Here is a 55,719-nt window from a genome sequence, read left to right on the forward strand (position 1 = left end):
TCGGCGAGAAACGCTGACGGTGGCGATCGCGGACATGGCCCGCGCGCTGCCCCGGACTCACGAACCACGGCGCACCTCCTGGTGCCTCACGCGCTCTGTGGAGCGATCTGCACATTTATATCGTAACACGATATACTTGGATCAGTACCGGTTCATTGCAACCACTGAGGACGGATCAATGCAGCCCAAGGCGACGGACGACGAGCAGGTGGCAGAACCGCTGACGAAGGCGGATTTCGAGGCGTTGGCGCGCTTCCGTTTCGGCATCCGTCGCTATCTGCGCTTCAGTGAGCAGACGGTCCGCAGCCATGGCCTGACTCCGCAGCAGTATCAACTGCTGCTGGCACTGAAGGGGTTTCCCGGCCGCGAGTGGGCAACAATGAGCGAGCTGGCCGACCGCCTTCAGTTGCGCCACCACAGCGTTGGCGAGCTGGTGAACCGGGCACAGGCTCAAGGGCTGCTGCACCGTGCCGCCCACCCGAGCGACGCACGTGCTGTCCGGGTGGAACTGACGCAGCCCGGGCAGAGCGCGCTTGGGCGTCTGAGCGCGCTGCACCGCGACGAGCTCCGGCGCATGGGTACCGCGCTGACGGTGCCGGACTGGGGCGAGACCCCGGACGGTGCGGCATGACGCGCCGCGACATCCGGGTCCGCAGGATCTACGACCCGGCCGAAGCCGGCGACGGCATCCGGGTGCTCGTGGACCGCGTGTGGCCGCGTGGGATACGCAAGGAGGCCGCCGCCCTCGATGAATGGGTCAAGGACGTCGCTCCCTCGACCGAACTGCGAAAGTGGTATGGCCACGTCCCGGAGAAGTTCGCGCAGTTCGAGGCGCGCTACCGCGACGAGCTGGCCACCCCCGTCGCACGAACAGCGCTCGACCACCTGCGCACGCTGGCCGAAGACGATGCCCTCACACTGCTGACCGCAACCAGGGACGTCGACCACAGCCAGGCAGCGGTACTGGCCACCCTACTGCGGGAACCGCGTTGACATCCCGGCCAGAAGACTGGCAATGCGGGTCTACCGCACGCTGACTGAGGAACCGAGGTTCACGTCGGGGCCGGCGGTGAGGCTCGGTTGAGACGGGTGACGATGGGCCTGATCACGTTGTGCAGCTCCGCCGGTTCCTCGATGTCGAAATCGAAGCCGAGCAGCGCGATCCAGACCGCCAGCTGTTCAAGGGACGGCGAGCCTACGATCAATCGGCAGGTGCGGTCGTCGATCGGCTCCACCACGCCCGCCGTCGGCGGAACCACCTCATGCACCTGCGCCGCCGGTGAGTGCACGACGAAGCGGCCCTGAACGCGGTAGACCGAGGTCGAGATACTGGTCGAAGTGAGCCGCGCGACGTCCTCGTCGGACAGCTCGCGCGCCTTGAACCGCGGACCGGTCGGGATGCGCGGGGACATCCGGTCCACCCGGAAGGTCCGCCAGTCTTCACGATCGATGTCCCAGGCAACGAGGTACCAGCGACGACCGGTATGGACGAGCCGGTGGGGCTCAGTAGTGCGGACAGTCGACGCACCGACCTTGTCGTGGTAGTCGAACCGCAGCCGCTGATGGTCTCGGCAGACCGCCGCGACCGCGGTCAGCACCTCCGGGTCGACTGTCGGCGCACCACCGACCAGCGGAATCGTCATCTGCTGCAGGGAGTTCACCCGATGGCGGAGCCGCGATGGCAGCACCTGTTCGAGCTTGGCCAGAGCACGCAGCGAGGTCTCCGCGATCCCCGCAACGGTGCCGCCGGCCGCGGTCCGCAAACCGACCGCCACCGCGACGGCCTCCTCGTCGTCCAGTAGCAGCGGCGGCAGTTGCGCACCCGCTCCCAGTTGGTAACCCCCGGCGACACCAAGCGTCGCATTCACCGGATAGCCCAGGTTGCGCAGCTTGTCGACGTCGCGACGCACCGTCCGGACCGTCACATCGAGCCGCTCAGCGAGCTGCAAGCCGGTCCAGTCCCGCTGCGACTGCAACAACGAGAGCAGCTTGAGTAGCCGCCCAGAGGTCTCGATCATGATCGGAATTCTGCCATCGAAAGAGGACCGAAGTTGTCCTGCTTCGATTCTAGGGTGGAGATATGGACAACATGGACATCCGCCCCTTCCGCATCGACATCCCGCAGGGTGACATCGACGACCTCCACTCTCGGCTCGCCGGCACCCGCTGGCCCGCCGAGCTCCCCGGGTCCGGCTGGGAACGCGGAGTACCCACGTCATATCTGAAGGAGCTCGCGGACTACTGGGCCGCGTCGTACGACTGGCGCAAGCACGAGGCCGAGCTGAACAGCTACCCGCAGTTCGTCACCACCATCGACGGAGAGGATGTCCACTTCCTGCACGTCCGATCGACCGTCGAGAGCGCGACTCCCCTCCTGCTGGTACACGGCTGGCCAGGCTCGGTCGTCGAGTTCCTCGACCTGATCGGTCCACTGACCAACCCGGTCGAGTACGGCGGCGACGACGCCGACGCCTTCCACGTGGTGATCCCGTCTCATCCCGGGCATGGCTTCTCAGGCCCTATCTCCAAGACCGGCTGGACCGACGGACGTACCGCCGCTGCCTTTGCCGTATTGATGGACCGGCTGGGCTACGAACGGTACGCCGCGCAGGGTGGCGACGTGGGCGCGTTCATCCTGCCGGCGCTCGGGCGGCTCGCTCCGGACCAGGTGATCGGGATCCACGTCAACGCGCACGTAACCTTCCCGACCGGCGATCCGGAAGACATGGCTGCACTCACCGAGTCCGAACGAGGGCGGCTCGCCGCGTTCAAGGACTTCCAGGACGACAAGTCCGGGTACATGCAGATCCAAGGGACCCGGCCGTTGACAGCTTCGTACGGCCTGATCGACTCACCGATCGCGCAGTTGGCCTGGATCACGGAGAAGTTCAAGGACTGGACCGATCCGAAGGCCGAACTCCCCGACGACGCGGTCGATCGCGACAGGCTCCTGACAAACATCAGCATCTACTGGTTCACCGGTACGGCGCTGTCATCGGCCAACGCGTACTACGAACGGTTCCACGACGCCTCCGCCTGGGCACCAAAGGAGCGCTCGACCGTGCCGACAGCAGTGGCGGTCTTCACCACCGACGTGGCGATTCGCCGATTCGCCGAGAAGACCGACACCATCGTGCGGTGGACCGAATTCGAGCGTGGCGGCCACTTCGCGGCGATGGAGGCACCCGACCTACTGCTGGGCGACGTCCGCAAATTCGTCCGCTCGCTGACGTAGTTGCCGTCAGAGCTACTGATCCGGGCGGTTCTTGATCTGCAAGCCAGGACGGCGCCGATGGACTGTCAAGTAGGACAATCCATCGGCGCCGGCGGTGATGTTACGGGTCGAACCGTGCGGCAACCAGACGAGGTTGCCCTCGGCAACCGACTGCAGGTCGTCCGGCGTGCCGACGGTGCCGGCTCCCGCGACAGCCACGAGCAGCACGTCGAGGTCCGGTTCGGTGTGAGTGTCGACGCGCCGCCCGGGCGGCAGATGGATGAGGTTCGCATCGAGTTGCCGTCCCGGTTCAGACAGCGTCCACCTGGCACCTCCCGACACGCGTGGGTCGTCGACCAGCTCGTGCACGTCGGCCAGGATCCGCACTGTCGGCTGATCTGCCGGGGTCGCCACCGCGGGCGGTTCGCGAGTGTCCTCAGGCATCGACGGCGACCCTCCCGATCCGGACCCGCCATTCCTCGGGCCCGGTCTGCAGATAGTCCCAACTGAACGCGCCGGAGTGAATGGCTTCGAACTCCCGGCGCAGTGGCTTGGGATCGTGACTGTTGACCAGGATGAACGCCTCCCCAGGCGCCAGGCCGGCATAGCGGGCAAAGACCCGCGGGTGACGACCACCCCGCGCGATCTTGCGGACGTCGATCACCGTCGGCTCCTCGACCTGCTCCCCGGCGAGGTAGGCCCGCAGGTCCGTGGCCAGCAGTGAAGGATTCACGCTAGGCAACGCGGCCAGCGCGGGGAGCAGCACCGACTCCTCGAGCCGGAGGTGAAGATCCAGCGCCGCCGCGATCGTCGCGCTGATCCGCGCCGCTTCGACCGCGCCGGCCGCAGCCAGATCGTCGATCTGGGCGTTCAGCGTCGCGGCCCCGATGCGAAGAGCATCCACCAGCAGCCGCGTCTCAGCATCACCGGCCGCAGGTGCATACAGATCCCGGTCGGCCGCGGCGAGGTACTGGCGCAGCTCCTGGAGGCAGAAGTCGACCAACTCCGGAGAAGCCGACTGATCGCCGCCGGCAACCGGCTGCAGCTCCGCCAGCCCAGCTCGCAACCGCTCGTGGACCTCGTGGACCACACCGCGGGCGATGACGTCCGGATCGGTTTCGGTCGCCTGGATGAAGATCTCCGCAGCAGGCATGGCGCCACTCTCCTCACATCACTATTTCGAATGATTATTACATGTGATATTTGTAGTAATTACAAGCGCCTGGTGAGGAGTCAGCTGTGACCTACGTGATAGCCATGCCCTGTGTCGACCTGAAGGACCTGGCATGCGTCGAGGAGTGCCCGGTCGACTGCATCTACGAGGGCGGGCGCTCCCTGTACATCCATCCGGACGAGTGCATCGACTGCGGCGCGTGTGAACCGGTGTGCCCGGTCGAGGCCATTTTCTACGAGGACGACCTGCCCGACCAGTGGAAGGACTACCAGGGGGCGAACGCAGGATTCTTCGATGACCTCGGATCCCCCGGCGGGGCCTTCAAGACAGGTGTGATCCAGCATGACCACCCCCTCATCGCGGCGCTGCCGCCGCAGGATCAGGGAGGCTGACACCATGACCAGAGTTGACCGGGACGACGCAGACAAGCCACGACGGGAGGCAGTGCTCGAAGCGCTGCGCGCCTCCGACGATCCGCTAGGTGTCACCGAACTCGCCGAACGGCTCGGCATTCACCCCAATACGGTCCGCTTCCACCTGGACGCGCTGGTGACGCAGGGTTTGGTCGACCGCAAGCTGGAGGAGCCATCCGGCCGGGGCCGGCCTCGAACCGTTCACGCACCACATCCGGGGATGGACCGTGGTGGGCGGCGTCAGTACCACCTGCTGGCCAAGATCCTCCTTGGACAGTTGTCCACGAGTCCCGATGCGGGCGCCGCTGCCGAGGCCGCAGGCCGCAGCTGGGGCGGCTACCTCGTCGAGCAGGTCGCCCCGTCCCATCAGATCGGCGCCGCCGAGGCCACCCAACGACTGACCGCGATGATGACCGATCTGGGCTTCGCGCCCGAGCCGGCCGAAGACGACCGCATCAGGTTGCGCCACTGCCCCTTCCTCGAACTCGCCGAGGAGTACTCGTCGACCTTGTGTCCCTTGCACCTGGGTCTGATGCGAGGCGCTCTCACCGAGATCCGTGCACCGATCGCGGCGACCCGCCTCGAGCCGTTCGCCGAGCCAGATGCCTGCCTTGTCCACCTTTCCCCCACTCACCGCCAGGCGGCGGCCAAGAGTCCGAAGCAGCGTCGCCCAAGGAGCACATGATGTACCTCACCAGGATCGGCACCACACCGCGACGCCGGGCTCCCATTCCCGGAGGCCCGACGATGGAGGTCCTCGTGGCCGCCGGGACCTCCGACAACATCGCCATGGTCCAGGTGTGGATCCCGCCCGGCGGTGGCCTGCCCGAACACGACCACGGACCGTCCGAGATCGTCCTGGTCCACCTGTCGGGCTCGATCGACCTGCAGCAAGGCGACCAGTTGCACAGGCTCGCTCCCGGCGCCGTCGCGCATCTCGCCACCGGGGAACGAGTCAGCCTGCACAACCCGGGCACCGAGCCCGCCGTCATGATGATCGTCGCCTCACCCCCCGAATTCGTCGGCCGAATCGCCCGCTGGCCGGCCGCCTAGGGGCCATCGGCAACGTTTGCCCACTCAGCCATCTTCGCGTGTTCGGCAACGCACGGCTCTAGGAGGAACAGTTGAACGCCGCACCAGCCGCCGCAGCAACCGCCGTCGTCTTCATCTGGCTCGGCATGGTGCTGGCGATCTCCTTCCTGGAGACGCCGCTCAAGTTCCGTGCCCCTGGGGTCGACATTCCCATCGGGCTCGGCATCGGCCGCATCGTATTCCGGGCGCTCAACCGCGTCGAGATCACTTTGGCGCTGGTGACGCTCGTGGCGGTGCTCGTGGGACGGCCGACCAGTGTGGTAGCGACGCTCACCGCGGCCATCCTCATCCTCCTGACCGGACAACTCATCGCCATTCGGCCACAACTCAACCGGCGCTCCGACCGCGTCCTCGCCGGTGAGAACCCGCCCCGCTCGACGGTCCACCTGTACTACGTCGCGCTCGAGGCCGCCAAGGTGGTCGCGTTGGCAGCGCTCGGAATCTGCCTCCTCGTGGCGGGGTGACTCGCGCACTAGTCCGTTGGGTCATCCGCGGTCTTGGTTGTGTCGAGTACCTGTTGATGCGCAAGACGGGTGGTGCGGCCGTCGTCCTCGTCCGCGTCGAGGAGGTTGTCCCGGGGTGCACCGCTGGCGCGGTACTCGTTGATAGCCAGTTCGGGGTGCTTCAAGTCGAAGGCGGGACTCTCGGACCGGATCCGCGGCAGGCTGACGAAGTTGTGCCGCGGTGGCGGGGACGAGGTGGCCCACTCCAGTGACCGGCCCCAGCCCCACGGGTCATCCACCCCGACCAGCGGGGACTTGCGGGACTTGTAGACGTTGTAGAGGAACGGCAACGTTGAGGCGCCGAGGATGAAGGCGCCGACGCTGGACACCTGGTTGAGCGTGGTGAAGCCCTCGTTTGCCCCGTACGACGCGTAGCGCCGCGGCATGCCCTCGACACCCAGCCAGTGCTGCACCAGGAACGTCGTGTGGAAGCCGATGAACAACAGCCAGAAATGGAGTTTGCCCAGCTTCTCGTCGAGCATCCGGCCGGTCATCTTCGGCCACCAGAAGTAGAACCCGGCGAACATCGCGAACACCACTGTCCCGAAGACGACGTAGTGGAAGTGCGCCACCACGAAGTAGGTATCCGTGACCTGATAGTCGAGGACGGGCGAGGCCAGGATGACGCCGGTCAGGCCACCGAAGAGGAACGTCGTCATGAAACCGACCGCCCACAACATCGGCGTATCGAACGAGATCGAGCCGCCCCACATGGTGCCGATCCAGTTGAAGAACTTCACCCCGGTCGGCACCGCGATCAGGAACGACATGAAGGAGAAGAACGGCAAACTGACCGCTCCCGTCGCGAACATGTGGTGCGCCCACACCGTGGCTGACAGTGCGGCGATCGCCAGCGTCGCGGCGACCAGGCCGATGTAGCCGAAGACCGGTTTGCGGCTGAACACCGGCAGGATCTCGGTGATGATGCCGAAGAACGGCAGCGCGATGATGTAGACCTCGGGATGGCCGAAGAACCAGAACAGGTGCTGCCACAGCAGTGGACCACCATTAGCCGCGTCGAAGACGTGAGCCCCGAGGGCCCGATCCGCCTCCAGCATCAGCAGCGCGCCGGCCAGGATCGGGAACGCGATCAGTACCAGCAGCGACGTGACGAGCGTGTTCCAGGTGAAGATCGGCATCCGGAACATCGTCATGCCCGGGGCTCGCAGACAGATGATGGTCGTGACGAAGTTGACCGCACCCAGGATGGTGCCCAGACCGGCCATCCACAGACCCATCACCCACAGATCACCACCGACACCGGGTGAGCGAACCGAGTCGGACAACGGGGCGTAGGCCGTCCAGCCGAAGTCCGCGGCTCCCCCAGGCGTAAGGAATCCACTGAAAGCGATGAGGCCGCCGAACAGGAACAGCCAATAGCTGAACATGTTGAGTCTAGGGAACGCGACGTCGGGCGCGCCGATCTGGATCGGCATGATCACATTGGCGAAGCCGACGAACAGCGGCGTCGCGAACAGCAGCAGCATGATCGTGCCGTGCATCGTGAACAGCTGGTTGTAGACCTCTTCGTTCACGATCTGCAGGCCCGGCTTCGCGAGCTCGGCACGGATCAGCAGCGCCATCACGCCGCCGATCAGGAAGAACGCGAACGACGTGATCAGATACAGGCGGCCGATCAGCTTGTGGTCGGTCGTGGTCAGCCACTTCACCACTGCCCGGCCGACGCGGCGACGAGGTACCGCTGGTGGTACCGGCGGCTCGGCCCGGGCCGTCATCGACCGGATCCGCTGCCGGTGCGCAGTTATCCGCGTCAACTGGTCCAGGAGCGGATCGCCGTCATCGGCTGGAGCCATCCGCCTTCGCCGATTCACCAGTTCGCCGGTGGGTCGCTGGCCGGGAAGGAGTCGATGCCCCACACGTCGACGATGTCCGCCGCAGGTGTCGGGTACCGGTCCTGCGGTGGCGGCGACGTCGGCGGTGGGACCACCGTGTTAGTGGGCTCCCCTGCGACGGGGTCCGGTTGTGAGCCTCGGGACTCCTCGCGGTACTGGCACTGCAGGCAGAGACAGGCCATCGGGATGGCCTCCAGTCGGTCGGAGGGAATGGTGCGACTGCACCGTTGGCAGATCCCGAACGAGCCGATGGCAAGCCGGAACAGAGCGGCGTCGATTTCCGCCAGGACAGTTCCTACTGCCGTCATCAGCGTTGATGTCACCTGACCCGAAGCATCATCATCATTGGCGGCCGTCGTGTCGCACACCAACTGTGTGAGTTGCTCGAGGCGAAACCGGCGCTGCTGCTCGAGCTCAACGCGGAACCGCTGCGAGTCAACAACGCGGCGGCCACGCGGTGCGCTGGGCGGAGCGGCCTGGTCCAGATCACTCATCGAGTTCTCCTCATGCAATCTCGTCAGCGGGATCGTCCAGGTCGTCCGACACCATCGCCTCCCGTGTGCATGGCGCCCACCATGCCGCCTCGAGCGCGGGCTGAGTACGTGTACGCCCGGCCAAGTCAGCGCTCCCCCCTTGCCGGGTACCGGCAACCCCTTATCGAGGCCCGGGATAGGCGAAGGGATCGGAGCGTTGTGTGGGTTATCCAGCCAAGGGCTCTGCCCGTGTTAGCCGTAGAGGTGTTGTCAGCAGCCGGGCGCAATGGGGTTTTGGGTCGAAGGGCCGGCCGGAGTGGGGTTCGTGACGGGCGCGCCGGCCGGCGATACGACGGTCCATACGCCGCCGTCGAGGTTGACGCCCTGACCGTTGGTCACTGGTCGCGCAGGGCGGCGGCGAGCTCGCGGCGGGACGAGATGCCCAGCTTGCCGAAGACTTTGCGGAGGTGCCATTCGACGGTACGAGGGCTGAGGAAGAGAGCGGCCGCGATCTCCGGGTTGGATCGCCCGGCCACGGCTTGCCGGACGATCTGCGACTCCTGCGAGGTCAGCTGCTCGGGTACGCCGAGCGTCCGCTTGCGCACGGTCTCTCACCGGTGGCGGCCAGTTCCCGCCCAGCGCGTTCGGCGAACGCCTCCGCGCCCATCGAGTTGAACGCGTCGTGCGCCGCACGCAACTCGAAGCGGGCCGCTGGGAGCAGCGCACCGGCGGGCTCCGCCAGTACCCCGGGCCCGGGCACAACCCCGGGACTCGACCCGGGTCAGCACCGGGGACGACACGCGCCGATCCGCGCGACCATGACTGTATGAACGAGACATGTGACCGGTGCGGACCAGCGGTCCGCGCGGCGGTCCGCACGATGCACCGCGCCGAGCACGCCGAGCGCGCCGGCGAGCTCTACCTGTGCCGACACTGCGGCAGCCGGCTCTGGCCGGCGCTGAACGCGCGAGGCTGGACCATGTGGCCCGTCAGCGAGCACGCGTTCGCCCCACAGGCGACCTAGCCCGAATGCCCGGTCCGGCCGGGCCACGCTGTCACCTCGCGCGGCGTGCGCTTCAGGCTGGTGCGCAGACGGAGTCGTAAGTCCTGCGGCCGGGCCCGCCCGACATTCATCAATGCCCTCGCCCTGATCACGCCGGGTCTCGGCTGCCAGGGATCCCTAGCTCGGTCCACCCTTTATTAGTTGTGGATGACCGACCCTCGGCTGTCCTGAATCTGTACGGCGCATGCTGAATGCATCGGCGGTTCGGGACGGGTGTCTGGTCGGTCGAAGACGGCTTCGCGTCGGCCCAGCACCGGCCGGGCCGAGTGCAGCCAAGCTCGACGCCGACGCCGAGGCGATCTGCATCTCCGAGGGCACCCGCGGAATGAACGCTGCGCCGGAATGGCGAACTGCTGGTTGTTACGTTGTTGATTCGGTGAGTGAGGTAAGGATTCGCTGAGTTACGACGCCACCCGGCACTTGCCGAGGACCGTCGTCTCGGCCCGCCATTGCGTGCTCGCGTCGATGGCGGCAGTCTGCTGCGGGTGGAGCCAGATTTGGTGGCCGGATGGGAACGGGCACGCCGTCTCCCGCTCGCGGCGGAGATCGCCCTGTCGTTCGCCGCAGGCGCCGGGACCTTCACCCTGTCGGCGTTGGTTCTTGCGGGTGTCGACGCTCCCGTCGTCGCCGGCCTCCTGGGCATCGGCTACCTGGTCGCCGTGATCGCGATCGCCCGGTTCGCGAGTATCGCCTACGCGGTCCCGGTGGGGATGGCGGCCATGCTCGCCTTCGACTGGTTCTACCTGCCCCCGACGCACCCGCTCGAGTTCCCGGATTCCGTCAACCTGCTGGATCTGGTCGTCTACTTGGCGGTATCAGTCCTGTTGGGCGGGCTGGCGGCACATGCGGCTCGCCGCGCGACGGCCGCCGAGCGTGCCCGAGGTGAGATCGCTGACGAGCAGGCCGGCCTTCGGCGCGTCGCGACGCTGGTCGCCCGCGGAGCTGCACCGGCCGAGACGTTCGGCTTCGTGGCCGCGGAGATCGGCCAGTTGTACGACGCCGAGGTCACGGTCGTGCTCCGGTACGAGTCGGATCGCACCGGCACCGTCGTCGGACTGTGGAGCGTGCCGGGTGCGGAGTTCCCCCACGCTGCACGGTTGCGAGTGGATGGTGTCGGCGCGGCGGCAATGGTGCTGGAGACCGGTCGGCCGGTGCGCACGGAGCGGTTCGAGGGCACGGAGGGTTCGATTTCACAGTGCTTTGCACAGCTCGGTGCCCGGTCGGGGGTAGGCGCGCCGATCACCGTCGACGGTCGGCTGTGGGGTGCCGTGGTGGCCGCCACGACCCGGCCGGATGGGTTGCCGGTCGGCAGCGAGGAGCACATCGCTGCCTTCACGGAACTGGTGGCGACCGCGATCTCCAACGCCCAGGCGCACCAGGATCTCCGTCTACTGGCCGACGAACAGGCCGCGCTGCGGCGGGTGGCGACGCTCGTTGCCAAGGAGTCCTCGCCGACGGAGGTGTTCGCCAAGGTCGCCGAAGAAGCGGCGGGGGTGTTCGGCGAGGTCGACTGCGCGCTGCTGCATGACGAAGGCGACGGGACCGCGAACGTGGTCGCTGTCGGTGGCGCCGGCCTGGCCGCCCGCTACCCGGTCGGCACCCGGCTACCGGTCGACGGCGACGGCGACGGCGTCGCGGCGCTAGTGCTCAGGGAGGGACGGGCACGCCGGATCGATGACTACGCCTCAGCCCCCGGTCCTGTCGCTGCCGGCGCGCGTGAGCAGGGAATCGGCTCGGCGGTCGGCTGTCCGGTCGTTGTCGGTGAGCGTCGATGGGGCGCGATCGTCGTGGCGAGGCCCGAACCCGAGCCGCTCCCGCCGGAGACCGAGGCGCGGATCGCGCAGTTCGCGGACCTGGTGGCCACGGCCATCGCCAACGCCGAGGCACGCGCAGAGGTAGCGCGGCTGGCCGAGGAGCAGGCAGCGCTGCGAAGGGTGGCGACGCTCGTCGCGGAAGGCGCGGCGCCCCCCGTGGTCTTCGACGCCGTGGCCGCGGAGATGGAGAGCCTGCTGGACGCCGATCACCTCTTGGTGTGTCGCTACGAGCCCGGCATCGAACTCACCGTTCTTGCGCATCGTGGCTCGAGCGCTGAGGAGATGCCGCCAGGTGTGCGGATCAGCCACGAGGGCGACAGCGTGGAGGCGGTGGTGCGGCGGTCTGGGAGTTCCGCCCGGATGGAGAGCTACGAGGGAGCGCGCGGAATGATCGCCGAACTGGCCCGCGCCGCGGGCCTGCGGGTGGCCGTCGGAGCGCCGATCGTCGTGGACGGCCGGCTCTGGGGCGTCGTCTCGGCGGGCTGGAACCGGGAGCACTCGCCGCCGGCCGACACCGAGCAGCGGATGGCTCTCTTCGCCCAGTTGGTCGACACCGCCATCGCGAACGCCGACAGCCGCGCTGAGCTGATCGCCTCCCGCGCGCGCCTGGTCGCGGCAGCGGACGACGCCCGCAGGCGCTTCGAGCGCGACCTCCACGACGGCGTACAGCAACGCCTGGTCTCGCTTGCGCTGGATCTGCACGGCGCGGAGGCCATCACACCCTCCGGAAACGACCTGCTCGCCGCACAGCTGGCGCGGATCAACCAGGGGCTTGTGGGCGCCCTCGACGAACTGCGGGATCTGTCGCGCGGCATCCACCCGGCGATCCTGTCCGAGGGTGGTCTGACGCCGGCTCTGAAGGCGCTTGCCCGGCGGTCGGCGGTGCCGGTGCAACTCGACCTGGCGATTGACGAGCGGCTCGGAGACCACGTCGAGGTCGCGGCTTTCTACGTCGTCTCCGAAGCGCTCACCAATGCCGCGAAGCACGCGCGGGCCTCGACCGTCGAGGTCAGTGCCCAGGTGGACGCCGGCATCCTGCGGCTGACGATCGGCGACGATGGCGTGGGTGGAGCGGATCCAGCGCGGGGATCGGGGCTGACCGGGCTGACAGACCGTGTCACGGCGCTCGGCGGCACGATCGGCATCGCGAGCCCACCCACAAGGGGCACGTCGCTGCGGGTAGAACTCCCGATCGTGAGCCAATAGCCGCCGATGTCACTCACGCCGATTGCGTGGTGGCTGACGGCCCACGGCCGAGCTGAGGAAAGCGACGCGGCGCTCAGCGGTACCGGCTAGCAGGAGGTCGTCGACTGCAGGTGGCATGGGGTGCCGCCGGTAGCTGGCCGCGCTGACAGGCATGCAGAAGGCGGAGATCGTTGCATTGTGCGCGGTGAGACGTCCATCGGAGCGGGATCTCATGATCAACAGTGAAGGAACGAATGGTCAACGGTGCCGGCTCCGGCAAGCCGAATTCTCGACCTGGCGGTTGGGGGCGGGCTGGGTCGGGCGTTGTCCGCCGTCGGTCCGTTCACAGCGGATCTGCAGCCGGCCCTCAGCGGCCGGACAGATTGCACGCCTGGCGTCGAGGCATGCCCGTGGATGAGGTCGGTCAGATCGCCCACTGGATCCAGGAGGCGAGCGAGGAGCGTGGGAACGCCGTTTACCTCGCCGACGCGCGCAGCCCGCGGCGGGTCCGCTACCGCGACCTGACCGCAGCCGTCGCTGACTGGGACAAGCGGCTGACCGACGCGGACGTGCCGCCGGGCGCGACCGTGGCGACCGCCGTGACCGACCCGCTGGACGCGGGGCCGGCGCTGCTCGGCCTCGTCGCTACCGGTCGGGTCGCGGCACCGTTCGATCCCGCCGCGCCACGGGCGCTGGATCGGCGTCGGGCGGAGCCGGACACCGTCGCGGTCCTCACCGACAACGGCCTCGAGCGGCTCGCGAACCGGGTGCCGACCCGGCGGCCGGCCGGTGTGCTGCTGTCCAGCTCGGGCAGCACGGGCGAGCCGAAGCAGGTCCTGCTCAGCGACGCCCAACTCGCGTACGTCGCCACCGCGGTCGCCGATTCGCACCAGCTCGGCCCGGCCGACGTAGGTTACTGCCCGCTCCCCCTCTACCACGTCAACGCCGAGGTCGTCGGGCTGCTGGCGACACTGCGGGCCAGGGGCAGGCTGGTGCTGGACCGGCGGTTCTCCCGCAGCCGATTCTGGGCAACCGTGGACGCCCATGAGGCGACGTGGGTCAACGCGGTGCCCGCAATCGTCGCACTGCTGGCCGAGGATGGCACGACGACAGAGGATCCGGCCCGGATCCGGTTCGTCCGCAGCGCGTCGGCACCACTACCGGTGCCGGTGCTGCGCCGGTTCGAGGACATGCACCACATCCCGGTCCTGGAGTCGTACGGGATGACCGAGGCAGCCAGCCAGATCACGGTGAACCCGCTGGACGGCGAGCGGCGGCCCGGCTCGGTGGGGCTGCCGGTCGGCGGCGAGCTGAAGGTGGTCGGCGACGACAGGCGTGAGCAGCCGGCCGGGGAGCCAGGTACGGTCCTGATCCGCGGGCCCGGCGTCATCCGGGCGTACGCCACCGACGTCGGCGCCGAGCGGTTCGACGCCGAGGGCTGGCTCGACACCGGCGACCTGGGACGGCTGGACGAGGACGGCTACCTCTGGTTGGTGGGCCGGTCCGGCGAGCTGATCAACCGCAGCGGGGAGAAGATCCTGCCCCGGGAGATCGAGGACGTGCTGCGCGAGGATCCCGGCGTCCGGGACGCGGTGGTGGTCGGGCGGCCGGATCCCGTTCTCGGCGAGGTACCCGTCGCCTACGTCGTGGCCAGTACCGACGACCCCGGGCTGCCCGACCGACTTGCCGAGCGGTGCCGAGCCGCGCTCCCTCGCGACCGGCGGCCGGCGGAGCTCACCGTCGTCGAGCAGCTGCCGATCACCGGCACCGGTAAGGTCCGGCGGGCCGAGGTCGCCGAGATGGTGCGCTCCTCGGGTCTGCGGGGCGCCGGGTCGCCGTGATGCGGTGGCGCGGCCGGGTGCCGGAGATCGATCTGGTCCGGGTGGTGACGTTCGGCGCTGTCGTCGGCGTGCACGCGGTGAGCCTCTCGTTCACCTCGCTCGACGTCGGCGGGAACGCGGCGCTGATGCTGCTGCACTACACCCGCTCGGCCTTCTTCGTGTTCATGGCGATCTTGCTGGTTCGCTCGGCGGAGCGGTCCGGCCGCACCGGCAAGCTGCGCCGGCGGCTGACACTGGTCGGCGCGCCGTACCTGGTCTGGTCGGTGATCTACCTCCTGGTGTCCTGGGCCACCGGCGGACGGGACAGGCCGTGGGACGGCGCCGGGCTTGCCTTGCTGACCGGCACCGCCTGGTACCACCTGTACTTCCTGCTCGTCACCATGCAGTTCTACGTGTTGCTACCGGTCTTCCTCTGGCTGCTGCGGCGCACTCGCCGGCATCCGTGGGCACTGCTCGGCGCCGGCCTGGCCGTCGCGGTCGTGTTCACCGGCTGGCTGCACTACGGGAGTTGGGCGCCGGGTCCGCTAGCGACCTACCGTGCGTACGAAGGCCAACTGCTACCGACCTACGTGTTCCTGTTCGTCGCCGGCGGCGTCGCCGCGCTGCACCTGGACGCGGTCCTGGAGTGGCTGACCGAGCACCGGCGGGCGGTCCTTGCCGGCACCCTTGCCGGCGCGGTCGCCATGGAGGTCCTGTACTTCGTCCTGGTCGCCACCGGCACCCGCGCAGACACCGCGGCCGACCCCGTCCAGCCAGTGATGCAGATCTGGGCGGTCGTCCTGGTTGCCGGGCTCGGCGCCGCGGCGACCCGGTGGACAGCTGCCGGCGCGCCGCACGTGCGCTGGGTGGACCGCGCCTCAGACCTTTCCTTCGGCGTCTACCTGGTTCATCCGCTCCTGCTGCTCGGGCTGTTCGACCTTCCCTGGGCGTCCACGCCTCCGGCAGCGGTGTCCGCCGTCGTGGCCACCGTTCTCGCGCTCGGCGCCTCGCTGCTGATCGCCGAGATCGCGCGGCGGACACCGGCCAGCCTCCCCCTGACCGGCAGACCACGCCGACGACCGCAGCAGGCCCAGGTCCGGGGCCGACCGCCCACGGGACGAGCCCGCCCTCCCCTCGAGGGTGTGACATGACCCTCGACACCGAATCCTCCGGACCGGCGGCCGTGACGACGGCCCGCTCCCCGCTGCGGCACCGTGTCCGTGGACGCGTGCTGATGCTGCTCTGCGTCCTCTACGCGATCTCCTACGTCGACCGCACCGCGATCTCGACGGCGGGTCCGGCGATCAGCGCCGACCTGCACCTGAGCGAGACCCAGTTCGGGTTCGCGCTGGCGGCGTACTCGCTTCCGTACGCGCTTCTGCAGGTCTTCGGTGGCTGGATCGGCGACCGGTACGGCCCGCGCAGGGTCCTCGGCATCCTCGCAGTGGCCTGGGGCATCGCCAGCATCTGGACCGGCCTCGCTACCGGGCTGCTCGCGCTGGGCGCGGCCCGGCTGCTGCTCGGACTGAGCGAGGGTGCCGCGTTCCCGACCGCGACCCGGGCGATGTCGTCCTGGCTGCCCGGCGACCGCCGTGGCTACGGCCAGGGCGTGGTGCACTCGGCGGCCCGGGTCGGCGCCGCGATCGCACCGCTCGGGATGGCCGGGCTGATCGCGACAGTGGGCTGGCGGGCCGGATTCCTCGCCCTCGGCGTGCTGTCCGCGCTCTGGTCAATTGCCTGGATGCGCCGATTCCACAACCGGCCGCAGGACGACGAGCGGGTCTCCGAGACCGAACTGGGTGAGTTGGACGCCCAGTACGCCGACGAGGCGGCCGGAACGAGATCCATGCCGAACGGGCGGAAGGTACCGTGGCGACGGCTGGTGGCTCGCATCGCACCCGTCACGCTCGTCGACTTCTGCTACGGATGGATGTTGTGGGTCTATCTCACCTGGTTGCCCTCCTTCTTCAAGGACCAGTACGGCTTGGCGCTGGCCGGGTTCGCACTGTTCACGACCCTGGTGCTGTCCGCCGGGGTGGTGTCGGACACCCTGGGCGGGATGCTGTCGGACCGGTTGCTGGCCCGGACCCGCAGCCTCCGGACGGCGCGGCGGGTGAACCTGGTGATCGGTCTGGCCGGCTCGATGCTGGCGCTGATCCCATCGCTGCTGGTGCACGACCTGGTCCTGGTCACGATCAGCCTGGCGGTGTCGTTCTTCTTCCTCGAGCTGACCAACTCGGTGCTCTGGACCATCCCGATGGACATCGCCCCCGACCACGCCGGCGTGGCCAGTGGGCTGATGAACACGGGCTTCGGCGTCGCGGGCATCGTGTCCCCGATCGTCTTCGGGTTCCTCATCGACCGGACCGGGAACTGGCAGTTGCCGTTCGCGCTGTCGGTGGGTCTGCTGGCGGTCGGCACGCTGCTCTCGCTGCGGGTGGACCCGCGACCGATGGACTCCGAACCGGAGCCGCCGACAGTGGCGGCCGCACCCGGCTGACCACCAGCCGATCGTGAAGACCCACCTCCGCCGCGGCCTCGCCGTACTCGTGTTGCTGGCCCTCGCGGCTGCCGTTCCGGCCACGCTGGCGATCGGACACGCCCCGGACGCCGGCGTGGCCGGTGGGGTGCCGGTCTGGGGACCGGCCGCGCTGCCGGCACCCGCAGTCTCGGCCGCGGCAGGCACCCGCACAGAGCTGGTCCGGCTGTCCTCCCGGGGTCGGCCTCGGACCGCGATCGTGCTCACCCCGCGCACCGACCGACCCGTACCGCTGGTCGTGGTGCTGCACGGCCGGAACAGCACGCCGGCCCAGGAACTGGTCCGTACCGGCCTCACCGACCTGGCCTCGAACGGGTCCGCCGTCCTCGCCTACCCGGCCGGGATCGGCCGGTCGTGGAACGCGACCACCGGCTGCTGCTCGACGGCCGCGAAGCAGCACGTGAACGACGTTGCGTTCCTGCAGGTGCTGCTCACCGCGATCGAGAAGCATGTGGCGGTCGACCCGAGCCGGGTCTACCTCGTTGGTTACAGCAACGGCGGCCGGCTGGCGCTCACCGCCGCCTGCGCAGTGCCGGGCATCGCCGGCGTGGCCACGTACGGAACCGCCCAGCCGGCGCGCTGCCCGGCCGGCCGGCCGCCGCCGGTGTTCATCGGCTACGGCAGCGCCGACCCGCACGCCGCACCCGGGTACGTGCCCGGGCGCGGCACCACCGGACCCGTCACCGCAGCCGACTGGCGGTCCGTCGAAGGCTGCGCCGACGCGCCGTCACGCACCACGGTTGGACCGGCGACCGTCACGGAGTGGACATCTTGCCGGGGCGACGGCCGGGTGGCGCTGGTCCGCTGGGACGGACTCACCCACCGCTGGCCGGGGGGCGGCGTAGTCCCGGCCGACGCAACCGGTCGGGCGCTGATGTGGCGCTTCCTCACCGGCAGCATCTGATCTGCACGGTTCACCCGGCTAGCAGGGGTGCGGACACCCTCCTGGCCAGCACTGCGAATGGCGGCTGGTGGTGATGCCGACCGGCCACCGGACCGCCGATGCTGGTCAGTGTGGACAACGGACTGCAACCTTGGTCAACGGGATCAGCTTCGCCCTCGCCCAGTTACCCGGTCATCGCCGACGGAGGCCTTCGATGATGCCTGAGGCAACGACCAGGCCGGTCTGGCTGAGGATCTGGCAGTCCGCTCGACAGGCGACGGAGATGCCGTCCGTCGTGGCGATGCACACGGCCGTCGAGATGCACGTCGCCCGCAAGGCAGGCGTCGCGTTGACCATCCGGCAACTCCGCCAGGCCGGCGTCTACACCGTGAGGTACGACGAGGAGAGCGACCGCCAGCTGTACGAGGTGTTCGCACCGTTCGGCATCCCCTATCAACAGGCGACCCGATGATCTGGACGAGCACGGGAACGGACAGCGCCGTAATCAAAGGAGTGATGATCCATGTCTGAGTCGGAATCCGTGGACGCCGGAACGGCCGGCACGATCGATGTGGGCGGAGACCTGACGGTCAACCGCCTCGGCTTCGGTGCCATGCGGATCACCGGTGCCGGGATCTGGGGTCCGCCCAGCGACCGCGACGAGGCGAAGGCGGTACTGCGCCGATCGGTCGAGCTCGGCGTCAACTTCATCGACACCGCCGACTCCTACGGGCCCCAGGTCAGCGAGGAACTCATCGGCGAGACCCTCTACCCATACCCGGACGACCTGGTGATCGCGACCAAGGGCGGCCTCGAGCGCACCGGGCCGGGACAGTGGCCCACCAACGGCCGGCCGGAGCACCTGATCGAGGCCTGCGAGGGAAGTCTGCGCCGACTCAAGCTCGAACAGATTCCGCTCTACCAGTTCCACCGGCCCGACCCGGCCGTGCCGCTGGAGGACTCGATCGGTGCCCTCGTCACCCTCAAGGAGCAGGGCAAGATCCGGCACGTCGGGCTGTCCAACGTTACCGAGGACCAGCTGCGGCGCGCACAGCGATTGACCCCGATCGCGTCGATCCAGAACCGCTACAACGTCGACGACCGCCGGTCGGAGTCGCTGGCCGATCTCTGCGAGCAGGAGCAACTGGTGTTCCTCCCGTGGGCACCGATCCAGGATCTCGACAACAACCGGCCCGTGCAGGATCTGGCCCAGCGCTACAACGCTGAGCCCCGGCAGATCGTGCTCGCCTGGCTGCTGGCCAGGTCGCCGTCGATCCTGCCGATCCCGGGCACCGGATCGGTGTCACACCTGGAGGACAACATCGCCGCCGCGTCGATCAAGCTGACCCCGGCCGAGGTCGCCTCCGTGACCGGCGACGCCGGCTGAGTCGGCCGCGACGCAGTCGTGCCCGGGACTGGCAGCATCGGCAAGAGCCGGTCGGGGATTCCAGCCAGCAGGCGTGGCAGATGGCCGCTGGCCGTGACGAGATACGGCCGCCGGAACGGCACTCTTGCAAAGGACTGGCAAGCGCAGGGAGGCAATGAGGATGACGGCCGCAACTGAGGTCGACCAATCACGCAACGAGCGATCGTTCCTGCTCCAACGGGTGCAACCGGCGATGGCCGGCCTGATGGACGGCTCGCTCTCGACGCTGGCGCCGATCTTCGCCGTCGCGCTCGCCACCCATCAGCCGCATTACGCGTTCTTCGCCGGGCTGGCGTCCGCCATCGGCGCGGGCGTGAGCATGGCCTTCTCCGAAGGCCTGTCGGACACGGGCGACCTGACCGGGCGCGGCAACCCGTACCTTCGCGGCTCGATCACCGGCGCCGGGACCTTCCTTGGCGGTGTACTGCACACGCTCCCCTTCCTGATCCCCCAGCTCCGCGCCGCACTCATCGTCGCGGTCTTCGTGGTCGGGTTCGAGCTGCTGGTGTTGTCCTGGATTCGCTGGCGTTTCTTCAAGACTGGCTTCGTGCGTTCGTTCGTCTCCATCACTCTCGGCGGCGCGATCATCGTCGGCATCAGCGCAGCGATCGGCGCTGCCGGTTGATGCTGACAACACCCGTGTCGACCCATTGGCGAAGGTCCTGCGACACACTCCAGCCGCCGACGTGGACCGACACCCCGGTCCTCCACACCGTTTCGTACGACGATGCGGATGCGTTCGCCCAGACCACCGCCACGACTGTGGCTGCCAGAAGGAACGCGGCGCCACCCGTCTCGGTGCGAAGAAACTCCCGTAGCGGCGTCCGGAAGCTCCGCGCCCAGGCGGTCCGGCCGACCAATGGTGTTACCGCCACCGGGCGCTCGTGGCGATCATTAGGCCGACCCTCGTGGTCACGCCGGACGTCGTCCCCCGTCCGTGGTGATCGTGGCGATCACCGCCGAGTAGTCGAGGTCACCCGCGCCGGCCTCGGCGGCCTGCTCGAGCCAGTCACGCGACGCGGGAGCCACCTCCAGCCGCCGGCCGTTCTGGTCGGCGATCTGGGTGACCAGGTTGAGATCCTTGAGCGCCAGGCTGAGCTTGAAGCTGGCAGGGTAGCTGCCGGATTCGACGTTGGCGCGTTTGGCCTCGACGGTGCTCGCGATCGGAGTATCGCTCAGCACATCGAGTACGACGGAACGATCCAGCCCGAAGTCGTCGCCGAGGGCAAGGGCCTCGCCGAAGGCGGCAATGGCCGCGCCGAGCGTGGAGTTCACCACCACCTTGGTGGCCGCGCCGGCTCCCAGCCCGCCGACGTGGTGCAGCGTGCCGAGTGGCGCCAGGATCGGCTCCACGCGCTGGAAGCCGGACAGATCCGCGCCGACGTAGACGGCCAGCTTCCCTGCGGTGGCCTGGGGAACGCTGCCCCGCACTGGAGCGTCGACCATCGCCACGCCCTGCGGCAGACGGGAGGCGACAGAGCGCACCGCGTCCGGACCCACCGTCGACATGTCGATGAGCAGCTGGCCTGGTGCCAGCGCGGCGGCCAGGCCGTTGTCGCCGAACACCACCTGCTCGAGCGCTTCCGCGTTGGTCACCATGGTGATCACCGCGTCGACACCCGCGATCGCCTCCATCGGCGTCGATGCCGCTGTTGCGCCCTGGTCGGTCAGCGGTCTGGTCTTGTCAGCGGTCCTGTTCCAGACGGTCAGGTCGTGTCCGGCCTCGAGCAACCGAGTGGCCATGGGTGTGCCCATCAGGCCGAGACCGATGAATGCCAGTTTCGCCATTGCGTGCTCCTCTCACATGCCGTCCGGGTGGGGACCCCACACCGGGAGGGCGTCTTTCAGGATCGTGTCGATGTCCTGCAGGTCGGCCTCGGAGAGCTTGATGTCAGCCGCCGCGGCAGTCTCGTCGAGGTGGGCCGGCCGGCGTGCGCCGACGATGGTGGCCTGTACGGCCGGGTTGGCGAGGGTCCAGGCGACCGCCAACTGAGGCAGGGTGATGTCCCGCGCCCGCGCCAAGCCCTTCAGCCGCTCCACCACCGCCAGGTTCCAGCGGAAGGTGTCGGTGGTGAAGTCGGGGCTCTTGCTGCGCCAGTCGTCGGCGCCGAATGTCGTGGACTCGTTCATGCGACCCGACAGCAGACCGTGGGCCAGCGGCCCGTAGACCAGTACGCCCAGGTCATGCGCGGAGGTGTAGCGCAGGATGGTCGACTCGATGTCCCTGCGGAACAAGTGGTACGGCGGCTGCAGCGTCTCCACTCGCCCGAAGTGGCGGAGCGCTTGCAGCTGGTCGACGTCGTAGTTCGACACACCGACATGCCGGACCTTTCCCTCGGCGACGAGTTCTTCGAGCGCCGTCGCGGTCTCCTCCGGTGGGGTGTGCAGGTCGGGCCAGTGGACCTGGTAGAGGTCGATGTAGTCGGTTCCGAGGCTGCGCAGGCTGGACTCCACTCCCTCGCGGAGCCACCGCCGGCTGGCGTCGCGCGCCACCCGGTCGCCGTCCGGGCGTAGTCCACCCTTGGTGGCGATGATCACCTCCTCGCGGCTGGTCCGGTCCCGCAGCGCATCGCCAAGGAGTTGCTCGGCTGCACCGAACCCGTAGCCCTGAGCTGTATCGAAGAAGTTGATGCCGAGCTCCAGGGCGCGATGGATCGTGTCCCTGCTGTCCTGGAGATCGGCGGTGCCCCAGTCGCCACCGAACGCCCAGGTCCCGAACGCGATCATGGAGACCTGGAGATCGGTCTGTCCCAGTCGAACCTGTCGCACGCTGCCTTTCCTTCCTGTCGCGCGGCCAAACGTCCACATGGCTACGATGCCGCCGTACAGGTCGGGTGTCGCCGTGGCCAGCGGCCATCCTGATTGCCCGCTGACCTCAAGGTCGGAATACCTGCTACCGGGGCGGTGCGCCCGGATCACGGTGATGGTGTGATCACCGCGAAGACGTGGCGGAAGCGGAGCGCATCGAGCTTGCCGTCGAGGAAGCTCTGCTCGCTGATTCGACTCACCCTCGCACGGGCAGGGTCGTAGACGAGCAGGTCGGCAGCGTCGCGGCCGATCAGCAGTATGTAGTGCCGTGGGATCCGGTCGCCGATCAGCACAGGCACCGGCTGAGCGCTGTCGGCAGCGTCGACCGCATCCCGTAGTCCCGACTTGCCGCCGATCCCCGTGACCACGTGCGGCTCGTACCGGGCTCCGAGCGCGTCGGCGTGCCGGTTCAGCTCGTTGCCGACTCCAGCCGGTGTCGAGCCCAGCCGCTCCGGCCAGAAGCGGTTGGTCGCGTCGTGGATGCGATGTTCCTCGGCAGTCAGCCGCGCCTGGAACTGTGCCACGCTCGCATCCGACGGATCGGCACTGCCGGTGGTCGTGAAGTTCAGCGCGTACAGCGGATCTGTCATCGCCCGCGCCATCAAGATCGTCATCGGCCCGCAGGCAGTGTCGTCGGCCTGCCGCACCGGAGAGCCTCGGTACGTTACCCGGCCAGGCCCGTCCGGATCGATCAGGCTGAGGTGAGTGCGCAGCCATTCGGGCCGCTTACCCCGAATCAGCCGTGCGAACGTGACTACGTCCTCGGCGCTGTGCCCGGCCGCCAACGCCTCGATGAGATACGGCCGCTCGTCGGGACCGGCCGCCGCCAGCGTGGCGTCCACGCGGGCCCGGTCAGCGGGCGAGGCGTCGTCCAGCCTCTTCGCCGCCCGCGCCGCCGGCGAATGGGCGGCCACGTTCGGCAGCTGGCTCTCGAGCTGAAGGTCAGGACCGATTCCATGCCCCGGCAATGAGAGCAGCAGCATCGATACCACGGCCCGCCGGCGTACGATCGCGGTCCAGCGCCGCAGCATCCGCGCAGGCCTGAACACCCTGGACCTCGATCCGGTCGCCACGATCAGTCCCTTCCGACCATTGCCGGCGGTTCTTGCTTCCGTCCCCTCCACGGTGTCGGCGGCACGGTGGGCTGTCGTCACGGCGAGCGGCCATTCGCCGTACCGGCTGGCGGTAAATCGTGGTCGTCAACGGACCCGGCGGCGCTTCTTCCGGATGCGGACAAGGACGATGACAGCCGCAGCCAAGGCGATCAGGATCAGCGGCGCATAGGTGAGAGCGCGGGCCACCGCTGCCAGCGAAGCAGAGAAGGCGTAGCCGAGCAGTACACAGCCCGCACCCCAGGCCACGGCGCCGGCAACATTCCACGGCAGGAACCTGCGCAGGTACGGCATCCGGGCCATGCCGGCCATGCCCGGCGTCAACGCTCGCAGGCCCGCGGTGAATCGGCCGAGCAGCACCGCCCGTCCGCCGTACCGGCGAAGGAAGTCGTCGGCTCGCCGCCACCGATCGTCGCCGACCCGGCGACCCAACCGGGACGAGCGCAACCTCGGGCCAAGTCGGCGACCGACCTCGTAGCCCACGCTGTCGCCGAGAGCAGCCGAGCCGACCGCGACCGCCACCATCGGCCACAACGCGATCCAGCCCTGGTGGGCAGCGAATCCGGCCACCACCAGCGCTGTCTCGCCGGGGAGCACCAGCCCGACCATGACCGCGGCCTCGGCAAAGGCGAGACCGCCGGCGATGACGTAGAACCACGCCCCGAGCTGTCCGCCGAGCTGCTGCAGGAATCCGAGCATCGTCAGGTGGTCCGCAGCTGACACCGGCTGATCGAGTGCCGTGACGACGTCATCCGTCGGCCGGAGAGGCATCTTCGCCATCTCGGGCCAGAAATCGGCTGGGATTCCCTGCGGCGCTGGCGTTCTCGCCCAGCCAGACCCTGAGCCCGATGGGGTCGCGTCGTTCGAGCTCGTCCAGATAAAGCTGTCGGGTTTCGACGATGCGCAGTCGAGCGGCCGCCGTGGTCGCATCCCGGAGGGTCTGGTAGCTGTCTTGCCACTGCCTGCACAGCTCGGCGGTAGTGACCGCGCCGCTGCCGCCAAGCCTGCCTGGAATGTGCCCCAGCCTGCGACCGCACCAGCTCATCGCGGCCGGTGACGTGACACCGAGTACCACCACCAGTCCCGGAGCAGCGCCGCCGAAGAGGACGATAAGGCCTGCGCACGCGACGATCGCTGACATCATCGCGACGACGATGACAGCAAATCTCCCCACGCCGGCCGAGATCGTGGTCCCGGCCGGCTGCGACCAGGTAGTGGTGGCCACGGTCAGTCCGATGACGGCGGCGACGAAGAGAAGAGGGAACATCACACCGGCCGGTACGAGGAACAATCCCGCCACGAAACCCAGTACGCCGACCAAGCAGGACAACGCACTCCACGAGAGCCTGTACGCCGTAGCGAGACGGTGGACGCCCGAGCCCATCTCAAGCTCCGAAGCTGGAGCCGGCTGCCCCGCGCTCGAGTGCCGGCGCCGGGACCGTTGCCTCCAGCATCATCTCCACCATGCAGCTCCACCTCTCGAAAATCTCATCGTCGCGACCATGCGTGCCCAGGCTCGGGGAAGCAGCTGGTGGAGCGGCGGACCCGGCGCCGAGGGGTGAGTACTCAAGACACCAGGTCCGCCGGTCTAGTGGGGCCGCTCCGCAACCAGCACGCTCCCGCGCGGCTCCAGGCCTGCTCGTCATCGCCCGGCGCCCGCCAGGCACCGCGGTCCGGCGTTCATGCCGCCTCACCCACCGATGCGATCGCCGGCGCCAGCAGGTACCACGCGGCGCTGTTCGGCGGGATCTTGTCCCCGGCCTCCTGGTGGCTTGCCAGCACCAGCTCGCCGTCCACCGGCGCGGAGACGACTCGCGACGAGCAGTTGACGACGCATCCGAAGCCGTCGCCGCGGGTGAATGCCAGCACGCCCGGTTCGGTCCGCAACCAGCGGAACTCGTTCGAGGCCAGCGCGGGAAGGCGCCGCCGCAATGCGAGAGCCTCGCGGTAGAGGTGCAGCATCGACTCGCCCGAACTCAGCTGCCGATCCACGGCGTGATCAGCGAACCAGTCGGGCTGCGGCAGCCACGCATCGGTGGGTGAGAATCCGAAGCAGTGCTGGGACGCGGCCCACGGCAGCGGGACCCGGCAACCGTCTCGGCCGCGTCGAGCGCCTTGGGTGCGGTGGAACATCGGGTCGGCCAGCAGCTCGACCGGGAGGTCCGTGACCTCGGGCAGGCCGAGCTCCTCACCTTGGTAGACGTACGCCGCGCCCGGCAGGGCGAGCATCAGCAAGGCGGCCGCCCGCGCTCGGACGGTGCCAAGATCGACGTCGCCGGCGTCGAGGCCGGGAGCACCACCGCCGTACCGGGTCACCGACCGGGGCATGTCGTGGTTGTTCAGCACCCAGGCGACCGACGAGCCGGAGCCGGCGACCGTGCCCAGGCCGCGATCCACCACGTCGTACAGGATCTGGTCGTCCCAGTTGGCGCGCAGGAACTCGAAGTAGAAGCTCTGGTGCAGTTCGTCCGGGCGTTGGTACAGCGCGAGCTGTTCGGCGTCCAGCACACCGACCTCGCCGATCAGCACGCGTTCGCGGCCGGTCAGTACGGTGTATCCCTCGGCAATGCTCCGCCACCGGCGCCACACATCGTGCACCTCGGGCTGGTTCCACGCGTAGGGATTGAGCGGGTCGCCGGTGAGCTCGTCGTCCATCGCGTTCTCGTGGTCGGGCAGCCCGTCGGCCTTGTGGAGCCCGTGCGCCACGTCGATCCGGATCCCGTCCACGCCGCGCTCGAACCAGAACCGCAGCACCTGTTCGAAGTACGCCGCGACGTCCGGGTGCCGCCAGTTGAAGTCGGCCTGCTCGGGCGCGAAGCTGTGCAGGTACCACTGGCCGGGTGTTCCGTCCGGTTCGGTGACGCGCTGCCAGGCTGATCCGCCGAAGATGGAGCGCCAGTTGTTCGGCGGCAGGTCGCCGTACTCCCCATTGCCGTCGGCGAAGTGGAACCTCTCGCGCTCCGCGCTGCCCGGGCCGGCCGCCAGGGCCGCGGCGAACCACGGGTGCTCGATCGAGCAGTGGTTCGGGACGATGTCGATGACCACCCTGAGGTCGAGCCCGTGCGCATCGTGGACCAGCTGGTCGAAGGACTCGAGCGTGCCGTACTCGGGCTGCACCGCGAAGTAGTCGGACACGTCGTATCCATGGTCGTGCTGCGGTGACGGGTAGAACGGGTTCAGCCAGATGCCGTCGACGCCGAGGCTCCGCAGATACGGCAGCCTGGCGCGGACACCGGCCAGATCACCGACGCCGTCCCCGTCGGAGTCCTGGAAGCTTCGCAGGTAGATCTGGTAGACCACGGCACTCCCCCACCAGCCTGATCCGCGCCAGGTGCTTGCCGTGGTGGGCGACGCGACGCTGTTGACGCCGAGCGCGGCCGCGTCTCGCAAGACTGCCTTTGCCCTGTGTGCCATGGACCATCACTCCCTCGGCCGCCAGCCGCACGGCCATCCTGCAGCTACCATCGCCTGGCGGATCGCTCAGGTCTTCACCACCAGCGCCCAACCCTGATACCTGCTAGCCGGAATTCCGGGACCTCCGCTGACGGGTACGTCTGCGCGCGGTGCGCCGGCTTCGTCGCCGGTTCCGCTCGGGCGACGACAGGAGTCAACAGTCTTACGCCGGGAGTTCGAGGACGAAGCGAGCGCCGCCTCCGGGGCGGTCCTCGACCCGGATCGTCCCGTTGTGCCACGCCACGTGCCTGGCCACGATCGAGAGACCAAGACCGATCCCGCGGTCCTGAGCCGGTCGTCCACCGGAGCCACCGCGGCGGAACCGCTCGAAGATCCGATCCCGATCGGCGATCGGTACGCCGGGCCCCGCGTCATCGAACTGGATGATGGCACCAAGACCACCGGCCGCGACGGAAACGCGTTCGCAACCACCGCCGTGGCCTTCGGCGTTCTCGACCAGGTTCGCGACGACTCGCTCGAGCCGGCGTTTGTCGGCCTTCAGGCTGAGGACCGCCGCATCGGAGGCCACCTCCGTGACCGGGCGACCAGCGGCCGCGTCAGCGGCGGCCCGGATCAGGTCGGCGATGCGTACGGTCTCCCGGCTGCCCTCATCTCCCTCGTCATCGCGGGAGATCTCCAGCAGGTCGACCACCAGCCGCCGGAACCGCTCGAGGTCCTCACCGAGCAGCTCGACCGGTTCGCGCACGGCCGCAGGCAGCTCGTCCCGGTGGTTGTGGATGAGCTCCATCGAGTTCAGCATCGTCATCAACGGTGTCCGTAGCTCGTGGCTGATGTCCGCGGCGAACCGAGCGTCCGCAGCCACGTACTGCTCCAAGTTCACGGCAGTCCGGTTGGCGGATCGCACGAGCGCGGACATCAGGCCACCAGGCGATAGCCCAGACCGCGGGCGGTCACCACGTGCTGGGGGCTGGCGGGGTCGCGTTCGACCTTCAGGCGGAGCCGGCGGATGTGCACGTCGACGATCCGGCTGTCACCGAAGTAGCCGTATCCCCAGACCTTGGAGAGCAGGTGTTCCCGGCTGCAGACCGCGCCTTCCGCACCGGCCAACTCGGCCAGCAGTTTGAACTCTGTCCTGGTCAGTGGCAACGGCACGCCGCCCCGAGTCGTCTCCAGGGAGGCGACGTCGATCCGCAGATCGCCGGCGATGAACTGCAGCGACGGCGGTCGCGAGGCAGGCTCGATCCGGCGCATCACCGCGCGGATCCGTGCCGACAACTCCTTGGCGACAAGGGGTTTCGTGACGTAGTCGTCCGCTCCCGCTTCCAGACCGGCGACCACGTCGTGGCTGTCGGTCCTGGCCGTCACCATGATCACCGGGACGTCACTGTCCCGGCGGATCTCACGGCAGACACCGAACCCGTGCTGGTCCGGCAGCATCAGGTCGAGCAGGACGACGTCCGGCGGATCGCGGCGCAGTACGGCGAGCGCCTCCGCGCCGTTGGTGGCTTCGAGGACCTGGTAGCCCTCGTCCTCGAAGGCCAGACGGAGGACCCGCCTGATCCGCGCTTCGTCATCCACCAACAGCAACCTTTGGGCCGGGATCGAGCGCTGCTCGCCGACCTCGGAATTCGGTGACGTCGTCATCTCTGTCTGTATCCCGGCTTCAGAGCGCGCACACAGGCGGCTGCAGGCGCTCCTTCAGGGCCTTCCGGCCACGGTGCAGCCGCGACATCACGGTTCCGCGTGGAATCCCGACGATTCCGGCGATCTCCTTGGAGCTGAAACCCTCGACGTCGAAGAGCAGAACCACCCGCCGATAACGCTCGGGCAGCGATGCCAGCGCCTCCTGAAGCCGCTGGCCGGGGATCGAGTCGATCACGGTGGTTTCCGCGGAAGGCTCGACGTCGCGCTGGGCGGCCTTGGTGCTCGGGTACCAGTCCTCGGGAATGGTTCTCGGTTCGCGCAGGCGCTTGTGGTAGCTGTTGATGAACGTGTTGCGGAGGATCCGGTACAGCCACGCGGTCAGGTTGGTTCCGGGCTCGAACCCGGAAAAGCCCCGGTACGCACGCAGGTACGTCTCCTGCAGCAAGTCCTCCGCGTCGGCGGGATTTCTCGTCAGCCGCACGGCAGCGACGTACAAGCGAGGACGAAGCGGGACCGCCTCGGCTTCGAAGAGATCCTTCAGTTCCTGGGGGCTGCAGACTGATCGCACCATCGGAGCATCGCGCGGCAGGGCTGGTGCTGTCGTCTAGGTGAGCACCCAGCCAATGAGCCTGCTGACGGGAAACCCGACCCGCCCGCTAGCTGGAACTGCCGGGCATCGGACGCCGTTACCGGCCTCAGGCGCCTCGGGCGGCGGGAAGGTGACGGGTCAGCTCGGCGTGGGCCGCGTCGTCGAGCCGGAGGTCGGCCGCTGCGAGGTTCTCGGCGAGGTGGGCGCGGGTGCGGGTGCCTGGGATGAGCAGGATGTTCGGGGCGAGGTCGATCAGCCAGGCGAGCGCGAGCTGGGCCGGCGACGCGCCCCGTCGTTCGCCGAGCGTGGCGAGGACGGGGTCGTTGAGCAACTGGTGCCGCTGCTCGCCGGGCAAGCCCAGTGGACAGAACGGTACGAACGCGATCGCGCGTGCCTCGCATTCGGTGATGAGCTGATTCACCGTGCCCCGCCCGTAGAACTGCGCGGTGTCGATGTGGTCCACCCCGGCGGCGACGGTCGCGCGCAGTACCCGTAGTGCCTCGTCGCGGTCTCCCGGCGGCCCGAAGACCCCGTCGCCGGCGAGTTGCATCGCGCCGTACCCGGCCCGGTGCACCTGCCACGGGCCGAGTGCGAAGGATCCGCCAAGCGTCACGGGTGGACCTGCGAGCCGACACCGCTGTCGAGGCGGACCGATTCGAGGATGAGAAACGCGGTGCTGGCGGTGTAGACGTCGGCGGCGGCGAGGACCCCGGTGTACTTCTTGATCACCGGCGCGGCCGCATAGTCGACCTGCGCGTCTTGGTAGGTCTTGACCGCGGCCCAGGTGTTGTTGCCGTACTTCGTGAAGAACGGAGTCGGATCGACCGCCACCAGTGCCTTCTTGACGCCGTCGACGAGGTCGGCCACGTACTGCTGGTAGACGACCATGTCCTGCCGGGTGCCGGTCCGGCCCATGTGACCGCCGATGTAGTGCTTCCACGGGTAGGTCAGGGCCTTCGCCGGGGCCGCGATGGAGCCAGGGACATCCTCGTTGATGTTGAAGCCGGCGAACGGCACCCAGCCGGGCAGGTTGATGTCGACCAGGATGAGCGTGTCGTGCTTCGGCAGGTGGATGTAGATGTTGTCGGGCGTGTGGTTGGTGCCGTGCCAGGCCAGGTCGATCCGTTCGCCGCCGACGCGCAGCGTGCGGCGGGTCTCGAAGGTCTCGTCGGGCACGGGCCTGGTCGGGTCGTTGTCCCGGGCAAGCAACCGCTTCGTTTCGGTGTGGCCGACGCGGACCACGTCGCGGCCGAACAAGGACGAGGCGCCGAGGTGGTCGGCGTGGTGGTGCGAGTAGACGATGTGCGTCACCTTGTTGGACACACCGTTGGCGGACGCGATCTGGTCGATGGCGCGCTGCAGGTTGCCTCCGATGGTCGGGGGTGCGTCGAACAGCACCACTCCGTCCTTGGTGGTCAGGAACGCCGCCTGGTAGGTACCGTCGGTGACCCAGTACAGGTTCTTCTCCAGCCGACCGACGAAGTAGCCCTGCGCATTGACGGCCGGGCCGAGTGCGGACGGCGGTATCGGCGCGTAGTCGGGCAACGTGTCGTCGGCAGCCGCCGCTTCGGCGAAGGCTCCCCCGGCCACTGTGGCTAGCGCCGGAACGGCCGCGATCGCCGCGCCACCGGCGAGGAACGAGCGGCGGTTCGGGGTTGAGCTGGATGACATGGCAGACCTTTCGAGAGGTACGAGGGGACAGTCACGCGCCGTAGGTCGGTACGACGGCACCGCTGATCGGAGCCGCGGCGTCACTGACGAGGAAGGTGATGACATCGGCGACGGCCTCCGGCCGGACCGCGTGCGCCAGCACGTCGGGAGTGAGGTACGGCCGGTTCTTGGCCGTGTCGAGGATTTGTGGTGCGACGGCGTTGACCCGGATCCCGAGCGGGCGGAGTTCCAGGTCGAGCACGCGAGTGAGGTGGACCAGCGCCGCCTTGCTGACGCCGTACGTCGCCATCCCGGCGGTCGGCTCCAGTCCGGGGCGGGCGGCCACGTGAACGATGACGCCCGTACCTCGGTCTCGCATGTACGGCGCCACCGCCTGGGTCAGCCAGAGTGCGGCGCCGGCGTTGACGTCGATCATGAGCCGCAGATCTTCCGGCGTCGCGTCGAGTGCATCGCCCAGGTGATAGGTGCCGAGGGCGTTGACCAGCACTTCGGGCGGACCGACCTCGGCGGCGATCCGGTCGACAAGCTCCTGGGCGACCGCCGGGTCCGTTGCGTCACCCACCTCGGAGCGGATGCCGTCCGCCAACTCCTTCAGGCCATCGGCGTTCCGATCGACTCCGACCACCGTGAACCCGGCCGCCGCGAGCTTCTGCGCCGTCGCCCGGCCGAGTTCCCCACCCGCGCCGACCACGATTGCCACGCGCGTGGTCACGGGTGCACCTGCGAGCCGGTGCCGAGGTCGAGGCGGATCGACTGGAGGATGCTGAAGGTCGTGCTGGTGGTGAAGGCGGGTATGTCGGCCGCTGCCAGGACACCGGTGTACTTGGCGATGATCGGCGCGGCGGCCTCCGCGGTAACAGCGTCGAGGTAGCCGCCCACACCGGCCCAGGCGTTGGCGCCGTACTTCATGAAGTAGGGGGTCGGGTCGACCGAGGCGAGCGCGGCGTGCGAGCTCTCGACGATGTCGGCGATGTACTGCCGGTGCAGGACCAGGTCGTCGCGGGTGCCCAGCCGGCCGAGGTGACCGCCGATGAAGTGGTTCCACGGATAGTCCATCGCCAGGTCCGGAGCACCGATGTACCCGGGCACGTCCTCGCTCAGGTTCAGGTTGTAGATCGGCACCCAGCCCGAGTTCACGATGTCGATCAGCATGAGTGTGTCGTGATCCGGGAAGTGGAGGTAGATGTTGTCCGGCGAGTGGTTGGGCCCGTGGTAGGCCAGCTCGACCCGTTCGCCGCCGACCTCCAGCGTGTAGCGGTCCTCGAAGGTGACCTCCGGGGCCGGCCGGGTCGCGTCGTTGTCGCGTAGCAGTAGCCGCCGGGTCTCCGCGTGTCCGATGCGCACGATGTTGTCGCCGAACAGGTTCGCCGCGCCGGCGTGGTCGGCGTGGTGGTGGGAGTAGACCAGATGGGTCACGGTGTTGCCGATGCCCTCGGCCGCCGCCACCTCGTCCACGGCCCGGCGCAGGTTGTGGCCGATGGTCGGCGGGGCGTCGAACAGGACCACGCCGTCGGGGGTCGCGAGGAACGCCGACTGGTAGGTGCCGTCGGTGACCCAGAACAGGTTGCGCTCGACGCGGCCGACGAAGTACCCCTGCTCGTTGAGAGCAGGGCCGAAGGCCGCCTCGGGTACCGGAGCGTAGTCCGGCAGGTCGTTGTCGCTTGGACTCGACGAAGTCATGATCACCCTCTGTTTCGTTCCGCATCGATCAAGGTGTGTTCAGCTTCGCCAGCTGGCCGGTGACAGGTCGTCACCTGATTCCAGTGATCTCCGCGAGTACGCTGACCAGGTGCCTGGAGAAGATGGCGCGCCGCGACGCGGGCTGATCGACCGTCGCGACCTGGTCGCCGCGCTGGACCAAGCGGTGGAGAAGCGAGTCACGGTCATCTCGGCACCTGCCGGTAGTGGGAAGACGTCGCTACTGCGCGCGTGGGCCGACCGACGGCGCCAGGACCGCCGGATCGCGTTCCTGTCCGTCAAGCCCGGCCAGCACGACGCGCAGTTGTTCTGGCTCAGCGTGCTAGGCGCGGTCCGCGGTACCGAGGACCCAGCCACGGCTCCCGGGTTCAACGGCCAAGCCATGGTGGACAGGGTGCTGACCGAGCTCGCGGCGTACGGCGAGCCCTTCGTACTGATCATCGACGACCTGCACGAGCTGACCTCCACCGAGGCCAACGAGCAGCTCACGGCCCTGTTGACGCACCTCCCTGCCGATGTCCACGCGGTCGTGGCCACCCGCCGCGACCTTCCGCTGCGCCTGCATCAGCTCCGGCTGGCGGGAGGACTGGCCGAGATCCGCGCCGCGCAACTGCTCTTCACCGAGGACGAGACTCGCAAACTGCTCGCGGTCGCCGGGATCACGCTGCCAGACCAGGTGGTGACCACGCTGTACCAGCGGACCGAAGGTTGGGCGGCCGGGCTGCGGCTGGCCGTCCTGTCCCTGGCCGGGCACCCGGAACCCGAACGGTTCGTCGCCGAGTTCTCCGGCAGTGACCGCACGGTCGCCGAGTACCTGATGGCCGAGATGCTGGACCACCAGCCACCGGAGGTACAACGCCTGCTCCTGCGTACGTCCCTGCTGGACCGGGTCAACGGCGAGCTGGCCGACCTGCTCACCGGCGCCGCTGGATCGGAACGGATCCTGTTGGATCTCGAGGACGCCAACGCGTTCGTCGTGTCGCTCGATCCCGCTCGCACCTGGTTCCGCTACCACCACATGTTCAGCGGTCTGCTCGGGCTGGAGCTGCGCCGCACCGCCCCCGGAGACGTCCCAGAACTGCACCGGATCGCCGCGCGGTGGTTCGCCAACCATGGCGACACACCCGACGCCATCCGCCACCTGCAGGCCGCCGGTGACTGGACCGAGGCGGCCCGCCTGCTCACCGACCACGCCCTGAGCCTCACCCTCGATGGCCAGGCTGGGACCGTGGCCGTGCTGCTGCACACCTTCCCGGCCCGGATCGGCGAGGACTTCCCCGGGCTGGCCCTGGTGCACGCGATCGCCGATCTCGACCAACTCCACCTCGACCAGGCCGACGCGCACCTCGAGGTGGTCAGGGCGTACGCCGCGACGACGCCGTCCGACCGGCAGCACCAGCTGCGGATGGCCCTAGCGTGCCTGGACCTGCTGTTAGCGCGCCTGCGCGGTCACTTCGACAGCGTGTTCGAGCAGGTGGACGCGCTGCCCGCCACGGCCGTCGGACAGTCCACCGCAGATGTGGCCCTGGGCAACGATCTGCGTTCCATCGCGCTGCTGAATCTTGGTGTTACCGAGGCGTGGTCGCTGCGGCTGGCGGAGAGCGAGAAGAGTCTGTTGGAGGGCGCGGCTCTCGCCCGCGACATCGGGCGACCGTACCTGGAGGTGGCCTGCCTCGCCCACCTCGGTTTCGCCACCACCGGCCAGTCCTTTGCCCTGGCCCGGCAGCATTGCGAGAACGCCATAGCGCAGGCGGCGCGGCACGGCTGGGACGCCGAACCGGTGATTGCACCCGCGCAGGCGACGCTCGCCGGGATCCTCGTCTCGGCGGGCGAGTTCGACCGCGGCGAGGAATGGCTGGAGCGTGCGAGGCGTGCCACCGAGGCCGGCGGAGAGCCGGGCCTCCGCCTTCTCATCCACCTCATCACTGCGATCCTCCGGGCGGCGCGCGGCCGGCATCGCGAGGCACTGGCCGAGCTCATCGCCGCCGAGCAGAGGCGCGCTCGCATCACCGGGAAGCACGCCTTGACGTCCCGGGTCACTGGTTGGACGATCGCCACCCAGGCCCGTCTCGGGAATGTCGACCAGGCGCGAGCCACGCTCGCCGCCGTCGACGACCAGCTGGCCACGGCCGGCGAGATCCGCAACGCGGCCGCGGTGATCCGCCTCGCCGAGCACGATCCCGCCGCCGCCCATCGCGAACTCCAGCCCGTTCTCGATCGCAGTGCCCCGGACAACCCGTACGCCACTCTGATCGAGGCTCACCTGCTGGACGCACTCGCCTGCCGGGATCTGGGCGATGAGCGCGCCGCGCGAGCAGCCGTCGAGCAAGCGCTGCACCTGGCCGAACCAGACCGGCTGATCGTGCCGTTCGCGATGACCGGCGCCTGGGAGCTGCTGACCGCCCTGCCACCGCACGGTACTTCGCACGCCGCGCTGGTCGCCGACATCCTCGATGCCGTCCACGGCGACAGTCCCACCAACGCGACTGCTCCCGCGCCGGTTGAGAACCTCAGCCCCACCGAGCTACGCGTGCTCCGCTACCTGCCGACGAACCTCACCCGGCCCGAGATCGCCACGGAGCTGTCGGTCTCCCTGAACACCGTCAACACCCACATCCGCCGTATCTACGCCAAGCTCGGCGCCACCGACCGCTCCTCCGCCGTACAGCGCGGCCGCGACCTACGCCTCCTGTCATCCGGCCGCGCGTGACCAGTCCCGGGTGGTCTCAGCCACAGACTGAGTCCGTCATTCCTTGCGATCTGCGTTTCGCTCTGCGGTGACGCGTTCTGGGCCGGCGAGATGCGCCGACAGGAACTGTCCGGCTCTGTCCAGTGCAGCGGCCGCTTCGTCGAGCATCGGATAGAAGGTCTGGAAGACGTGCGGCACTCCAGGGGTGATGTCGAGGGTAACCTCGACGTCGGCGGTGGCGGCTTGTTGCGCGAGGCGGACGGCGTCGTCGAGGAGAACCTCGTGAGTTCCGGCCTGGATGATCAGGGGCGGCAGGCCGGACAGATCGGCGAATATCGGGCTGATGAGGCCAAGTGCGGCGTCTCGTCCCGACGTGTAGTCGGTGACTCGGGATTGGAGGTTATCTCGGCTCATCAGCGTGTCGACCTCGCGCTTGGTTTCCATGGTCGTCCCGGCCAGGGTGAGGTCGGCATACGGTGACATGACGAAGGCTGCGGCTGGCAAGGGCAGACCGTGATCTCGGGCGTTGACCAGGGTGGCGACGGCGAGGCCGCCGCCAGCCGACTCTCCCGCGAAGGCGATGTCCGAAGGGGCAGTGCCGTTTCGCAGCAGGGCTTCGTAGGCTGCAAGAGCGTCATCGACCGCCGCAGGATACGGAGCCTCGGGGGCGAGCCGGTAGTCGACGGAGATGACCTTTGCGCCGGTCCGCCGGCCGATCTGCGAGGCCAGGTCAGCGGCGAGGAAGGCGTCCCCCAGTACGTACACGCCGCCGTGGAAGTAGAGAACAACGTAGCGAGGTTCGATTCCGTCGATTGTGATCTCGGCGGTTGGGATGCCGCCCAGTGCGGCCGCGGTCACGGTCACGTCGGCGGCCAGCGGCTGCGCCGATGTCAACTCGCGGAGCAGCCGCCGCTGCTCGTTGACGTCGATGCCGACGGGGAAGGCTGACTGTCGCAGGACTGATTCGAGGTTCTCCCGCTGCTCGGTGCTCACGGAGGATCTCCGTTCGGTTGGGGTTGGTTTGGCAGCGCTCCCGGGCGGGCTCGCCCACCTCAATCCACTGCTGAAATCCCTGCCGGGAGGCGGGCCATTGCCAGCGTCGCCACCGGGCAGGTGAGGTGGCGTCACCTGATCCTGGTGATTCGCGCGACCGGAGCACTCCGAGGACCAGAAACACGCACGGTGCCGCCAGGGCGGTATCGACTCCAACCGGCTGATCGGACAGACAACGGGCTTGCTGATCGAGCGCTACCGCGTCGACCAAGATCGCGCGTTCGCTGTCCTCAAGCGCTGTTCACAGGACGGCAACCGCAGACTCGCCGTGGTGGCCCAGGAACTGATCGACACCCGCAAACTCCCACCGGTCACGCTCGACCTCTACGGCTATGCCGCGTTCGTCTTCGGCATCCGCGCGCTGGCCGCGCGCGAGTCGCTGTTCGTCGAGGAAGTAGCTCGCCGACAAGACGCATACCGGGTCTCCGATCTAGGTTGAGCAGCAGCCCCAACTCGGGTCTGGCCATGTCGCCGCTACTGTCGCATCCCGGTCACCCAATGGTCGGCTGTACTCCCAGACCCATACATGGATGCGGTCAACTTCGGTCTGACTGGTTTCAACCGTGGCCGCGCAGACGTTCCGGGTTCGCCATCAGGCGGGTCAGCCCTGCACGAGCATGGACCATGTCACCGTGAGTTGGAGAGTCGACGATGAAGATGTCTGGTCGCGCCCAGGAAATGCCGCCCACGATCAGTCGCAAGCCGCAACTACAAGTCCGGCGGCAGTCTCCGACTGCCGCCTTGGTACCGACCATCACCAGCCCTCCGTCCCGCTGTCGTCAGGCGCCAACAAGCTCTTCGCCGCCCAGCCTCAAGAGATAGCAGCTCATTTCACCCGCTCCACCGGCGCCGACCACGTGTTGCAGGATCGCGGACTCCCGGACTTGAATGCCGCCTGTCCCCAATACCGGTTGCTCTCCGCTGATCCATGATCGGCCGGTCCGGACTCTGGATCGTCCCCCACTTCGATGGTGGACATCAGGTGCTCGAGCCGGTCGCCTGTGAGTCCTAATGAGCGCCGGTTCGCGCCTAGGAACGCTGCGGCGAAGCAGCTCGCCTGCAGCTCCATCCGCCGGGTCAGCCGCAACTGGGCCTCGCCGGTCGTGTCGTCGTACCGGAGCTCATAGCGCTCGTCGATCCCAGACAGGAGTTGCATGTGGTGTCCGTACTCATGCGCGACCATGTCCATCAGGTCGATCTCGGTGTCGAGCCGGTCGCCATCGTCGACTGCGGCGAACATCTCCCAATCGAAGTAGATCCCCAGGCTCGCCGCGCAGTAGAACGCGTCGCCTTCATCCCCGACAGATCCGCAAGCCGTCGCGTCTCCGTCATCGGCTGCGAACACGCGCGGTGGGACGAAGGTCTCGCCGGAGACTCGTCCGAGCACCGGACGCCAGGCCACCGACAGGCAGCCCGTCATCGCCTCAGCGAAGCGCCGAACGGCCGACCTCGTGGTCAACAGCGTCGTCGGCAACCGACAGCAGCTAGGCGAGCGACGCCTGCCAAGTCTCGTCGAGCATCCGGTCGGCCACAAGACCGGCGACAACCCACCGTGGGACGCCAACGACATCGGCATCGTCTACTCACCCTCGGGCCCCATCACCGTTGCGGTATTCGCGAACGATCTCGGCGGCAGCTACGAGGAGGAAGAAGATCGGATCGGCCGGATCGGGCGCGTGATCGTCGACCACTTCGAACAGACGAGCTGACCCGCTGCGCAGGCGCTCGGGCGCGCCGCCGACGACGCTCCGACTGCAGGTCGTTGACCTTGCCTCTCGACAGAAGTGTTGCCGTCGGCATCTACTTTGGCACGTCGGGAGCGGTCACCCTGACCTTCGTGCGCCTGGTCGCCACTCTGCCCCATCGCGTTATAGCCGCACTAGGTGAGCTCGCGAGGACGTGCCGAACCGCGCAAAACCAGGCCCGGGTCCGTCCCGACAACCGACGACTTTGCCGTCGAGGTCGGTGGCGAGCCGATGGGTCGCGCGAGGTCTGGCTGACCAGGCGCCGTCTATACGTCTGAGCGTCCGACGGGTACCAGCTGCTGAACAAGGTCCTCCATCTCGCCGACCGGCTCGGGTGATGTGGTCAGGATGTATCCGTAGCTTTGATCCAGGTCGAACCAAACCGCGAGTGGCCCTTCGCGCTGCAGGATCGCCAAAACGTCCTGGAACTGCGTGGGCTCGTAATAGAGGACCAGCAGGTCCCCACCGCCCAGCCCTCCGCCGTCGTTGAATGGGAGGCTCTGGGGCAGGAACTGGATCTGTGCGACCCATGCGCCCTGTTGATAGCAGTTGATAACCGCGGTGACAATCTGGGTGCCCTGCCCGCGAGCGGTATAGCCGACGCCGTACGCGTCGAAGTTGCGGAGAACCACAGCCATCGCGTCACTCGTTTCTGCTTGGAGTTGTTGCCGGGTTTCCTCGGCTGGGATTGTCCGACGCCGACGACGCGGATGGCAGCCATCGGAATGCAGCGGTCTTGCACTGCGGCTCGTCAGGGCTGATAGTCAGGATCCGTTATGCAGTCACGACGCCAGGGTTGCAGCACAACGGGTCGCAGTCCACAGCGCATCGCGGTGATCGTCCTCCGGCGCGGGAATAGTGAAGGCACACCACCCGTCCGCGAATCATCAACCGCGCGACACCGATGACTAGCAACGCCAGTCTGGTTCGTGCGACCGGCGGTGCGGCGATCTCGACTTCTGTGGCGTCCTGTGCAGACATGAGACCTTCCAACGCGATGACAGATTTTCGTTCGCCGCAATGACACACCGAGCCGCACAGAGGTATCGCCGGGCCTCAGTCTCCGCCAAGTACGTCGATGTCGAGCTTCCGCAGCCGCGCGGGATCGGCCAGGATGTCGATCGCGATCACCTTGCCGCCGGTGATCGTGAAGCTCATCACCGCCATCGGCTGGCCGTCGGCCACTGTGATCACGCCGGCGTTGCCGTTGACAAGGACCGGCAGCGGGAAGGCGGACAGGCGCCGGAACGTGAGAGCCTGACCGGCCACCGCGGCGGCTCCGCGGATCTCTGTCCAGCCGGCGCCCGCGATCAGGCCGCGGTCGGCGCGCAGGACGACGTCCGGGTGGAGCAACGCGACCAGCGCGGCGAAGTCCCCGTCGCGGGATGCGGCCTGGAACGCTTCGACCACTCGTCGTTGCAGGGCCAGGTCGGGATCAGGCGCCGGAGCGGCGGTGCGCACCCGGCGGCGGGCGCGACTGGCCAACTGCTTGGACGCGGGAACCGAGCGCTGGAGGATCGTCGCGATCTCCTCGAACGGCACGCCGAACAGGTCGTGCAGGACAAAGGCAAGCCGTTCGGCAGGTCCGAGCGACTCCAGAACCACGAGCAACGCCAAGCCGACCGAATCGGCGATCAGGATCTCGTCCTCAGGGTTGACAGTTTCCTGACGGCTCACGATCGGGTCCGGCAGATGCGTCTCGTACGGCGCCTCCCGGCGGGCGTTCCGCCGGCGGAGCAGATCCAGACAGACCCGGCCCACAACGGTGGTCAGCCAGCCGCCCAGGTTCTGCACATCGCTGGTGTCGGTCCGATTCAGCCGCAGCCACGCCTCCTGAACGGCATCGTCGGCCTCGCTCAATGAGCCGAGCATCCGATACGCGACCGCCTTCAGATGAGGCCGATGCGCCTCGAACCCGTCGGCCAGGAACTCTTGCTTGTCCATCGTTCACCCTTCTCTGTTCTCCCTCACAGAGCTGACGGATCAAACCGGAGCAAGGTGACTGGACGCGGCCACGATCGCGGTGGGGGTGGCGATCGGCGATGTCACCTTCGTCCGCCGGAGTGCGTCAGGGCAGCGAGGACCGGGATCTCCGGTCGACGACCATGGGCGCCTCGGAGCGCCCGGCGGGCGGCTACGACCAGAAGACGATGGCCCGCGACATCTACGAGCTGGTCCGCAGCCTCGGGTACCGGCAGGTGAACATTGCCGGGCACGACATCGGGGCGATGGTCGCCTTCAGTTTCGCGGCCAACCATGGGGCCGCGACCCGCCGGCTCGCTCTGCTGGACGTCCTGCATCCTGACCCGACCCTCTACGACCTACCGATGCTGACCAAGCCCGGTGCCGGCGTGCACATGTGGTGGTGGGCCTTCAACCAGGTGAAGGAGTTACCCGGCCAACTGTTGCAGGCCCGTTCGAGGTGCCTGATCGATTGGCACTACGGCATCGGTCTGCGGAACCAGGACAACGTCACCGACGCGGACCGCAGGGTCTACACCTCGTGGTACGACGACCCGGACGCGATCCGGGCCTCGAACGCGTGGTACCAGGCGGTCCATCAGGACATCGCGGACATGAAGACCTACGTCAAGGTCACCATGCCGCTGCTGGGGTTGATCGCGGCCACGTCCCGCCCGTGGTTCGACAACACTCTGCCGCAGATCGCGACGGACATCCGCGGCGTCATCACCGTGGACAAGGCACTGCACTGGCTGTGCGAAGAAGACCCGGAGCTGGTCTCGAAGTCCTTGATCGACTTCCTGGCCTGAGCAGACGCCGGCATGCAACTCGACCCGCTCTATTGCCTACACGGCTGGATTAGTCACCTTTCCTTTGCTGAATGCGTCAATGCGGTGAACGACCGAAACGGATCAATGGAGAGGTCAAGATGACTGCCAGGATGAAGAACCCTGCCATGGTGCTTCCGGACGCTATGACGGGGATCCAGAACATCTACAAAGCGATGCACAAGGGAGGTGTCCCGGAGACCACGCTGGAACTGGTGCATCTGCGCGCGAGCCAGATCAATGGCTGTAGCCCGTGCGTCGACGCCGGTGTGAAGAGCGCGAGGAAGGCCGGGGAGACCGAGGATCGGCTGTTGCAGGTAGTCGCATGGCGCGAGTCGAACCTGTTCACCGACTCGGAGCGGGCCGCGCTGGCGCTGGCAGAGGCGGCGACCCGGCTGGCGGATCGACCGGAGGCTGTGACCGACGAGATCTGGGCAGAGGCGGCGCACTACTTCGATGAGCAGCAGCTGGCCGCGGTCATCCTCATGATCGGCATCACCAACCTGTTCAACCGTCTCAACACCACCATCCGCGAACCCGCCGGCGCCACCTGGGGCTGAAAGTCGACCCGTCATCGAACTGGTGACCGGCCCACAAAGCCGCTACGGCAAGGTCACAACGACATTGCCTTAGCGGCGTCCTTGGCCCAAAGTGGCTACACAAACGGTTCGTGCTCTACGAGACAGAGGCCCTGCCACACTTTGGTGTGCGGCAGGGCCTCCGCTTCGCGGAGTTACTGGGGGATCGCAATCGTGAAGCTGAACGGCGGAACATCAAGGTGCCGCTCTTGCGGTTGACCTCATCTGCGGACCCTGGACCCGCGCTTCGTCAGCTCGGGCGCCTTCCGTTGCGGGTCTGGCCCCGGTCGGCGTCGGCTGTTGGCGAATGCGACGCTGGCGATCGCGAGGACGCCGCCCAGGAGTTCGATGGCTCGCGGGTTCTCGCCGAGCCAGAGCCATCCGGTGACGACCGCGATGGGTGGAACCAAGTACAGGGCACCAGTCGCCGTCGTCACCGGCAGACGCGCGACGGCATAACCCCAGGCCACGAAACCCAGGGCGGACGGCGCCACTCCCAGGAAGGCAGCCGCCAAGGTGGCTCGGGCAGTTGCGTCTGGGATCGCCTGCACGAGGGCCGGCAGGCCCGGCAGCAAGAGCAGCGTGCCGGTCCACGTCGCGTAGGCCGTCACTTCCAGGCCGCTGTATCGGCTGAGCAGCGGCTTGATGGCTACGTGGTACGAGCCGAAAGCGACGGCCGCCGCCAGGATGACCCATGCAGAACGATCGATTTCCACGCCAGCCCTGGCGGTGGCGATGGCGATGGTCCCCACGAGCGCGGCCCCTGCTCCGACGACCTGGCGCGCAGTCATGCGCTCGCCGATGAACAGCATCGCGACGACGGCGCTGTAGACGGGATTGGTGACAATGATGAGACTCGCGGTTCCGGCTGGAACGTGCACCTCACCCCACGTCAGCAGGAATTGGTAGCCGGCCATCCCGGTCAGACCTGCCAGCGCGATCAGCGGCAGGTCGCGCCTGGCCGGCCGACGCAGACCCAGGATCGGTGCGGCCAGCGCGAGCGATGCCGAAGCGATCATCAAGCGCAGGAGCGCGAGTGCCGCGGGGCCATACCCTGCCAATCCGACGCGGATGGCGGGGAAGGCCACCGCCCACAACACGATGGTGGCCGCCAGAGCGGCCCATGCCCGGTTGGTCTTCACGACTCAAGTCTTGCGATCCCCTATCGTAAAGTCTACTTCTGTTCTTCCTCCGAATCCATAAGGTGAGCTTAATGTTAGAGCTGCGGCGACTCCGCCTCCTCAACGTCCTGGCCACGGAAGGGACGGTCACGGCGACAGCCGAGGCCGTACATATCAGCGGGCCGGCGGTCTCCCAGCAGTTGGCCCAGCTCGAGCGAGAGACCGGCGTCCAACTCGTCGAGCGAGTCGGCCGCCGACTGCGGCTCACCGAAGCCGGCCTGCTGCTCGTCGCACACACCCGCATCGTCCTCGATCAACTGGCCGCCGCCGAAGCCGATCTTGTCGCGTTGGGCACGGAAATCGCCGGCACAGTTCGAGTCGCTGCCTTCTCCTCGGCGATGGGCACCTTGGTCGCCGAAACGTGGCAACAGCTGCGCGCAGAACACGCGCCCAGGATTCGACTCCAGCTCACCACCCTCGAACCGGAGCAGGGCCTCGATGCACTCATGCGTGGCGATGCCGACATCGTCATTGCCTACTCGTATGAGCTCGCTCCGGGTCCGATGCCGACATCCGTGGAACGGCAGGCGCTGCTCGCCGATCCGGTAGTCCTGGCAGTCGCCGCCGGCGATCCGTTGAACGCACCACGAAGCCGGCCACTGCCAGTGCCACTCGCCGAGCTGGCCGACCGGGACTGGCTCGTACCAGACGCCATGAGTGCCTGCTATCGGATGGTCGAACATGCCTGCCGCGCTGCCGGCTTCGTACCTCGCACGGTCGCGAAGTGCGCAGAGTTCTCTGCCATGCTCGCCCTCGTGGCCGCAGGTGAGGCAGTCGCCCTGGTTCCCCAACTGGCCACGCTCCACAGGCCTGAGAACGTAGCTCTGCTACCCATCACCCCCGCGACCGCGCGCCACATCTTCACCCTGACCCGGCCAGGTGGCGCACGCCATCCCGCAGTACGCGTTGTCCTCGAACATCTGGCCGAAGCAGCGGGGGCGGTCTGACCGCCAACCCGGATCGACGACCGGCGCCTCAGACCTCGGCGAGCGTCGCAGTCGCGGACTGGCCTGCGGTGGTGGTGCGTTGGATGAAGTCGGCGAGGAGTTCCAAGTCGGCTTCTGAGTAGTCGGCGAGGAGGTCGTCCATCGTGGTGTTCATGCCCGAGTAGAGCTGGAAGACCTCGGCGTTGCGGTCGCGCAGGGCACGGACGGTCACGGCGCGGCGGTCCGCCGCTTCGGGGTCACGTTCGCGGACGATCCAGCCGCCGCGTTGCAGGCGGTCGAGTACACCGGTCATGGTCGCGGGATGCAGCCCCGCGCGCCTCGCCACGATACTCGGGCTCATCGGGCCATGCCGGGTGATGAGCTCCAGGCAGTCCAGGTCGACGTCCTTCAGGTCGAGGTGTGCACCGACCTGGTGGTTGAGCAACGACAGCTGGTTGCTCAACTCGCGGAGCGAGTCCTTGATCTCGCTCGCCAGCCGCCGTCGGCGCCTCGCCTCGCCAGAAGATGCCGAACTCATAAAATCTGCTCCTCAGGTCGCACGACGTCCGCACAGCACTCTACTAACGTCCCGCGAGCTGCGACGCGGTCGCCGGCCGGCCGGTACAGCCGGAGCGGCGTCCGGCTGGCCGCGAGCCCGCGTCGAATCCTCGCAAGGACTGTTGAAGATCGCAACGGTCCCGGTCTCCGCAATCATGGCGACCGCGGACCGCATAATCTTCACGATTGCCAGTTGAGGACTCCGACCGAGGAATCAATTTAAATACTCAAATCATAGCATACGATCCTCGTACTACTTTAGGACTCGCAACTTTCCCTTGCCTCGACGACGGCCTCAGAGACGACGTCCCGCCGCCGGCTTCAGCGGCGGGACTGAACGAGGTGTTCCGGTGGTCTGTCCGGTGCGGGCTATTAGTGAGATGAACCGGCTTTGCTCCCAACCAGCGCGCTGTCGTTTCGTCCACCGGCAGTACTGCGGGCCGTACGGATAACAGCGGCGACAGCCAGCGAGCAGAACGCCAGTACTGCGGACACGGTGCGGACCACATGGGCCGCTTGCCAGCGGTCCCGCACACTCGCCCAGTCCGCCGGCGGCGCCTGCACCGACCAGTCGGCCTGATCACCGTTGATCGGCAGATTGACCGCCAGCGATGTCACGAACACCACTAGCAGCAGCGCGAACGCCGCCAGCAGCAACCACCGATCGTTGCCTCTGGCCCGGATGGCCAGGACGGCCACGACCAGAGTGCTGACCAGCGCCGGGATCAACGTGACGGAGGCCAGCGTGTCCAGCGAGTCGAGCTCGACCTGCCGCACCTGCGCGTAAACCGCGGCACCGTAACCCCGCAACGAGTTCTCCAGCACGAGCACACCGAGCAGGAACCCGGCGAACAGCCCGGTGAACAGCAGGCTTGCCGCCCGCACGACCTTCAGGATCGACATGTTGCTCACGCAGTCCTCTCCACGGTGGCGGTGGACCCGATGAACTCGTCGACCACGGCGGCGAACTCGGGCCCGCGGTCTTCCAGGCCGAAGTGGCCGGCGTTCTCGATGACCACCTCCCGCGCACCCGGAACCGCTTCGCGCAGCGTCGTCCTGCCCTCGCCGACTCCCCAGTCGTGATCGGCGTGCGCGTACAGGAAGGGGATGGACAGGGTCCGCAGTACCGACCATGCCTCGCGATTCGGTACGGTCGCCACGTCGTACGGGGTCAAAGGGATCAGCAGCGGAAACTGCCGGGCGCCCTGCAGGTAGCCCTCGTCGGGGAACGGCGCGTCGTATGCCGCCCGGACCGCCGGCTCGAGCTCGGTGACCGTACCGCGATCCACGACCTGACTCGCCACGAACGGGTTCGACCGCTGGCTGATCTGCAGCCAGATGGACAGCGGACCACTGGGCTCCCGATCCCCCGTCGGCATCGAGGTGCTCGTCGCCACGACACGTCGGAACCTGTCCGGATGTTCGCCCAGCAGGCGCAGGCCCAGCAGGCCACCCCAGTCGTGACAGACCATCGTCACGGCGGACAGTTCGAGCTGGTCGAGGACGACCTGGCGGAGCCAGTCCACGTGAGACTGGTAGGTGTAGTCGAATCGGTTGGCGGGCTTGTCGGATTTGCCGAAGCCGACGAGGTCGGGGGCGACACAGCGGTGCCCGGCCGCGACCAATGGCGGGATGACGTGTCTGTAGAGGTAGCTCCAGGTCGGCTCGCCGTGCAGCAGAAGCACGGTCTCGCCGGACGCCTTGGCCGGATCGGGTCGCTCGTCGATGTAATGCACGCGTAGCCGAGTATCAGCGCCGTCGCCGGCATCGATCTCCAAGTAATGCGGCTCGAACGGGTAGTCGAGCAGCCCCTCGAACCTGGCGTCCGGAGTACGGCGGCTGTCGATGGTCATGACGCCACCGCCCGGAAGGCGTCCGCATGGTCCGCGACCCACTGGGCGAAGCTGCGGGCCGGGCGGCCGAGGATCCGCTCCACCTCGTCAGTGACCGGGGCAGGATTCCCGGCACCTCGTTCGTATCTCGCCATCAGCGCGTTGACGAAAGCCTCCGGCAGACCATTCGCGACCATTCCGCGCACAGCCAGCTCCGCCGGGACCTCCTGGAAAGTGAGGGGCCGTCCGATCACCTCGCCGATGACGTCGACCATCTCCTCGTGAGTCACCGAATCGGGGCCAGTCACCGGGATCCGGCGTCCGTCGAGGTTGTTGTCGATCAGCGCACGGGCGATCACGGCGGCCAGGTCCGCCTCGTGGAGCGGAGCCTCGGCGAAGTCGCCGTACGGGGCCCGGATGACATCACCGGCGCGCACCTGAGCACCGAACATGCCGATGGCGTTGGTGGCGAACGAACTGGCCCGTACCGCCACCCACGGCAGTCCCCCGCCGGCGACAGCGTCCTCCACCTCCTTGTTGCGATCACCGTTCAATCGCGACGGCTGGTACGACGGGTCGTCGTCGACGTTGATCGCCGACAGAACCACGATTCGCCGTACCCCCTTCTCGGCGGAAAGCGCGACCAGTTTGGCCGCACTCTCCCCGACTGCACGCGGATGCACGAACAGGGCGCTTGCCCCCTCCAGAGCAGGCGCGACCTCCTCCGGCCGGGCCAGATCCGCCTTGTGGACCTCGACTCCGACCGGCACCGTCCCCGCGTCGGCGAACCTGGCGACCGCGCGCACCGCGACGCCCTGATCCTTCAGCAATGCAACGAGCGGACGCCCGAGGGTGCCGGTCGCTCCCGTGACCACGATCATGCCAACTCCAACTCTCCGAGATTCGTATCTTATGTCTTTCATACTACTCGTATCCCGGGCGAACCCAAACCGTGGTCAGAAACTCTTCGTCGAGCACTACCGGCCGGCCGCCGAACAAGCGGCGTCGGGCGGCATCAGCTGTGCGTGCCACCGTTCGCGGCCGGCGCGTCCGGCACCAGGTCGGTGGACAGGGTGAGGTGTGACCACTGTTCGAGTTCGGCAAGCTGTGCCTCGAGCTGCTCCTTGAACCGCGCGTAGCAGTCTGGTCCGAGCGCGAGGTGCAGAGGGGGCGTTGCACTGGCCGCGATGGCGATCATCGCCGCCGCGGCACGGTCCGGGTCACCCGGCTGGTTCCCGTCCAGTTTCGCGATCGCCTCGCGGACCCTGCCGACCGTGTCGGCGTACTCGGGCATCGGATCCGCGGTCGTCAGCCGGGCAGGAGCCAGCACTGGCGTGCGGAAGTCACCAGGCTCGACCAGCGTCACGAAGACGCCGAACGCGGCGACCTCCTGGGCCAGCGCGATCGATGCGCCCTCGAGTGCGAACTTGCTGGCGTGGTACGCACCCAGCCCGGGAAAGGCACACCGGCCGCCCATCGAGCTCATCTGCAGAATGCGCCCGGATCCCTGACGTCGCATCGCTGGCAATACCGCCCGCGTGACTGCCAGTGATCCGACAAGGTTGGTTTCCAGCTGTGCCCGGAGCAAGTCGTCCGTCAACTCCTCGACCGCGCCGAAGGTCGCAGTCCCCGCGTTGTTCAGCAGCACGTCGATCCGCCCGAACCGGTCGAGCGCATCCCGCACGGCAGCCTCGATCGAGTCCGGATCGAGCAGGTCGAGCCGCAACCGCAACAAGGAGTCCGGCCGGTGATGTGTCAGGTCGTCGAGTACCTGTGGATCACGCGCGGTGGCGACCACCCGGAAACCTCGCTCTATCGCCGCCCGGGCCACCGCAAGCCCGAGACCGGACGAACATCCGGTGATCAGCCAGACCGGCGGCTCGGACCCCGCCCCCGCCGGTGCGGGGCGTTCATGCATTTCCGTCATCTGTCCTCGTCTCATAGTGGCGTCCTTGCCGGTCGAAGCCCCGGGCCCGGGAGCGCGCCGTCTTCCCCACTCAGTGCCGGACAGTAAGGACGATCTTGCCGACCTGCGCGTTGGATTCGAGGTAGCGGTGGGCCTCCACGACGTCGTCGAGATCAAAGGTGCGGTCGATGACAGGCGACAGTGAGCCGGATCGCAGGCCGGCGTTGATGAAGAGCTCTGCTCGACGCAACTGCTGCGGCTGATCCAGGGTGAGTTCGGCGAAGTAGTACCAGCGGATGTTGCGTCCTCGGCCATCGTCAGCAAATGGCAGCGGCATCGGACTGGGGTCGAGGGCGCCATAGAGGACGAGGGTGCCGCCACGGACGACTGATGAGACGACCGTGTGGACGCCTGCGCCGCCAATCGCGTCGACAGCCAGTTCTACGCCGCCGTCGCCAGTGAGCGCACGGACCCGGGTGACAAGATCTTCCTCCTCGGTGGCGATCACGTGCGCAGCGCCGGCCTGAAGCAGCTGCTGCTTCTTGTCGCTGGTGCGGGTGGTCGCGATGGGAATGGCGCCGAGGTGGTTGGCGATCTGGATTGCGGCCAGACCGACGCTGCTGGAGGCTGCTGTGATGAGCACGGTGTCGCCGGCCCCGATCTGGCCGATTTCCACCAGCATTCCGTACGCCGTCGTGTAGGCGATCCACACCGCGGCGCTGGTCACCGCGTCGATGCCCTCCTGGCGCCGCACTGCGGCAGCAGCCGGCACGATCACCTGCTCACCGTAGGTGGCGTACTCGTTCATGTAGAACGCCGGGATGGTACTGACCGCGTCGCCGGGGACGAAGCCGTCCACTCCGTCACCGACAGCATCCACCGTCCCCGAGGCCTCGTATCCGATACCGGAGGCCGGCAAGGTCGGTTGATAGAAATAGAAACCGGCACGGAAAAGTGCCTCGGCCCGATTCAAGCCGATTGCGTCGACCCGGATCCGCAATTCACCCTTACCGGGCTCGCCGATCTCCACCTCTTCGACTTTGAGTACCTCGGGTCCGCCGAGTTCATGGAAGCGCACTGTCTTTGCCATCGGGATGTCCTCTTTCGCCGGCCGGACACTAAGTCCGCTTGGATCAAGCTATATCGACCACCGGAGACGAACAATAAGTGTTTGCCTCGACTTTACAAGCGATCGTCTTGATGGTGAAACAGCGATAGACTGTCGCTGTGGATGTACTGAGCGACGTCATTGCTGCCATGCGCACCGGCACACCCCACTCGACCCGCCACGAGCTGTATGCCCCCTGGGGCATGTTCTTCCCGTCGAGTCAGGGAGCGGGCTTTCATGTCGTCCTCCAAGGGTCTTGCTGGCTCATTCCGCCACCCAACGGCACTCCGATCGCGCTCGGACCGGGCGACGTCGCGTTCGTCCACGGTGAGACCTCACACGGGCTGGCCGATAGCCCGTCCACCCCTCTTGCGGAGATCAAACGCCAAAGAGAGCCGTACAGCCAGGTACGGGGCGAGGGGTCAGGCGCTGCCACAGTTGTTCTCTGTGGTGCGTACATGCTCGACGAGACACGAGCGCACCCGCTTCTGTCGGAGGTCCAACAGATAGTCCATCTGCCGGCACAGGTCGGGTGCCACTCATCGCTGCGCGCCACAGTCGACCTGCTGGGCAGCGAACTGGAGAGACCGCTGCTCGGATTCGGCGCCATAGTCCCGGCACTGCTGGACACGCTCCTGCTCTACATTCTGCGGGCCTGGTTCGATCAGGAGCCTCACAACAAGAAGGCAACCGGCTGGGTGGCAGCGCTCAACGATCCGGCGATCGCGGCGGCCTTGACGAGCATTCACGATGACCCTGCGCATCCGTGGACGGTCGAACAACTCGGCGCCGAGGCGGGCCTGTCCCGTGCGGCCTTCGCCCGGCGGTTCACAGTGCTGATCGGGCAGCCGCCGCTCACCTACCTCACCTGGTGGCGAATGACCACCGGCGCTCGCCTGCTCCGCGAGTCCGACGCGCCACTGCGCGTCATCTCCCAACAAGCCGGATATACCTCAGACATAGCTTTCTCCGCTGCGTTCAAACGTCAGTACGGCGTCACCCCTGGGCGATATCGACGCAACCAAATGAGCGCTCGCAGACCCACCGCCACCGTCTGAAGCCGAATCAGGCAAGGCACAAAGTCCCACCTGGGACCGGTCAGCTGAGACTTCCGGCAGTTGCGCGGCGCTCGTCCGCGGCCTGGACGGTCTGTTCGCCGGCGGGCCGGTAGTGCTCGACGAAGAGCTTGCCGACCAGTTCGCCTCGCGACGACACCTGGGTCTTCTCGAAGATCGCCTTGATGTGGTCGCGCACGGTATGCGGCGAGAGGAACAGGTGCTCGGCGATCTTCTCCGTCGGCAGCCCGCGCGCGACGTGCTGGGTGACCTCGACCTCGCGCTCGGACAGCTCGTACGCGTCGGCGACCAGCGGCATCACGTCGGATGCCTTCGCCGGTTCGAGCACGACGGCGGATCCCTGCGGGCCTCCGCCGATCTCATCCATCGGCGAGGCGTGGCAGACCAGCCAGCGACCCCCGCGTGTGCGCAGGCGGATCCAGGCGGGACCGCTCCGGGCCGTCAAGGCGATCGTGTGCAGCCAGGGCGGAACAGGGAGATCCAGTCGGCTGTCCGTTGAAGGACCGCCCTCGGGGAGCTCTTCGAGATAGCGCCGGGCCTCGTCGTTGACGGACACCAGCGAGCCTGCCGCGTCGAAGAGCAGCAACCCCGGGCCGCCCGCGGCTATGGCGTACTCAGCGGGTGTCGCATAGGAGCGGAGCCGCCTGGCCAAAGGTGTGACGAGCGAGTTCACGAACTCTACATCGGCGCGGCTGAAGGCCTTGCTGGTTCGGAAGAGGCTGATTGTGCCCTGCGGACGACTACCGACGCGCAGGACCGCCCGCAGTTCGTCGTACAGGCCGCGGGGCTTCATGAAGTCCACGTAGATGGCGCTGGTTCCCGGGCAGTCGCCGGTGGTGTCACGGAGCCCCGCCACTGGGACCGGGGCCGTGGTCAGGTCGCTGTAGAGGTTGACGGTGCCGGCGAGGAGCTCGGTCTCCCAGTACTCGAAGCAACCTTGGGCGTCGATGTTCTCGCCGTGCATGGGCGTGGTCAGGATGCCGGTCTCGGGATCGGTGGCCCGCCAGACCGCGGCGTCGAACGGCACCACTCGCCTCAGCCGCGCGGACGCCTGCGCGAACATCCCGAGCGCGTCCGGCTCTTCCGTGGCCTTCGACAACAGCATGCGACGCTCGTCCGATCGACTCATCCGCTTCCCTTCGCCGCTACCAGCATAGGAACACGCGTAAACCCTCAAACGAGGGATGGGACGGGCGGCCGGCGCTCCCCAGACTCGCGGTATGACAAGTCTGAAGCGCCTCCTCGGCGATCAACTGCTGTCTCCCGGTCATCGCGGCTGGGACAGCGAGCTGGCCGGCTTCAACACGGCCGCGGTCCATCGGCCGGACCTCGTCGTCGCCGCCGAGCACGCCGATCACATCGCGACAACGGTCCGGTACGCCGCCGAGCGCGGCCTGCCAGTGGGAGTCCAGGCCACCGGCCACGGGATCTCCGTACCGGTCGACGGCGGCATCCTCCTCACCACCGGCCGTCTACGCGGCGTCGACATCGATCCGGAGGCACGGACCGCCCGGGTCGAGGCCGGGGCCAGATGGAACCAGGTGATCGCGGCGGCCGCGCCGTACGGGCTGGCTCCGCTGAACGGGTCGTCACCGTTGGTCGGAGTCGTCGGCTACACCCTCGGTGGCGGTCTCGGGCCGATGGCGCGGCAGTTCGGGTACGCCGCTGACCACGTCAGGTGGATCGATGTCGTCACCGCCGACGGGGTCCCGCGGAGGGCCAGCGTGGACGAGGAACCCGACCTGTTCTGGGCGATGCGCGGCGGCAAGGGCAACTTCGGCGTGGTCATGGCGATGGAGTTCGGGCTGATGCCGGTCCGGACCTTCTACGGCGGCGGCCTGTTCTTCGCGGCGGAGTCGGCCGAGGCCGTACTCGACACGTGGTGGCGGTGGACCGCGGAACTCCCTGAGTCCATGACCACGTCGCTCGCCCTGTTGCGACTGCCCGACCTTCCGACAGTGCCGGCGCCACTTCGTGGACGGGTGAGCGCGCATGTGCGGATCACCTTCCTCGGCGTCCCGGCGGACGGCGATCGGCTGCTCGCCCCGTTGCGTGGGCTCGGTCCCATCATCGACACGGTCGCGGAGCGCCCCTATCCGGAGATCGGCGAGGTCCACCAGGATCCGGTCGACCCGATGCCTCTGCAGGAAAGGTCGATCCTGCTCGACAGCTTCGACGTGCATGCGGCCAAGACTCTGCTCGAGGTGGCCGGGCCGGGTTCGGGCTGCTCGGCGTACATAGTCGAGCTGAGACACCTCGGGGGCGCGGTCGCGCGGCTGCCCGAGGTGCCCAGCGCGACCGGGCACCGCGACACGGCGTTCACGCTGGCGACGATCGCGCCGCCGGACGGAATGTCCGCGTCCGTGCTGGCGGCGCTCGGGCCGTGGGGCAGCGGCCGCGCCTACATCAACTTCCTCAATGGTCCCGGCGCCGAGAAGCAGACCGCGCGCGCTTTCGCGCCGGCGGTCTATCAGCGGCTGGCCGAGCTCAAACGGCGCTACGACCCGGCGAACCTCTTCCGCTTCAACCAGAACATCCCTCCGATCGACAGCAGGCCGTCATGACAACAAGTGCACGCTCGACCGGGCTCCGGCTCGGTGGCCTGTTCGGCCCGGCGATCTTCGGGGTGACCGCCGCGGGGGTCGCGCTGCCGGACGTCACCCGGGCGCTCGGTACTACGCCGTCCACCGCAGCCTGGGTTCTGATCGCGCATGCCCTTGCCCTAGGCATCGGTACTGCGCTGTCCGGCCGGTTCGCCGATTCGCGCGGAGTCCGGGTGACCTTGCTGGCCGGCGCGGGTGTGCTCGTCGCCGGAGCGGTGGTCTGCCTGTCGGCACAGGGCATCGTCGCGCTGGTGATCGGCCGACTGGTGCTCGCGACCGGGTCCGGCGCGACGTCCGCGTCCGCGCTGGTCCTGGCGTCGTCGTCCACCCCGGATCAGCGACCGAAGGTGCTCGCGACCTTCGGCGCCACGATCGCCGTGTTCTCGGCCGGCGCCACCTTGGCCGGCGGCGCGGTGACGGAGTGGCTGACCTGGCGGCTCACGGTGGTACTGCCGGTGCTTTCGGTGCTGGCTGTGCCTTTCGCGCTGCGGCTGGCGAAGTCCCGGTCAGGTTCGAACCGGCCGGTCGATCTGGCCGGGGCGGCCCTGCTCAGCGTGAGTGCCGCCTCGTTCGTCATCCTGATCCAGTCGTCGGCGCTGGAGCTTCCAACCACTGCGGTCGCTGGTCTGGCGGCGGCGCTGGTGGTGAGCGCGACGGGTCTGGTGCTGCGGGTGGCCCGCGTACCTGAAGGGTTCGTGCAGCGCTGGTTGGTCACCGACACCACTTTCCTCCGGGTGATGGCCACCGGAGTCGGTGTGTTCGCCGGGCTCTTCGGAGCGATGTACGCGGCACCGCAGTTCCTCGTGCGCGAGCACGGCTGGTCGGTCCTGTCGGTCGGCGCCTGGCTGCTGCCGGGAGCCGTGCTCGGCGGCGTCCTCTCCCGGTGGGCGAGCAGGCTGGCCGGCGGCGGCGTCTTGATCGCGGCAACCTCCCTGTCGTCTGCTGTGCTGTTCGGCTTGGCGGGCCTGCTCGACAGTTCCGTCCTGGTGATCTGCGCCGTCTCGCTGGGCTTCGCAGCCTTCGCCAGCACTCAAGTAGTCGCGACCGGACTGCTGTCCGCACGGATCCAGCCGGCACAACGAGGAGGCGGGGTCGCTCTGCTGAACCTGACCTTCTTCGTCGGCGGCGGTGCCGGCTCAGCTGTCGCCGGCGCGCTCGCGAAGTCGTTCAGCCTGACCACGGTGATCGCAGTGATCGCCATCTTCCCCCTGTTCGGCGCCCTCGCAGCCCTCACCCTGCACCGCCCGCGGAAGCCTGCCGAGATAGCGACCCGTTAGCGGTCAGGGCGCCTGACAGGGCGTGGGGGGGCGAGTGGCACAGTGCCCGGGCCGCGGTTTCCTTGCGGGACTCGGCGTTTCGCGATCGCATCCAACACGTAGGTACCCGGCTACGAGAGTCGCGCCTTAATGGCGATGCCGGGGCGGCGGATCAGGTTGCCCATGACAACGATGATCAGCGCCATCGACTGCACCCGAACACCGCTGCTGTAGTCAGACGGTCCCCGTGTAGAGGTCCTCCACATAGGCCCGCTTCGATGCCTCGTCGCGTGGCGAGGACAGGTATCTCGACCTCGCCTCTCGCTCATGCGAAGTCGGCCCCAGCTCCCACACGCATTGCACTGGACGGAATCGCTCAGCGTCAGGGATCTGCTGATAGGTGCCGTCGGCCTCTTTCAGGTACAGGACCTGCCACATCTCGTTCACCTCACGCCAGACACAGACGATCAGGAAGTGGAACGCCGCACCCGACCGATGCAGGATGACGAAACCGAGCTCGTTGCGGAATGCGAGCGCACCGCTGTCGGTCTCGTACTCCAAGAACCTTCGAGCCTGGTCCCGCTCAGCCTCCGAAATCACCCGGTCCGGGCTGTGAACGTCGTACCACTTGAGGTAGGCACCCGGAAGAGGCTGAGCCCCGCCTGGGCTCACTTCCTTCCGGATATGCGACCAGCCGGGCGGCACCTCACCCAGGCCGACCAGGTCAACAAGCTCCTTCATCCTGGTTCCTCTCATTCACGCACGACTATCGGTTCCCCATCACGAACGCGTCGTACGGACGGGCAGGAAATCGACATGGTCGAACGTGAGTTCGCTGGCAGCTGACCAATCAGGGACGGACTCGTGAGGCCTCCTGTGATCGTGATCTGTCTGGCATGCCGCTGGTTTCGAAGGAACGCCTTTAGCCGTTGGCGGACAATTCAGCGAACGGGATTGACCCAGCCGAGGGCGGTCGCCTGGGGCACCCAGTTGGAAGCGGTTCTCGGCACCGGCCGCTTCCATCAGCAAACGGATCCGCCGCTGCACAGTACGGGTGCTGACGCCGAGTTGCCTAGCGATCGTGACATCGGTGAAGCCGGCCCGTAGCAAGATCAGCAGCCGTTGTGACTCGGGGTCGAAGGGCAGGTGGCCCTCGCCGCTGGAGCTACCGGCCATGGCGTCGCTGAACGGTGCAGCTCGTTCCCAGGTCTGCTCGAACAAGGCGATCAGCCCAGTCAGGAGACCCGTGCCCCGGATCACCAGAGCGCGAGAGCTCGCCACTCCCCCACCACCGTCCCACGGCACCACAGGCGTCAGGTCATCAACCAGGAAGAGCTTGACTGGCAGCCGATCCAAGACCCGCACCTCCTCACCGGCGGAGACGTCGGCGAGCATCGATTCCAGCCCACCCTGGGCGTAGAAGCCTGCCCGGTCGTAGACGACTCGATAGCGGACCCCGCCGTTCAGCTGATCCACTTCGACGGTGTGGAAGGCCTCATCGGTGTCGTCGGTCAGGAATGGCGGCATGACGAAAGCCCGGATCTCGACCCTGGCGGCACCCTGCAGTTCCTTGAACGCCTGGTCCAGCTCTCCGGGTTCGACGAGCTCGACCAGGTTGTTGGGATGGTGCTGCCTCGCCGACTGATAGAGGGCGTGTGGAACTGTCGCGCCGTGTTCGGCCCGTCGCTGCCCGGCCCGGACTGGAGGGCCGACAGCGCCACGCAGTACCCGACGTTCCTGCGGCTAGCCGTTGGCCTGTTCGGCACCGCACCCGACACCACGGGACAATCTGCTGTGGATAGCGCGCGGACGGTGCTCTCCCGCGACGGCACGGTGGTCTGCGAATCCGCGAGCCAGGGTCTGTGCGTTGTAGGCGGCGCTCCGGTCGCGGGCCGCTACCGGATGGAGACCGAGGCGACCCGCAGCCTCACCGACGTGTCCACCAAGGTCGGCCTCGTGTGGACCTGGACCTCGGACGGTTCGGGCGGTGACCGGCCGGCGTCGCTGCCCGTACGCGTCGTCCGGTTCACG

At 67.9% G+C, this 55,719-nt stretch carries 60 protein-coding genes (1 of these 60 cut by a window edge); 26 read left to right on the forward strand and 34 right to left on the reverse strand.

Annotation, left to right across the window (positions count from 1 at the left end; all coding sequences use genetic code 11):
- Positions 1 to 178 precede the first annotated feature (178 nt).
- Positions 179 to 631, forward strand: coding sequence for a MarR family winged helix-turn-helix transcriptional regulator (locus EV644_RS36535; protein ID WP_132194918.1), 453 nt, complete (start codon positions 179 to 181; stop codon positions 629 to 631).
- Positions 628 to 993 (forward strand): DUF488 domain-containing protein, encoded by a 366-nt coding sequence (locus EV644_RS36540; RefSeq protein ID WP_132194917.1) that lies wholly within the window; start codon positions 628 to 630, stop codon positions 991 to 993. The genes EV644_RS36535 and EV644_RS36540 overlap by 4 nt, the downstream gene beginning before the upstream one ends.
- 59 nt (positions 994 to 1,052) lie before the next feature.
- On the opposite strand, the gene EV644_RS36545 is transcribed toward EV644_RS36540, so the two are convergent.
- A complete protein-coding gene (locus EV644_RS36545) occupies positions 1,053 to 2,018 on the reverse strand; it encodes a helix-turn-helix transcriptional regulator (protein ID WP_132194916.1) in 966 nt (321 codons plus the stop codon).
- 62 nt (positions 2,019 to 2,080) lie between these two features.
- Here EV644_RS36545 and EV644_RS36550 point away from each other — a divergent pair, with 62 nt between their 5' ends.
- A complete protein-coding gene (locus tag EV644_RS36550) occupies positions 2,081 to 3,235 on the forward strand; it encodes an epoxide hydrolase family protein (RefSeq protein WP_132194915.1) in 1,155 nt (384 codons plus the stop codon).
- 12 nt (positions 3,236 to 3,247) lie between these two features.
- Here EV644_RS36550 and EV644_RS36555 read toward each other — a convergent pair whose 3' ends face one another.
- Both EV644_RS36555 and EV644_RS36560 read right to left on the reverse strand, forming a co-directional pair.
- Positions 3,248 to 3,583, reverse strand: a complete 336-nt coding sequence (locus EV644_RS36555) for a hypothetical protein (protein WP_199240200.1) — start codon at positions 3,581 to 3,583, stop codon at positions 3,248 to 3,250.
- Positions 3,584 to 3,650: 67 nt separating this feature from the next.
- Positions 3,651 to 4,367, reverse strand: a complete 717-nt coding sequence (locus EV644_RS36560; RefSeq protein WP_132194914.1) for a DUF2249 domain-containing protein — start codon at positions 4,365 to 4,367, stop codon at positions 3,651 to 3,653.
- Between the two features lie 86 nt (positions 4,368 to 4,453).
- On the opposite strand from EV644_RS36560, the gene fdxA reads away from it, so the two are divergent.
- From fdxA to EV644_RS36580, 4 genes are all read left to right on the forward strand, one after another.
- Positions 4,454 to 4,780 (forward strand): ferredoxin, encoded by a 327-nt coding sequence (gene fdxA, locus EV644_RS36565; protein WP_132194912.1) that lies wholly within the window; start codon positions 4,454 to 4,456, stop codon positions 4,778 to 4,780.
- A gap of 4 nt (positions 4,781 to 4,784) precedes the next feature.
- Complete coding sequence (locus tag EV644_RS36570) at positions 4,785 to 5,486, forward strand: helix-turn-helix transcriptional regulator (protein ID WP_132194910.1); 702 nt, start codon at positions 4,785 to 4,787, stop codon at positions 5,484 to 5,486.
- A complete protein-coding gene (locus tag EV644_RS36575) occupies positions 5,483 to 5,854 on the forward strand; it encodes a cupin domain-containing protein (protein WP_199240201.1) in 372 nt (123 codons plus the stop codon). The genes EV644_RS36570 and EV644_RS36575 overlap by 4 nt, the downstream gene beginning before the upstream one ends.
- Positions 5,855 to 5,925: 71 nt before the next feature.
- Positions 5,926 to 6,357 carry a hypothetical protein gene (locus EV644_RS36580; RefSeq protein WP_132194908.1) on the forward strand — a complete coding sequence of 144 codons (432 nt, stop codon included), beginning with the start codon at positions 5,926 to 5,928 and terminating at the stop codon, positions 6,355 to 6,357.
- Positions 6,358 to 6,365: 8 nt separating this feature from the next.
- Here EV644_RS36580 and ctaD read toward each other — a convergent pair whose 3' ends face one another.
- The 3 genes from ctaD to EV644_RS36595 form a co-directional block, all read right to left on the reverse strand.
- Positions 6,366 to 8,132 (reverse strand): aa3-type cytochrome oxidase subunit I, encoded by a 1,767-nt coding sequence (gene ctaD / locus EV644_RS36585; RefSeq protein ID WP_132195031.1) that lies wholly within the window; start codon positions 8,130 to 8,132, stop codon positions 6,366 to 6,368.
- 92 nt (positions 8,133 to 8,224) lie between these two features.
- Complete coding sequence (locus tag EV644_RS36590) at positions 8,225 to 8,743, reverse strand: TraR/DksA family transcriptional regulator (RefSeq protein WP_132194906.1); 519 nt, start codon at positions 8,741 to 8,743, stop codon at positions 8,225 to 8,227.
- 374 nt (positions 8,744 to 9,117) lie between these two features.
- Complete coding sequence (locus EV644_RS36595) at positions 9,118 to 9,327, reverse strand: helix-turn-helix domain-containing protein (RefSeq protein WP_199240202.1); 210 nt, start codon at positions 9,325 to 9,327, stop codon at positions 9,118 to 9,120.
- Positions 9,328 to 9,548: 221 nt separating this feature from the next.
- On the opposite strand from EV644_RS36595, the gene EV644_RS36600 reads away from it, so the two are divergent.
- The 9 genes from EV644_RS36600 to EV644_RS36640 all read left to right on the forward strand — a co-directional run bounded on the left by EV644_RS36600 (position 9,549) and on the right by EV644_RS36640 (position 20,077).
- Complete coding sequence (locus EV644_RS36600) at positions 9,549 to 9,746, forward strand: hypothetical protein (protein WP_132194904.1); 198 nt, start codon at positions 9,549 to 9,551, stop codon at positions 9,744 to 9,746.
- Positions 9,747 to 10,270: 524 nt separating this feature from the next.
- Complete coding sequence (locus EV644_RS36605) at positions 10,271 to 12,805, forward strand: GAF domain-containing protein (protein ID WP_158293027.1); 2,535 nt, start codon at positions 10,271 to 10,273, stop codon at positions 12,803 to 12,805.
- A 383-nt stretch (positions 12,806 to 13,188) separates the two neighbouring features.
- Positions 13,189 to 14,625: an AMP-binding protein gene (locus EV644_RS36610; RefSeq protein ID WP_158293028.1), complete on the forward strand. Its 1,437-nt coding sequence runs from the start codon at positions 13,189 to 13,191 to the stop codon at positions 14,623 to 14,625.
- Between the two features lie 17 nt (positions 14,626 to 14,642).
- On the forward strand, positions 14,643 to 15,755 hold the full coding sequence (locus EV644_RS36615) for an acyltransferase (RefSeq protein WP_158293029.1): 1,113 nt from the start codon (positions 14,643 to 14,645) through the stop codon (positions 15,753 to 15,755).
- The gene (locus EV644_RS36620) at positions 15,752 to 17,104 is read left to right on the forward strand and encodes an MFS transporter (protein WP_132194896.1); all 1,353 of its coding nucleotides are present in this window, start codon (positions 15,752 to 15,754) and stop codon (positions 17,102 to 17,104) included. Before EV644_RS36615 ends, EV644_RS36620 begins: the two co-directional genes overlap by 4 nt.
- Before the next feature lie 13 nt (positions 17,105 to 17,117).
- On the forward strand, positions 17,118 to 18,047 hold the full coding sequence (locus EV644_RS36625; protein ID WP_158293030.1) for a CE1 family esterase: 930 nt from the start codon (positions 17,118 to 17,120) through the stop codon (positions 18,045 to 18,047).
- 193 nt (positions 18,048 to 18,240) lie between these two features.
- Positions 18,241 to 18,498 carry a hypothetical protein gene (locus tag EV644_RS36630; protein WP_132194892.1) on the forward strand — a complete coding sequence of 86 codons (258 nt, stop codon included), beginning with the start codon at positions 18,241 to 18,243 and terminating at the stop codon, positions 18,496 to 18,498.
- Between the two features lie 51 nt (positions 18,499 to 18,549).
- Complete coding sequence (locus EV644_RS36635; protein WP_132194890.1) at positions 18,550 to 19,413, forward strand: aldo/keto reductase; 864 nt, start codon at positions 18,550 to 18,552, stop codon at positions 19,411 to 19,413.
- A gap of 160 nt (positions 19,414 to 19,573) precedes the next feature.
- Positions 19,574 to 20,077: a VIT1/CCC1 transporter family protein gene (locus tag EV644_RS36640; protein ID WP_199240203.1), complete on the forward strand. Its 504-nt coding sequence runs from the start codon at positions 19,574 to 19,576 to the stop codon at positions 20,075 to 20,077.
- Here the strand turns inward: EV644_RS36640 and EV644_RS47965 are convergent.
- The 14 genes from EV644_RS47965 to EV644_RS36710 all read right to left on the reverse strand — a co-directional run bounded on the left by EV644_RS47965 (position 20,049) and on the right by EV644_RS36710 (position 32,370).
- The gene (locus tag EV644_RS47965; RefSeq protein ID WP_132194887.1) at positions 20,049 to 20,327 is read right to left on the reverse strand and encodes a Na+/H+ antiporter NhaA; all 279 of its coding nucleotides are present in this window, start codon (positions 20,325 to 20,327) and stop codon (positions 20,049 to 20,051) included. The two genes, EV644_RS36640 and EV644_RS47965, sit on opposite strands and share 29 nt — an antisense overlap.
- A 37-nt stretch (positions 20,328 to 20,364) precedes the next feature.
- A complete protein-coding gene (locus EV644_RS36650; protein ID WP_132194885.1) occupies positions 20,365 to 21,240 on the reverse strand; it encodes an NAD(P)-dependent oxidoreductase in 876 nt (291 codons plus the stop codon).
- Positions 21,241 to 21,252: 12 nt separating this feature from the next.
- Complete coding sequence (locus EV644_RS36655; RefSeq protein ID WP_132194883.1) at positions 21,253 to 22,221, reverse strand: aldo/keto reductase; 969 nt, start codon at positions 22,219 to 22,221, stop codon at positions 21,253 to 21,255.
- A 146-nt stretch (positions 22,222 to 22,367) separates the two neighbouring features.
- A complete protein-coding gene (locus EV644_RS36660; protein ID WP_132194881.1) occupies positions 22,368 to 23,309 on the reverse strand; it encodes a hypothetical protein in 942 nt (313 codons plus the stop codon).
- 150 nt (positions 23,310 to 23,459) lie between these two features.
- The gene (locus tag EV644_RS36665; RefSeq protein WP_199240204.1) at positions 23,460 to 24,143 is read right to left on the reverse strand and encodes a DedA family protein; all 684 of its coding nucleotides are present in this window, start codon (positions 24,141 to 24,143) and stop codon (positions 23,460 to 23,462) included.
- On the reverse strand, positions 24,121 to 24,693 hold the full coding sequence (locus EV644_RS36670) for a hypothetical protein (protein WP_132194879.1): 573 nt from the start codon (positions 24,691 to 24,693) through the stop codon (positions 24,121 to 24,123). Before EV644_RS36670 ends, EV644_RS36665 begins: the two co-directional genes overlap by 23 nt.
- Positions 24,694 to 25,052: 359 nt before the next feature.
- A complete protein-coding gene (locus tag EV644_RS36675; RefSeq protein ID WP_132194877.1) occupies positions 25,053 to 26,786 on the reverse strand; it encodes a glycoside hydrolase family 13 protein in 1,734 nt (577 codons plus the stop codon).
- A gap of 202 nt (positions 26,787 to 26,988) precedes the next feature.
- Positions 26,989 to 27,702 (reverse strand): sensor histidine kinase, encoded by a 714-nt coding sequence (locus EV644_RS36680; RefSeq protein ID WP_132194875.1) that lies wholly within the window; start codon positions 27,700 to 27,702, stop codon positions 26,989 to 26,991.
- Positions 27,702 to 28,430: a response regulator gene (locus EV644_RS36685; protein ID WP_132194873.1), complete on the reverse strand. Its 729-nt coding sequence runs from the start codon at positions 28,428 to 28,430 to the stop codon at positions 27,702 to 27,704. The genes EV644_RS36680 and EV644_RS36685 overlap by 1 nt, the downstream gene beginning before the upstream one ends.
- 19 nt (positions 28,431 to 28,449) lie before the next feature.
- On the reverse strand, positions 28,450 to 29,001 hold the full coding sequence (locus EV644_RS36690) for a sigma-70 family RNA polymerase sigma factor (protein WP_132194871.1): 552 nt from the start codon (positions 28,999 to 29,001) through the stop codon (positions 28,450 to 28,452).
- A 124-nt stretch (positions 29,002 to 29,125) separates the two neighbouring features.
- Positions 29,126 to 29,632 carry an aldo/keto reductase gene (locus EV644_RS36695; protein WP_305000092.1) on the reverse strand — a complete coding sequence of 169 codons (507 nt, stop codon included), beginning with the start codon at positions 29,630 to 29,632 and terminating at the stop codon, positions 29,126 to 29,128.
- Positions 29,629 to 30,690 (reverse strand): MBL fold metallo-hydrolase, encoded by a 1,062-nt coding sequence (locus tag EV644_RS36700; protein ID WP_132194869.1) that lies wholly within the window; start codon positions 30,688 to 30,690, stop codon positions 29,629 to 29,631. The genes EV644_RS36695 and EV644_RS36700 overlap by 4 nt, the downstream gene beginning before the upstream one ends.
- A 31-nt stretch (positions 30,691 to 30,721) precedes the next feature.
- The gene (locus EV644_RS36705) at positions 30,722 to 31,402 is read right to left on the reverse strand and encodes an SDR family NAD(P)-dependent oxidoreductase (protein ID WP_132194867.1); all 681 of its coding nucleotides are present in this window, start codon (positions 31,400 to 31,402) and stop codon (positions 30,722 to 30,724) included.
- A complete protein-coding gene (locus EV644_RS36710; RefSeq protein WP_132194865.1) occupies positions 31,399 to 32,370 on the reverse strand; it encodes an MBL fold metallo-hydrolase in 972 nt (323 codons plus the stop codon). The genes EV644_RS36705 and EV644_RS36710 overlap by 4 nt, the downstream gene beginning before the upstream one ends.
- A gap of 109 nt (positions 32,371 to 32,479) precedes the next feature.
- On the opposite strand from EV644_RS36710, the gene EV644_RS36715 reads away from it, so the two are divergent.
- Positions 32,480 to 35,098 carry a winged helix-turn-helix domain-containing protein gene (locus EV644_RS36715; RefSeq protein ID WP_199240205.1) on the forward strand — a complete coding sequence of 873 codons (2,619 nt, stop codon included), beginning with the start codon at positions 32,480 to 32,482 and terminating at the stop codon, positions 35,096 to 35,098.
- 36 nt (positions 35,099 to 35,134) lie between these two features.
- On the opposite strand, the gene EV644_RS36720 is transcribed toward EV644_RS36715, so the two are convergent.
- Entirely contained in the window at positions 35,135 to 36,070 is a 936-nt protein-coding gene (locus EV644_RS36720; protein WP_132194861.1) for an alpha/beta hydrolase, read from the reverse strand.
- A 220-nt stretch (positions 36,071 to 36,290) separates the two neighbouring features.
- Between EV644_RS36720 and EV644_RS36725 the strand changes: the two genes are divergently transcribed.
- On the forward strand, positions 36,291 to 36,569 hold the full coding sequence (locus EV644_RS36725) for an ANTAR domain-containing protein (protein ID WP_500789612.1): 279 nt from the start codon (positions 36,291 to 36,293) through the stop codon (positions 36,567 to 36,569).
- A 387-nt stretch (positions 36,570 to 36,956) separates the two neighbouring features.
- Here EV644_RS36725 and EV644_RS36730 read toward each other — a convergent pair whose 3' ends face one another.
- The gene (locus EV644_RS36730; RefSeq protein ID WP_158293031.1) at positions 36,957 to 37,550 is read right to left on the reverse strand and encodes a neutral zinc metallopeptidase; all 594 of its coding nucleotides are present in this window, start codon (positions 37,548 to 37,550) and stop codon (positions 36,957 to 36,959) included.
- A 31-nt stretch (positions 37,551 to 37,581) separates the two neighbouring features.
- Between EV644_RS36730 and EV644_RS44875 the strand changes: the two genes are divergently transcribed.
- Positions 37,582 to 37,839, forward strand: a complete 258-nt coding sequence (locus EV644_RS44875; protein WP_158293032.1) for a serine hydrolase — start codon at positions 37,582 to 37,584, stop codon at positions 37,837 to 37,839.
- A gap of 302 nt (positions 37,840 to 38,141) precedes the next feature.
- Here EV644_RS44875 and EV644_RS36735 read toward each other — a convergent pair whose 3' ends face one another.
- Both EV644_RS36735 and EV644_RS36740 read right to left on the reverse strand, forming a co-directional pair.
- Positions 38,142 to 38,513, reverse strand: a complete 372-nt coding sequence (locus tag EV644_RS36735; protein WP_132194855.1) for a hypothetical protein — start codon at positions 38,511 to 38,513, stop codon at positions 38,142 to 38,144.
- 418 nt (positions 38,514 to 38,931) lie between these two features.
- Positions 38,932 to 39,819 carry a sigma-70 family RNA polymerase sigma factor gene (locus EV644_RS36740; protein WP_132194853.1) on the reverse strand — a complete coding sequence of 296 codons (888 nt, stop codon included), beginning with the start codon at positions 39,817 to 39,819 and terminating at the stop codon, positions 38,932 to 38,934.
- Positions 39,820 to 39,917: 98 nt separating this feature from the next.
- Here EV644_RS36740 and EV644_RS36745 point away from each other — a divergent pair, with 98 nt between their 5' ends.
- The gene (locus tag EV644_RS36745; protein ID WP_132194851.1) at positions 39,918 to 40,646 is read left to right on the forward strand and encodes an alpha/beta fold hydrolase; all 729 of its coding nucleotides are present in this window, start codon (positions 39,918 to 39,920) and stop codon (positions 40,644 to 40,646) included.
- 119 nt (positions 40,647 to 40,765) lie between these two features.
- Positions 40,766 to 41,224, forward strand: a complete 459-nt coding sequence (locus tag EV644_RS36750; RefSeq protein WP_132194849.1) for a carboxymuconolactone decarboxylase family protein — start codon at positions 40,766 to 40,768, stop codon at positions 41,222 to 41,224.
- A gap of 239 nt (positions 41,225 to 41,463) precedes the next feature.
- Here EV644_RS36750 and EV644_RS36755 read toward each other — a convergent pair whose 3' ends face one another.
- A complete protein-coding gene (locus EV644_RS36755; RefSeq protein WP_132194847.1) occupies positions 41,464 to 42,384 on the reverse strand; it encodes a DMT family transporter in 921 nt (306 codons plus the stop codon).
- A 71-nt stretch (positions 42,385 to 42,455) separates the two neighbouring features.
- Here EV644_RS36755 and EV644_RS36760 point away from each other — a divergent pair, with 71 nt between their 5' ends.
- The gene (locus EV644_RS36760; protein ID WP_132194845.1) at positions 42,456 to 43,370 is read left to right on the forward strand and encodes a LysR family transcriptional regulator; all 915 of its coding nucleotides are present in this window, start codon (positions 42,456 to 42,458) and stop codon (positions 43,368 to 43,370) included.
- A gap of 28 nt (positions 43,371 to 43,398) precedes the next feature.
- Here the strand turns inward: EV644_RS36760 and EV644_RS36765 are convergent, their stop codons facing one another.
- The 6 genes from EV644_RS36765 to EV644_RS36790 all read right to left on the reverse strand — a co-directional run bounded on the left by EV644_RS36765 (position 43,399) and on the right by EV644_RS36790 (position 48,675).
- Complete coding sequence (locus EV644_RS36765) at positions 43,399 to 43,887, reverse strand: MarR family transcriptional regulator (protein WP_132194843.1); 489 nt, start codon at positions 43,885 to 43,887, stop codon at positions 43,399 to 43,401.
- A 392-nt stretch (positions 43,888 to 44,279) separates the two neighbouring features.
- Complete coding sequence (locus tag EV644_RS36770; RefSeq protein WP_132195025.1) at positions 44,280 to 44,810, reverse strand: anthrone oxygenase family protein; 531 nt, start codon at positions 44,808 to 44,810, stop codon at positions 44,280 to 44,282.
- 5 nt (positions 44,811 to 44,815) lie between these two features.
- Entirely contained in the window at positions 44,816 to 45,760 is a 945-nt protein-coding gene (locus EV644_RS36775) for a haloalkane dehalogenase (RefSeq protein WP_199240206.1), read from the reverse strand.
- Positions 45,757 to 46,620 (reverse strand): SDR family oxidoreductase, encoded by an 864-nt coding sequence (locus tag EV644_RS36780; protein ID WP_132194841.1) that lies wholly within the window; start codon positions 46,618 to 46,620, stop codon positions 45,757 to 45,759. Before EV644_RS36780 ends, EV644_RS36775 begins: the two co-directional genes overlap by 4 nt.
- Positions 46,621 to 46,754: 134 nt before the next feature.
- Positions 46,755 to 47,666, reverse strand: a complete 912-nt coding sequence (locus EV644_RS36785) for an oxidoreductase (RefSeq protein ID WP_241999268.1) — start codon at positions 47,664 to 47,666, stop codon at positions 46,755 to 46,757.
- 70 nt (positions 47,667 to 47,736) lie between these two features.
- On the reverse strand, positions 47,737 to 48,675 hold the full coding sequence (locus EV644_RS36790) for a zinc-dependent alcohol dehydrogenase family protein (RefSeq protein ID WP_199240207.1): 939 nt from the start codon (positions 48,673 to 48,675) through the stop codon (positions 47,737 to 47,739).
- Positions 48,676 to 48,872: 197 nt separating this feature from the next.
- Here EV644_RS36790 and EV644_RS36795 point away from each other — a divergent pair, with 197 nt between their 5' ends.
- Positions 48,873 to 49,811, forward strand: a complete 939-nt coding sequence (locus tag EV644_RS36795) for an AraC family transcriptional regulator (protein ID WP_132194837.1) — start codon at positions 48,873 to 48,875, stop codon at positions 49,809 to 49,811.
- 40 nt (positions 49,812 to 49,851) lie between these two features.
- On the opposite strand, the gene EV644_RS36800 is transcribed toward EV644_RS36795, so the two are convergent.
- Positions 49,852 to 50,934, reverse strand: a complete 1,083-nt coding sequence (locus EV644_RS36800; RefSeq protein WP_199240208.1) for a response regulator transcription factor — start codon at positions 50,932 to 50,934, stop codon at positions 49,852 to 49,854.
- A 115-nt stretch (positions 50,935 to 51,049) separates the two neighbouring features.
- On the opposite strand from EV644_RS36800, the gene EV644_RS36805 reads away from it, so the two are divergent.
- Together EV644_RS36805 and EV644_RS36810 are read left to right on the forward strand one after the other, a co-directional pair.
- Positions 51,050 to 52,393, forward strand: coding sequence for an FAD-binding oxidoreductase (locus tag EV644_RS36805; RefSeq protein WP_132194833.1), 1,344 nt, complete (start codon positions 51,050 to 51,052; stop codon positions 52,391 to 52,393).
- Positions 52,390 to 53,709: an MFS transporter gene (locus EV644_RS36810; protein WP_132194831.1), complete on the forward strand. Its 1,320-nt coding sequence runs from the start codon at positions 52,390 to 52,392 to the stop codon at positions 53,707 to 53,709. Before EV644_RS36805 ends, EV644_RS36810 begins: the two co-directional genes overlap by 4 nt.
- 213 nt (positions 53,710 to 53,922) lie before the next feature.
- On the opposite strand, the gene EV644_RS36815 is transcribed toward EV644_RS36810, so the two are convergent.
- The gene (locus EV644_RS36815; RefSeq protein ID WP_132194829.1) at positions 53,923 to 54,429 is read right to left on the reverse strand and encodes a hypothetical protein; all 507 of its coding nucleotides are present in this window, start codon (positions 54,427 to 54,429) and stop codon (positions 53,923 to 53,925) included.
- Positions 54,430 to 54,468: 39 nt separating this feature from the next.
- The gene (locus EV644_RS36820; protein WP_132194827.1) at positions 54,469 to 55,215 is read right to left on the reverse strand and encodes a helix-turn-helix domain-containing protein; all 747 of its coding nucleotides are present in this window, start codon (positions 55,213 to 55,215) and stop codon (positions 54,469 to 54,471) included.
- On the opposite strand from EV644_RS36820, the gene EV644_RS36825 reads away from it, so the two are divergent.
- On the forward strand, positions 55,174 to 55,719 hold the 5' portion of the coding sequence (locus EV644_RS36825) for a hypothetical protein (RefSeq protein WP_132194825.1). It continues 291 nt past the right edge of the window; 546 of the gene's 837 nt are visible here — the first part of the coding sequence; its start codon is at positions 55,174 to 55,176; its stop codon lies off the right edge, out of view. The two genes, EV644_RS36820 and EV644_RS36825, sit on opposite strands and share 42 nt — an antisense overlap.

It is taken from the genome of Kribbella orskensis (genome assembly GCF_004342085.1).
Lineage (GTDB): Bacteria > Actinomycetota > Actinomycetes > Propionibacteriales > Kribbellaceae > Kribbella > Kribbella orskensis.

Coding starts and splice junctions, on each gene's coding strand:
- EV644_RS36700 (WP_132194869.1), bottom strand. CDS start 30,690: ATGTCATCCAGCTCAACCCCGAACCGCCGCTCGTTCCTCGCCGGTGGC.
- EV644_RS36710 (WP_132194865.1), bottom strand. CDS start 32,370: ATGACTTCGTCGAGTCCAAGCGACAACGACCTGCCGGACTACGCTCCG.
- EV644_RS36570 (WP_132194910.1), top strand. CDS start 4,785: ATGACCAGAGTTGACCGGGACGACGCAGACAAGCCACGACGGGAGGCA.
- EV644_RS36820 (WP_132194827.1), bottom strand. CDS start 55,215: ATGCCGCCATTCCTGACCGACGACACCGATGAGGCCTTCCACACCGTC.
- EV644_RS36600 (WP_132194904.1), top strand. CDS start 9,549: ATGAACGAGACATGTGACCGGTGCGGACCAGCGGTCCGCGCGGCGGTC.
- EV644_RS36815 (WP_132194829.1), bottom strand. CDS start 54,429: ATGAAGGAGCTTGTTGACCTGGTCGGCCTGGGTGAGGTGCCGCCCGGC.
- EV644_RS36640 (WP_199240203.1), top strand. CDS start 19,574: ATGACGGCCGCAACTGAGGTCGACCAATCACGCAACGAGCGATCGTTC.
- EV644_RS36765 (WP_132194843.1), bottom strand. CDS start 43,887: ATGAGTTCGGCATCTTCTGGCGAGGCGAGGCGCCGACGGCGGCTGGCG.
- EV644_RS36550 (WP_132194915.1), top strand. CDS start 2,081: ATGGACAACATGGACATCCGCCCCTTCCGCATCGACATCCCGCAGGGT.
- EV644_RS36685 (WP_132194873.1), bottom strand. CDS start 28,430: ATGACGACGTCACCGAATTCCGAGGTCGGCGAGCAGCGCTCGATCCCG.
- EV644_RS36545 (WP_132194916.1), bottom strand. CDS start 2,018: ATGATCGAGACCTCTGGGCGGCTACTCAAGCTGCTCTCGTTGTTGCAG.
- EV644_RS36535 (WP_132194918.1), top strand. CDS start 179: ATGCAGCCCAAGGCGACGGACGACGAGCAGGTGGCAGAACCGCTGACG.
- EV644_RS36805 (WP_132194833.1), top strand. CDS start 51,050: ATGACAAGTCTGAAGCGCCTCCTCGGCGATCAACTGCTGTCTCCCGGT.
- EV644_RS36735 (WP_132194855.1), bottom strand. CDS start 38,513: ATGGCTGTGGTTCTCCGCAACTTCGACGCGTACGGCGTCGGCTATACC.
- EV644_RS36810 (WP_132194831.1), top strand. CDS start 52,390: ATGACAACAAGTGCACGCTCGACCGGGCTCCGGCTCGGTGGCCTGTTC.
- EV644_RS36775 (WP_199240206.1), bottom strand. CDS start 45,760: ATGACCATCGACAGCCGCCGTACTCCGGACGCCAGGTTCGAGGGGCTG.
- EV644_RS36750 (WP_132194849.1), top strand. CDS start 40,766: ATGACTGCCAGGATGAAGAACCCTGCCATGGTGCTTCCGGACGCTATG.
- EV644_RS36610 (WP_158293028.1), top strand. CDS start 13,189: ATGCCCGTGGATGAGGTCGGTCAGATCGCCCACTGGATCCAGGAGGCG.
- EV644_RS36650 (WP_132194885.1), bottom strand. CDS start 21,240: ATGGCGAAACTGGCATTCATCGGTCTCGGCCTGATGGGCACACCCATG.
- EV644_RS36785 (WP_241999268.1), bottom strand. CDS start 47,666: ATGACGGAAATGCATGAACGCCCCGCACCGGCGGGGGCGGGGTCCGAG.
- EV644_RS36575 (WP_199240201.1), top strand. CDS start 5,483: ATGATGTACCTCACCAGGATCGGCACCACACCGCGACGCCGGGCTCCC.
- EV644_RS36780 (WP_132194841.1), bottom strand. CDS start 46,620: ATGATCGTGGTCACGGGAGCGACCGGCACCCTCGGGCGTCCGCTCGTT.
- EV644_RS36675 (WP_132194877.1), bottom strand. CDS start 26,786: ATGGCACACAGGGCAAAGGCAGTCTTGCGAGACGCGGCCGCGCTCGGC.
- EV644_RS36745 (WP_132194851.1), top strand. CDS start 39,918: ATGTCACCTTCGTCCGCCGGAGTGCGTCAGGGCAGCGAGGACCGGGAT.
- EV644_RS36800 (WP_199240208.1), bottom strand. CDS start 50,934: ATGCTGTTGTCGAAGGCCACGGAAGAGCCGGACGCGCTCGGGATGTTC.
- EV644_RS36590 (WP_132194906.1), bottom strand. CDS start 8,743: ATGAGTGATCTGGACCAGGCCGCTCCGCCCAGCGCACCGCGTGGCCGC.
- EV644_RS36730 (WP_158293031.1), bottom strand. CDS start 37,550: ATGACGGGCTGCCTGTCGGTGGCCTGGCGTCCGGTGCTCGGACGAGTC.
- EV644_RS36635 (WP_132194890.1), top strand. CDS start 18,550: ATGTCTGAGTCGGAATCCGTGGACGCCGGAACGGCCGGCACGATCGAT.
- EV644_RS36630 (WP_132194892.1), top strand. CDS start 18,241: ATGATGCCTGAGGCAACGACCAGGCCGGTCTGGCTGAGGATCTGGCAG.
- EV644_RS36770 (WP_132195025.1), bottom strand. CDS start 44,810: ATGTCGATCCTGAAGGTCGTGCGGGCGGCAAGCCTGCTGTTCACCGGG.
- EV644_RS36760 (WP_132194845.1), top strand. CDS start 42,456: ATGTTAGAGCTGCGGCGACTCCGCCTCCTCAACGTCCTGGCCACGGAA.
- EV644_RS36560 (WP_132194914.1), bottom strand. CDS start 4,367: ATGCCTGCTGCGGAGATCTTCATCCAGGCGACCGAAACCGATCCGGAC.
- EV644_RS36620 (WP_132194896.1), top strand. CDS start 15,752: ATGACCCTCGACACCGAATCCTCCGGACCGGCGGCCGTGACGACGGCC.
- ctaD (WP_132195031.1), bottom strand. CDS start 8,132: ATGACGGCCCGGGCCGAGCCGCCGGTACCACCAGCGGTACCTCGTCGC.
- EV644_RS36540 (WP_132194917.1), top strand. CDS start 628: ATGACGCGCCGCGACATCCGGGTCCGCAGGATCTACGACCCGGCCGAA.
- EV644_RS36690 (WP_132194871.1), bottom strand. CDS start 29,001: ATGGTGCGATCAGTCTGCAGCCCCCAGGAACTGAAGGATCTCTTCGAA.
- EV644_RS36665 (WP_199240204.1), bottom strand. CDS start 24,143: ATGCCTCTCCGGCCGACGGATGACGTCGTCACGGCACTCGATCAGCCG.
- EV644_RS36740 (WP_132194853.1), bottom strand. CDS start 39,819: ATGGACAAGCAAGAGTTCCTGGCCGACGGGTTCGAGGCGCATCGGCCT.
- EV644_RS36680 (WP_132194875.1), bottom strand. CDS start 27,702: ATGTCCGCGCTCGTGCGATCCGCCAACCGGACTGCCGTGAACTTGGAG.